The following is a 57,671-nucleotide window of genomic DNA, read 5'->3' on the forward strand; positions in this document are numbered from 1 at the left end:
GTTTTTGGGTTCATGTAAGCAAACCTGTATTTGCTATTTCAGCACTGGCTTATCCCCTCATGGATACCCTGCGCGTATTTATTATCCGTGCGGTAAAAGGCCAATCTCCTTTTAATGCAGATCGCAATCATATTCACCATAAGCTTATTGATTGTGATTACAGCCACGTTAAAACCGTTATTATCATTTACACGTTTTCGGTTGTAACTGTAGGTGCTGCCATACTTACTTATTATCTAAACGCTCCCACGTACAGCCTGTTAACCGTTGTTGGAATCGGTGCGCTTTTCCTTTTGATCGTTATAAATCTCAATAAGCGCAAAATGTCACTTAAACAGACAGCTTCACCTGAACTGTGATAAGAGAAAACTACTGACTACCCTTAAAATTTACCGCTCCTGTAAGATTTGGATTTTGATAAGTCCAGCGTAAATAAATTATTTAATTTTAAGAATATTTACGTCATGAAAAAAATCATTATTTCGTCGCTGTTGCTTTTTTCCCTCGCTGCTAATAGCCAGTCTTCCTGGGATTTGCAAACCTGCATTAACTATGCGCTTAACCATAATATCAGTTTAAGACAAAGAGCCTTAACAAACGAAACCAATAAAAACACTACTGATCAAAGTAAGGCCAGTCTGCTTCCATCGTTAAATGCTGGGGTTACCCATAACTACAATTTTGGTAAAACAATCGATAGATTTACCAATACTTTTGCGAACACACAGGTATTATCACAGAATTTTTATTTGAGCACAAGCGTTGTGTTATGGAGTGGCTTAAGTCAGTACAATAATGTAAAATCTAACGAATACGCTTACCTGAGCGGTGTTGAGCTCTTAAAGCAACAACAGAATGATTTAGCTCTTAACGTAGCTAATGCGTATATAGGCGTGATTTTTTCAGAAGAAATTTTAAAGATTTCTCAAAATCAATATTCTGTTACCTCCGAACAACTCGATAGAACTTCAAAATTGGTGAGCGCCGGGGCTCTTGCCAAAAGTGTAGAATATGATATTAAATCACAGCTGGCAAACGAACTTGTAAATGTAACCGTGGCCGATAACAATTATCAGATTTCCCTTCTTAGTCTTAAACAGTTAATGAATTTAGACAGTGTTGCAAATTTTAAGATTGAACGTCCAGTTATTACCCTACAGGAAGCTCAACTGCTTGAAAATAATGTGCAATACATTTACGAATCGAGTTTAAAGACTCAGCCAAGCATTAAGAGTAACGAGTATTCGATTATGAGTGCCGATCGTTATTTAAAATCTACAAAAGGAAGAATTAGTCCAACGCTTAGTATGAACGCCAATCTTGCTACTGGTTATTCGGGGCTGGATGTTCAGGGCACAGGACAATATAATAGAGTTGCTTATACTTTGGGAGATATTCCGAATTTTGGACCGATTACCTATTACACGAATGAACCTGTTTTAGAAAAGAAACCTTTTAGTGCGCAATTCAAAGACAACGTTGCAAAGAGTTTTGGATTCACTTTAAATATTCCCCTATTTAATGGTTTGCAGACACATACCCTGATTAAGAATGCGCAATTAAATTCATTGAATGCACGTTTAACACAGGATCTTACAAAACAAAATTTATACAAGAACATTGCGCAGGCGCATGTAAATGCGAAAGCTGCTTTAAATAAATACCAGGCGAGTGAGTTTAGTGTAGAAGCAGCCACGGAGTCATTTAAATATGCAGAGCAAAAATTTAATGCCGGAGTTATCAGCGCTATTGACTTTAGCACTTCTAAAAACAGGTTGTATGCGGCAGAAAGTAATTTATTGCAGGCCAAATATGATTATGTTTTTAAGCTAAAAGTTTTGGATTATTACCAGGGAAAACCTTTGGGATTTTAATCTAATACCCATATGGGCTCCTCTTACTTACCGGCTTTTTTCGTCTTAAAAATTAATCTTAGTATGGGTAAAGCTGTAAGGATAATAAGAGCAATAAAGATGTAACCCATGTAATCCGTTATCTGAGGAAAGATCTGCACCAGGAAAAATCCTATGCCGGTAAGACTTAATACCCAGGCAAGCGCCCCTACGATATTGAAAAACATAAATTTGAAAAAATCTATTTTAATCACACCAGCAATTATCGGCGCAAAAGTTCTCACAACAGGCAGAAAACGCGCCATTACAAGCGTTAGATTTCCTCCATACTTATCGTAATAGGTTTTGGTAACCTCAATTTGTCTTTGCTTAAATAACCAGCTGTCTTTACGCGCATATAGTTTTTCCCCGGCTTTTCTTCCAAACCAATAACCGGCGGTATTTCCAAGTACTGCGGCCAGAGACATGAGCGAAACCATTTCCAGGTAACCTACATGCATTAGCTCGGGCTTTGCTTTGCATAAAATTCCCGCTAATAAAATGAGATTGTCTCCGGGCAAAAAGAAGCCGATTAATAAACCTGTCTCCGCGAAGATCACGAATAAGAGTAGCCACAAACCACCGTATTCGATGATACTGTTTGGATCGGTTAATTGTTTAAGGAAGTCCCACATGTTCAGGAAAGTATGTTATTATTTCTCTTTTCGCAACATAGCGTCTTTAATATTTTCCAGATCTCCTTTTGGAATAGAATCTATGAGCTTACGGGTATACTCGCTTTTGGGATTCAAATAAATCTCATCGGGATCTCCCATCTCTTCTATCTTTCCTTTTTGCATTACCACCATGCGATCACTCATAAATTTCACAACGCTTAAATCGTGACTGATAAATATGTAAGTAAACTTAAATTCCTTCTTTAATTCGTTTAATAAGTTCAAAACCTGAGCCTGTACGCTCACATCCAGAGCACTTACACTTTCATCGCAGATAATAAATTTAGGATTTAGTCCCAAAGCGCGCGCAATGCAAATCCGCTGACGTTGCCCGCCGCTAAACTCATGTGGATAACGGTTATAGTGTTTTTCTTCAAGACCAACCCGTTTTAAAAGTTCTATCACTTTGGCTTTTCGTTCTGCCTGCGTCTTAAAAATTTGATGGACACGCATAGGCTCTTCAATGGCCGATCCAATTGTAATGCGTGGGTTTAAAGAAGAGTACGGATCCTGGAAAATCAGCTGCATATCTTTGCGATACTGACGGAATTCACTTTCATCCATAGTCAATAGATCTCGATTTTTGTATAGAACACTTCCTCCACTAGCTTCCGCTAATTTTAAAATAGTTCGTCCCAGGGTGGTTTTACCACAGCCGCTTTCCCCAACCAATCCTAACGTTTCTCCCTCATACACATCAAAGCTCACGTCATCCACTGCTTTACTATAGCTTAGCACTTTTCCTAAAAAGGTTTTTTTAGCAGGAAACCACGTTCGCACATTTTTAAGTTCTAAAATTTTCTCCCTTTGATATAGTTCTTTGTGCTCTGCCTCACGTTCATTTGATGTGATGATCGCGCTCTTTAACGCTTCACTAACATTCGTATCTACTTCAATAATTTCTCCGTTCTCCCCCCGAGTCATAAAATCACTAACTACCGGTAAACGCTTTACTCTAAAATCTAAAGGTGGGCGACATGCCAACAAACTTTTTGTATAAGGATGTTTCGGGTCAGAAAAAATTTCGAAAACCGGACCCTGCTCTACAATTTTGCCTTTATACATTACCACTACCTGGTCTGCAAGCTCCGCAATAACGCCAAGATCATGAGTAATGAACATAATACCCATCTGATACTGCTGCTGCAGTTTTTGTAATAGTTCCAGAATTGTTTTCTGAACGGTAACATCTAAAGCTGTAGTAGGTTCGTCGGCAATTAAAACGCTTGGTTCGCAACTGATAGCCATTGCTATCATGACCCTTTGTTTTTGTCCACCCGACAGTTGATGAGGATACCTGTCGAACATTAATTCCGGTGCAGGCAGCTGCACTTCTTTAAAAAGATCAATTGTTTTTTGCCTCGCTGTTTCTTTAGACACCTGACGATGTAGAAGAATAGCTTCCATTACCTGCTCACCACATTTCATAACCGGATTAAGCGAAGTCATTGGTTCCTGGAAAATCATCGCGATTTCATTACCGCGGTATTTTCGCATTTCTTCTATCTCCGTTTTTACCAGATCAATTCTCTTGCCCTCTTTACTGTGGTAAATAATTTCTCCGCTGGTTATTTTTCCAGGGGGATTTGGTATCAGGCGCATGACTGAAAGTGAAGTCACTGATTTTCCAGAGCCGCTCTCACCCACAATGCCAATAGTTTCACCTTTATTTAAAGTAAAAGAAACATCATTCACAGCTTTTACAAGCTCCGTTTCTGTTTTAAACTGTGTTACAAGGTTCTTTACTTCCAGCAGAGGCTGCTTATGCATAATTTATAAACTTACTTTGCGATTAAAGTAAGAAATATTTTCAATATAAATTCTTTAAAGAAAGTAAGAAACCAACACCCACAGGGTTGAAACTGGCATCAGGTAATGTTAATTCAATTTAAACTGAATGTATTTGATATCCTCGCCTTTGTCAGTGAACATCTTCTCATAATAGGTCTTAATTTTAATGAGTTCTTCTCTATCTGCCGGACAATTTTTGTAGAGATCATTTGTGTGCCAAATCAGGGGGAATCTATTTTCTTCAATCACTTCTAAAGTATATTCATAGAAGCTGGTGCTGTCTGTTTTCAGGTGGACGATGCCGTCTTTTTTAAGGATTTTTTTATAACGCTCTGTAAAGAGATTGTGCGTTAAACGCGCGCGCGCCCGGGTGCTTTGCGGTTGAGGATCAGGAAAAGTTATCCATATTTCGTCAACTTCATTCTCTGCAAAGCAATAGTCAATAAAATCGATGCGTGTTCTTAAAAATCCCACATTGTGCATATTCTCGGCAAGTGCTTGTGAAGCTCCCGTCCATATGCGATTTCCTTTAATATCCACCCCTATGTAATTTCTACCTGGATTATTTTTCGCCAAACCTACAGTATACTCGCCTTTTCCGCAACCTAACTCGAGAATGATAGGATGATCGTTTTTAAAATATTCAGAACGCCATTTGCCTTTCAGATCAAAGCCCTTCTGTAGATTTTCGTAAAACAGGGTAAAACAATTTTTGAATGTTTCGAAATCGGCAAATTTTTCTTGTTTACTTGGCATACATTTAAATCCTTCCAACCTCTGACAAGGAGTGGTTACTGATTATTATTACTCTGTCAGGAGCTTATTATTTCTTCTTTATTCTGTAACTCATTTAACTTTTTAAAACGGCTGTCGCGTCCCATCAAATCAGGTATAGAGCCCTCCTCAATAATTTCTCCCTGGTCAAATACCAAAACTTTATTTACATGTTTAATGGTTGACAAGCGGTGAGCGATGATAATTGACGTTCTGCCCTCCGAAATTTTTTCAACGGCCCTCTGGATTAAAATCTCTGTTTGTGTATCAATAGTGGCTGTTGCTTCATCTAAAATAAAAATAGAAGGCTGATAAACAAAGGCCCGGATAAATGCAATAAGCTGGCGCTGACCTGCCGAGAGACTTTGCCCGCGTTCTGTTACCTGGTACTGAAATCCTCCTGGCAAAGAAAGGATGTATTCGTACAATCCAATCTCTTTGGTGGCACGTTCTACTTCTTCAAACTGAATCGCAGAATTATTGAGCGTAATGTTGTTTAAAATAGAGTCGTTAAACAAATAAACATCCTGTAAAACAACTCCTGTATTTTTTCTTAAGGATTCTAAATCAAAATCCCTGATTTCTATTCCATCTATAAAAATGTGCCCTTTGTTGTATTCATAAAAGCGGCTCAATAAATTAATGATCGTCGACTTTCCTGCTCCCGTAGCACCTACTAAAGCTATAGTTTGACCGGCATTAATTTTAAAAGAAACATTCTTCAATACAAAATGGTCTTTTCTATAGGCGAACCAAACATCTTTAAATTCAATGTTATCCTTTACGCTTTCAAAATTCAGAGTTCCGGTATTGGAAATTTTTTCATCGGTATCCAAAACTTTAAAAACACGCTCTGCAGACACAATTCCCATTTGCAAAGTATTTAAACGATCTGCCAACATGCGAATCGGACGAAACAACATGTTGATCATCATTACAAAAAAAGTAATATCGCCAAGATTAATAGCGTATGAACTTCCCTTAACACCCACAAACCAAATAATGAGCGCGATAGAAAATGAAGATAAAATTTCTACAACCGGAAAAAAAACAGAATAATAAAAAATGGATTTAATGTTGGCGATGCGGTGTTGTGCATTTATTTCTTTAAATTTTTCCAGTTCTCTGTCTTCGCGATTGAAAAGTTGAACAAGCCGCATCCCTGTAATATGCTCTTGTGTAAATGTATTTAAAGCTGCAACAGCATTCCTCACCAGAGTGAAAGTTTTTTTTACCCCCCTTTTAAAGAGCGCTGTTGCTATAAATAGCAAAGGAATAGTGCTCAAAGCTAAAAAGGCAAGGATCCAGTTTTTTACAAACATGGCTACAATAAAAATAATCAGCATCACAATGTCACCGGCAATCACGATAAATCCTTGTGAAAAAACATCACTCAGGCTCTCTATGTCTGAAATAGCTCTTGTAACTAATGTTCCCACCGGTGAGTTGTCGAAGTAGGTGTTTTTCAAATGCAATATATGTGTATACACCTGGTTGCGAAGGTCCTTTACAATGTTTTGTCCAAGCAAATTTGTAATGCGGATATTAATTACCTGCAGAAAAGCTTCCAACAAAAGAAACCCAAGAATAACAAGACAGATGTAGTTTAATTTTTCACTGCTTCGTTCCTTTATTACGTAGTCATTTAAAGCGGTACTGATTAGCAAAGGGCGAACAATGGCCAGCGCTGACAAAGCTAAGGTCATAAACACCGCTCCATAAAAAAGTTTTTTATAGGACTTTGTATAGCTTAGAATTCTGCGGATCATCCCCAGGTTTAATCCTTTATTTTTTACTTCATTGCTCACTCAAAAATTTCTTTTGGATATTTAATTCCTGTTAAAAATAAGGCATTGGCAGGAGCATTGTTTCCAGCAACTCTTCTGTCTTTTGCTTCTATAATTTTTTTAAAATCGCTTATGGTAATCTTGTTCTTACCCACCATAACCAGAGTGCCCACAATGGCTCTTACCATGCCTCTTAGAAAGCGATCGGCACTTATTGTAAAGCGCCATTCATGCTCTGCACTTTTTTGCCATACTGCTTTGGTAATTTTACAGTTGTTTGTTTTATTTTGTGTATTCACTTTGCTAAAGCTTGTAAAATCTTCGTATTCCAGAAGAGTTGCGGCCGCCCTGTTCATCACCTCAAAATCCAATTCACCGTAAACGTACCAGCTAAAGCTATCTCTAAAAGGATTTTTATGTTGATTGACGTAATAGTAGTAAACCCTCTGCGTAGCTTCAAACCTGGCGTGAGAAGTATCTTTTACTTTTTGAATATTTTGAATCGCAATAGTTGGCGGAAGAATGGTATTGAATTTATAGATCCAATGATCTTTATTTTCAATCAGATCAACACAATGACTATCGAAATGCGCAACGTAATTCTTTGCGTGTACCCCCGAATCTGTTCTTCCACAACCCACAAGATCAATCTTTTCCTTTAAAAGCATAGAAAGTTTTTCTTCCAAAACCTGCTCTACAGTACTGGCCGTGTTCTCTTGTATTTGCCAACCATTAAAGTTTGTGCCATTGTAAGAAAGCGTTAAAAAAAAACGAGCCATTGCGCAAAGTTAGGGTTATTTGATTATATATTGCCACAGATTTCGCAGATTTCACAGATGAATTATTGACGCATTGCGAAGAAAAGTCTTAATGTTTTAAATTAGAAGTTAGACTCCCATGTACAAATTGCATAAAAACTATCAGCGAAAACAGTGAAATCTGTGGCGAAAGAGCGAGGTATTTCCAGTATTCCCCTTAAATCACTACTTTTACAGGCTCATTTATGTCGAAGATTAAGAAGAATTTTGTTTTAGAAAACCTGGAAGTAGTTGACATCAGCACCGAAGGAAAAGCCATTGCGAAAAATGATGGTCTTGTTGTTTTTATTGATGGTGCTGTTCCCGGTGATATGGTGGACGTTATGGTACATCGCAAAAAAAACAGTTTTGCTGAGGGAACCGTTCATAAAATGAACAAACTTTCTGAATACCGCGTACAACCCCTGTGCGAGCATTTTGGAACCTGTGGTGGCTGCAAATGGCAAAACCTGAATTATAAAACGCAACTTGATTTCAAGCAAAAATATGTTTTCGATGCCTTTACACGCATAGGTAAACTGGACTTTCCTGACTTACTTCCGATTTTAGGAAACGAAAAAGACTATTACTACCGTAATAAATTGGAATTTTCTTTCTCCAATAAAAAATGGCTTACCAAGGAACAAATGGATTCTGAAGTAGTTATTGAAAATAAAAATGCCTTGGGATTTCACATACCCGGTATGTTCGATAAAATTCTTGCCATTGAAAATTGTTATTTACAAAACGAGCCCAGTAACACCATACGGAACAAAGTACGCGACTACGCCTTTAAAAACAAACTCACTTTTTTCGACATAAGAAATAAATCAGGTCTTCTTAGAACCTTAATGATTCGCACTACCAGCACCGGAGAGATCATGGTGGTACTTTCTGTTTTTGAATGGCTGGAAAAAGAAACCTTTGCTTTGCTGGAATTCATGAAGATCGAATTCCCTCAAATTACTTGCCTGCAATACGTTCACAACGACAAAGGGAACGATACTTTTTTCGGCCTGGACATTAAAACCTATTACGGCAGAGATCACATCCTCGAAGAGATGGAAGGCCTAAAATTTAAGATCAGCGCCAAATCCTTTTACCAGACCAATTCTGAACAAGCCTATAACTTATATAAAATTACCCGCGATTTCGCAGGTTTAACCGGAGAAGAACTTGTTTACGACCTTTACACAGGCACTGGCACCATTGCTAACTTTGTGGCAAGACAGGCAAAAAAAGTTGTCGGAATTGAATATGTAGAAGATGCCATTAAAGACGCAGTAGAAAATTCAAAAACAAATAACATAGGTAACACACTTTTCTTCGCAGGAAACATGAAAGATGTTCTTAATGAAGAATTCCTGACTACCCATGGACATCCCGATGTTATCATTACTGATCCTCCGCGTGCAGGAATGGATCCGGAAGTGGTAAGCGTGATCTTAAAAGCACGACCAAAAAAAGTAGTTTATGTAAGTTGTAATCCCAGCACGCAGGCAAGAGATTTAGCTTTAATGCAGGATCAGTACAAAATAATTAAGACCCAACCTGTGGACATGTTTCCCCAAACTGCGCATATAGAGAATGTTACCTTACTTGAGCGAATGTGATTAAATCTTTAAATCTCCCTATTTTCGTCGATTTGTAAGGGTAATCCTTTACTTTGGCACTAAATTTTCATAGTTTTGCGTTAAATAAATCTAAACCATGAAAAAATTTACAATCCTTGCTGCATGCTTTAGCTTGCTAAGCTTAGCGTCATGCAAAAAAGACAGAACGTGCGACTGCACAACAACCTACACAAGTTCGTCAGGAAACACAACTACCAGCACTGACAAAGTAATTCTTTTAGAAAGTAAAAAATCTGATGCGAAATCGCTTTGCCAAAAAACTACCTGGACATCAGTTGGTAACTCGGGATCCACTTCAACCACAGTTCAAGATTGTAAACTTAATTAATCTAAAAACATGAAAACAAATTTAATATTAGCTTTAAGTATTCTTGCAATTGCGTCTACGTCGTGCAGAAAAGAACGCACTTGTGAGTGCAAAACTACATCCACAGAAGTTATCACTGGTTTTGGTGCTCAGACAAACACTTACACGTCATCTGACAAAGTGGTAATGGAAAAACAGAAAAAGAGTCAATTTAAATACTCTAATCAATGTTTCTCGACTCGCACCACTGACAATGACTCTGGTGGCAATGGAGCTACAGCATGGAGTTCACAAACAACAAATGAAACAATTTGTGAAGTAAAATAAATATTTCCATCTTATAACAGGCCACTCCCGCATTTGGAGTGGCTTTTTTTATGCCCCAAAAAACCGCTTATTTTTGTATTTTTGTACCCTATTATGGGAATGACAGAAAAAATAAATAGTTTAATGGAAGAGGTAGATGCATTTGCTGCCCAAACCAAAGAACAGGTTGAAGAATACAGGATAAAATGGTTGAGTAAAAAAGGCGAAGTAAGTGCCTTGTTTGACGATTTTAAAAATGTGCCTTCCGATATTAAAAAAGAGGTTGGCCAAAAATTAAATGAGCTTAAATTAAAAGCGCAGGATAAGATCAATCACCTGAAAGAAAAATTCGAGTCCTCAGAATCGGATAACACGCCTGCTGCAGATCTTTCTTTACCTGGATTTCCAACGGTTCAGAATGGAAGTCGTCACCCTTTAACTTTGGTTAAAAATCAAATCATAGATATTTTTTCACGCATAGGTTTTACTGTAAGCGATGGAAAAGAAATTGAAGACGACTGGCATAATTTTACTGCTTTAAATACGCCGGAAAATCACCCCGCGCGGGACATGCAGGATACTTTTTATGTGAACATTAATCCTGAAATGGTTCTGCGTACACAAACATCCAGTGTACAGGTTCACATTATGGAACATCAAAAACCGCCTATCCGTACTATTTCTCCGGGTAGAGTTTACCGTAACGAAGCCATAAGTGCCCGCGCGCACTGCCAGTTTCACCAGGTAGAAGGTTTATACATTGATGAAAAAGTTTCATTTGCCGATTTAAAACAAACGCTTTTATATTTTGCCAAAGAAATGTTTGGTGCTGATACAAAAATAAGATTACGTCCAAGTTATTTTCCTTTTACGGAGCCCAGTGCTGAAATGGACATAAGCTGCACCATCTGTAAAGGAAAGGGCTGCAACGTTTGTAAATATACGGGTTGGGTAGAAATTTTAGGCTGTGGCATGGTAGATCCACAAGTTTTGATCAATTGCAAAATTGATGAAAATAAATTCAAAGGCTTTGCTTTCGGCATGGGCATTGAGCGTATTGCCATGTTAAAGTACGAAATTAAAGATCTGCGTTTGTTTTTTGAAAACGATAGCCGCTTCTTAAAACAATTTACTTCTGCATAATTTATAAATGAAGAGCGCCGGACGTATTGAAAATTTAATGAGCATGTTAGAAAAAGAACCGGATGATCTTTTTTTAAACTACGCACTCGGACTCGAATATGCCAGTGACCTCAACAAAGTAGCCGATGCCGAGAGCCAGTTTAAACTTGTTCTTGGTCTTGATAAAAATTACATCCCCGCTTATTATCAGTTAGGACAGTTGTTTGCTTCGCTGCTTCGTATTACTGAAGCGTTAGAGTATTATAACAGCGGATTAGAAAAAGCTAAAGAACAAAAAAATAACAAAGCCATTAACGAATTTGGCGAGGCTATTTTTATGTTAGAAGACTAATAATTCTCTTCTTCTTTTAAAAAGGGATAGTCGTAAAGTTCATTCAGATACCTGTACAAATGCCCGGCCTTTCCTACCTGGTCCATCAATTTTTTAATTAATTCTATCACGGTTTCTTCAGGAAGCTTATCTAAAAACTCTTTTGCTTTAGTGAAGACTTTCACCTGGTATCGGTATACGGAATCTTGTCTCAGCGTTTCTGCAAGATGCCGCATGTAAAGTGCCAGAAAAGACGGACTAGTATCAGGATATTTTTTCAAAGCTACTTCATGCGCTGCTGAAAACTTATTTGTTGCTCTCGACAACTCTGCGATGAGCTCATCAAATAAGTTTGCGCGTAAAAGCAGAAGTGTTAGTTTGTCCTGGTAATATCCTTTGGAAGTATTTTTTATGGATTCAATTAACTCCTTCATAGCTCTATCCTGTTCAGATGGAGAAATGAGGTGAAGGTAACGCTCGAGATCTTCCGGCAGAATAAAAAGCTGGTGGATAAAACTTTCCCGCAGGTATTTTATTTCAAGGTCCTGTAAATTGTATATACGTGCGTGTTTAAGAATGTACTGCAGATAATCCTTGTAATATGCTTTACGACTAATACGAATTTCATCATAATGCGTTTCGAGCAAATTAAATGCTGTTTTTAAATTTTGCTTACAGAAGTAAAGTTCGGCTTTAGCTATTATTAATTCCACTTCTCCTCCTTCCTGGTGCAAAGGGAATGCGGTCTTAAACAAAGTCCATTCTTTTAAAGCAGTTTGCAGACGAGCGATAAGTAGTTTGTCGAGATGCTGAAAATGTGGCGACTTAAACGTTCTTTTCTTTAATAATTTACTCAATACTAAAAGCTCCTGTTCATTTTTTGCAAAGCTTACAAAACGCGGAACGAAAAAAGCAAAAGCCTCGCTCTGTAGTTTTTTGTTGTCGCTCACTGAACTCAGCGTCACATTAAACCATTCCGTTTTTTCTTTAGAAGTTAAACCCTTTTTAAAAAGAAGGTCAAGCGCATTTAACGTTTGGTCATAAATCTCAAAGAGCGGTTGCTCATCACCTAAAAAACGCATCTGGAATAATTGGAAAAAGACTTTTATGATTCCAATATGAAAAGAAAATAAGTCCTGTTCAGTTTTCAGTTTGGCAGCAATAGCCCCGGCAAACAAACTAAATTCTTTAAACAAACTTTCCGTAGCCGCTGCATTGAGCTGTTTTAAGTTAAAATAGGGCGTTAACAAAAACTCAAGCTGAGCACAATACACGTCAGAGATTACAAGCGTCTTTTTATCGGTAAGAAACTTTGTTATAACAGGTACCGATAATTTATTCTGAGACTCTTTTATGAACTTTCTTAAATTTTCGGACTCAGCTTTCCTTATATTTCTGTTTATATAGCCATTCTCATCAAGTTCTAAGGAGTCTTTTTTTAATTTCGAATTCTTTGCCTTAACGCTAATTCCAAGAGCCTCCTGTTGAAAGAAAAACATAACGGCACTCAAGTGTTCGCAATAAGTAAGCTTTAAGCAGGAGCAGGAATAGCTCATTAATTTATCTCCATGCTTTCGCAAAAATAAATTATCCCCTTCCAGGAAAAAATGATAGTCGAATCGGGATTGCTTTTCAACCAATTCTACAGCTCCTTTTTCAAAAAGCTTAAGTCCTTTTTTCAAAGTCGTTTCTTTAAAGGAATGTTCAAATTGTTTAACTTCGAAAAGCATGTTCTCCAAAGTTAACAAACTCTTGTATATCTTTGACTTAAATGAAATTGGTAGCAGAAACAGACAGATTATTTATCAGGCAGTTTGCTGAGAGTGATTCACAATTTATTTTCACTTTGCTGAATAGCCCAGGCTGGCTTCAATTTATCGGCGACAGAAACATAAAAACTTCAGAAGATGCCAGGCATTATATAGTAAACGGACCTCTATTCAGTTATTTAAAATTTGGATTTGGTCCCTATCTGGTAGAACTGAAAGGTTCTAAAATTCCCATAGGTATGTGCAGTTTAATTAAGCGGGAAACCCTTGAGGACGTTGATTTGGGCTTTGCATTCTTACACGACTATGTGGCAAAAGGCTACGCTTATGAAGCCTGCACTGCGGTTTTAAACTATTCAAAAAACACATTAGGTTTAAAAAAACTTGTTGCCATTACAAATCAGGATAACCTCTCAAGCATTGCACTCCTGAAAAAACTCGACTTCTTTTCGGAAGGTACTATAAAGCTTCCCCATGAAGAGAATGACCTTTTCTTTTTTTCTCACCTTCTCTGATTTATATAAAATGATCATCGGCATTGCAGGACCTTACTCAGCGTCTACACCGGAGCAAAGGCAAAAAAATCTTGATGTTTTAAATCACTATGCTGCCAAGCTCTTAGCAATGGGGCACATTCCTTTAATTGGTGTAAATGCGGCTCTACCCATTCTTCCCTTCTTAAAAACACAAGACACTTACACAGCAATCATGACCATTTCTCTTGCCATGATAAATTCCTGTGAGGCTTTGTTAGTAATAGCTGAGAGCCCCGGTGCCAATAAAGAACGTGATCTCATTTTAGCAAAAGGCCTACCTGTTTTTTATTCGCTGGAAGAAATTCCCTCCTTAAACTAATTTGAAAATTGTTAAAAAGGAGAGTTGAGATTTTTAGTAAGGAAAATTTTGTAACTTGGATAGAATTATAGTTTCCCGATTTTTTCTCTTATTAAAAAACCCATTATGAAAAGAAAAATTATTTTATTTAGTCTGGTGCTATTTCTTACAACTTTAGCGCAAGCAACAAAAGTCATTTCTGCAGCCGATTCCGACTGGGAAAACCCATCTACCTGGCTCGGAAATAAAGTTCCTTTTAAACCCGATACAATTCTCATTAAACATTACGTCACTCTTAATACTGATCTGATTATCGAAGCTCCAACAGTACTGATCATTGAAAAAGGTGCAACAGTCTGCGGCAATTATTTAATGGATGTAAAGTGTGGTGCAACTCTATTTAATTATGGAAATTTATATCTGAATACGGCCACCATCAGAAACGGATACAACTACAACGAATTTTACACTAAAAATTTAATAACCATTTTGGGATGTAGTCCAGCAGCAGCAGGCCTCGCAAATATTGCTCCGGATGGACACATGAAAGTATGGCCACCGGTATTATGCAAAACAGATGGCACCAACTGGCAACCGAAAGCAACAGGTATTGCGGCAACTACGTCAGAAGCATTTTTCGTAAACATTTCACCTAATCCTTTAAACTCAGGGTATCTTACCGTTGGAACCAAAGGCGATTTTGAAATCACCGTTTACGATACCAAAGGCTCCTTATATTACAGAGGCAATGCAATAGATCAAACTTTTGTAGATGTGCATGATTACGCCAATGGATTTTATTTCGTCGCCATTACTTTCAGCGATAATAAAAAGGTTTTTCGTAAGGTTTTGATAGCGCATTAATAAAACAAAAAAGCCTTTCACACTGTGAAAGGCTTTTCAAATAATTTGCTCATCCTTAGATGATCAACATCACGTCGCCATAAGAATAGAAACGGTATTTTTCTTTGATTGCTTCTTTATAAGCTTTAGTAATAAGGTCATACCCACCAAAGGCGCTTACCATCATCAATAAAGTACTTTCCGGCATGTGGAAATTGGTGATCATACAATTGGCAATGCTAAAATCATAAGGAGGAAAAATAAATTTATTTGTCCAGCCCACATACGGATTTAAGTGCCCTGTAGTTGAAACTGAAGTCTCTACAGCACGCATTACCGTTGTTCCTACAGCACAAACTCTTTTCTTTTTATCTTTCGCAGCATTTACAATTTTACAAGTGTCGCTTGAAATTAAAACTTCTTCGCTCTCTGTTTTGTGTTTGGTTAAGTCTTCTACCTCAACCGTTCTAAAAGTACCAAGACCAATGTGTAAAGTTAACGGTGCAAACTGCACACCTTTAATTTCGAGGCGTTTCAATAATTCGCGGCTAAAGTGTAAACCTGCTGTTGGAGCTGCCACAGCTCCTTCATTCTTAGCAAAAACAGTCTGATAACGTTCTGTATCTTCAGGCTCTGCAGCGCGTTTAATGTATTTTGGAAGTGGTGTTTCGCCTAAGTCGTAAAGAATTTTTCTAAACTCTTCATAGCTACCATCGTATAAGAAACGCAAGGTACGTCCGCGGGAAGTTGTGTTGTCGATTACCTCAGCAACCAAACTATCATCTTCACCAAAATATAATTTATTACCGATACGGATTTTACGCGCCGGATCAACCAATACGTCCCATAAACGGCTTTCTGCATTTAATTCGCGCAGTAAAAAAACTTCAATTTTTGCTCCTGTTTTTTCTTTATTCCCATACATACGCGCAGGGAACACTTTTGTGTCATTAAGCATTAACACATCACCATCATCAAAATAATTGATAACGTCTTTAAATTTTTTGTGAGAAATTTTTCCTGTTGCACGTTCAACTACCATCATTCGCGAGTCTTCACGGTTTTTTGCAGGATGCTCTGCCAATAGTTCTTTTGGCAGATTAAATTTAAACATTGATAACTTCATACTTTCTTTTTCTTTCTAATTTTTTTCAAGAAATGAAATCGATTTTTGATCAGCGGGGGAGTCCTGAAGGAAATATCAGTATCCGACTAAAATACTGACTAAAAAATAAATGTCATAATCTTACGGGATTAATTCGGGGGGCAAAACTAAGGATTTTCAGGCATTTTTCCGCAAAAAAATATCTAAAAATCTCTAAATATTCAGAAACAGCTTAGAATGGGCTGATTTATCCTTAAATTTAACGTTTACGAGGAGACTATTGATGAAAAAGATCATTTTTACAGGCAAAATTAAAAAGGCCCTTGCGGCATGTTCGTTAATTATTGCCCTGAGTATTGGAGTTGCTTACACTCCCGATTATTTCGAAATAAGCAAAAACCTGGATATTTTTTATTCTGTTTATAAGGAATTAAACGTAGGGTATGTAGATGGCACAAAACCGGGACAACTTATGAAAACAGGGATAGACGCGATGTTAAGCTCGCTCGATCCTTACACCGTTTACTATACTGAAAATGATATTGAAGATTACCGTTTTATGACAACCGGCGAATACGGAGGTATTGGAGCTACGGTGAACGATATTAACGGAAAAATCATTATAGCCGATCCTTATGAAGGCTTTGCTGCTTACAAGGCAGGGCTAAGAGCCGGTGACCAAATAATAGGCGTAAATGCCATCAACGTTGTAGGTAAAAAAACGGACGAAATTGGCACACTTTTAAAAGGTCAGGCCGGAACGCCTTTAAAACTTAAAGTCATTAAAGCGGGGCAAACTACTCCTACCGAAATCAGTTTAAATCGCGAAGAAATAAAAACCAAAGCGGTACCTTATGCGGGTATGTTACCTAATAACGAAACGGGTTATATTAAACTCATTTCCTTTACAGATAATTGCAGCAATGAAGTTAAGGAGGCGATGATTGCTCTTAAAGCAAAAGGAGCCAAAAACCTTGTTCTTGATTTGCGTGGTAACCTGGGTGGCCTATTGTTAGAGGCTGTAAACATCGTTAATTTCTTTACAGAAAAAGGACACGAAGTAGTTTTCACCAAGGGAAAAATTCCGGAATGGGACAAAACGTATTTATCGGTTAATCCACCTGTAGACCTTCAAATTCCATTAGTTGTTTTGGTGGATGAAAATTCCGCTTCTGCTTCTGAAATCGTTAGCGGTGCTCTGCAGGATTTAGACAGAGCGGTTATTATCGGCCAGAGAACTTACGGTAAAGGCTTGGTACAACAAACTAAAGATCTTGTCTATAATGCAAAAATTAAATTTACGGTTGCCAAATATTACATTCCCAGCGGACGTTGCGTGCAGGCTTTAGACTACAGCAACAAGGATGATGAAGGTCGCGTAGAAAAAGTACCCGATAGTTTGATCACTGCTTTTAAAACTAAAAATGGACGTATTGTTTATGATGGCGCAGGAGTTATGCCGGATGTAAAAACCAAAGAAGAAAAATTTGAGAACATCCTCATTTCTTTGATCTCGAAATTTCACATTTTTAATTATGCTACTCAGTATTATCTGAAGCACCAGGATATAGCGCCTGTTAAAGATTTTCAACTCACAGATGCAGAATACCAGGACTTTGTGGCCTACTTAAAAGATAAAGATTACACTTACAAAACAAAAAGTGAATTGGAGTTAGCGGACCTTAAAAAAAACGCGGAAGCTGAAAATTATTTCGCGGATATTAAAACTGAATACGACGCGCTCTTCAACAAGATGACTTCAAACAAAAAAGATGATCTTGTAAAATACAAACCAAGTATTAAAAAATTCCTGGAAGAAGAAATCGCATCACGTTACTATTTTCAGAAAGGTCGTGTAGAAATATCTTTAAAAAACGATGACGATTTGAAAGAAGCAACAGTGCTGCTAAACGATCCTTTTAAAATGAAAAATATTTTGACTGCAGTTGTTCCTGCAACAAAACCTTTTAATGTGAAGAAGAAGTTTTAGAAGCGTTAACTCCAAATTCAGGCTCGGCTTGCATTTGGTTTTGTCTTTTTGCGAGAAGGTTGTATTTTATATAAATGTCCATAAAACATGAACTACAAAGTGTCATTTCAGGAAATGGATCGGTTAGGAACGGAGAAATTATCTAAACAAGTACATGTAAAGATGTCCGCTAGCGCCTAACTGCTGTTAGCGGTTCGTTGGTTATAACCGATTGGTGTTTATTTGATACCTATAGCGTCATATGTTCCGTCCATATAGTGATGTATGGAGTTCCCATGGTCGCAATTTTTTGCAACTGATTCGAATTCATCAACGACTTTTTCTATTGGCAGTTCTTCCCATTTCAGTTTGCCAAAACAAGCCTCATAATACTGGAAACATTTTTTTAATGTCGAAAAACTTTGTTTATGCCTTCCTATGTCAGTGTTGGAAACAACATAATAATAATCAAAATGATAAGAATGGGTGCAATATTCAAATTCAATAAGTTTAATGTGATAAGGGGCTGGTTCAACTAAGCGTCTATTCTCAGGGCCAATCATACTCCAGGTCTTTAGACCGTTCGTAGAATAAAATTTTGCCAAATCTTCATCAGCTAAGTTAGTGGTATATATTTTTAGAGGTTTTATTTGGTGGAATTCCTCTAATAAGTCCAAATATTTCCAAAAGGCTTTTTCTTGATCATTATCACACTCTTCAAGTATTGCTTTTGCCCAGTCCATGCTTGCACCCCATTTATTGAATTTCTTTTTAACCCAAACATTCAGGTAGTCCAATGGTGGGTTGTCATGTGTGGCTGGATTAACGGAGTAACCCCTAATTAGATTATAGAGGTCTGAAAACCTAGGTGTCCCTTCAAAATACATGCGGTAATGCCTTTTGATTTTTTGTGCGAATTCGAATATTGATAGATTGTCTAATTTCATTTAAGCAATTTTAGCGAGGTTTGTCCCACTGCTCATCGATGATCACTAACTACCTGCTAAGTAATATATTTCCTTTTACTTCAGTGTCCCCGTAATTCCGAACTGAATAATTACACGACTTGGATAGATAGAAAGTAAATTATTATTCACATTAAACATCACCGAAGTGCTCAGGTTAATATTATCTGCAATCTCCTGGCGAAATCCTCCACCCACGAGTACATAGTCTACCCAAACCTTATCATTCGGCTCCATAGAAAAAAGATTCGGCTGACGCAGTTTGTCGTATTGCAGCTGCACAAAATAATTTTCACCAATCACATAACGCGCGTAAGAATGTCCTCCAAAAATAGATTGAGAGTAATTTCCGTAATAAGAATTGTAACTTATGTAGTTGTAAATTCCTCCAACACCCATGCTGAAATTTTTGAAGATATTATATCCTATCGTGGGGGATACTAAAATGAAAGTTGGATTCCCTATCCAGGCCTGAACATTACCACCCCAGACCACATTTTCTTTCCAGGCATCGTTCTTAGGTTCCTTTGTTTTAGCCATCTGACCCGGACGTTTTGATCCGTAATATACACTGTCTACCTGCGCTGCAAGTCCGCCGGATAAAAGCGCTAAAAGAACTATAAATTTAAATGCTTTCATTGGAAGCTAGTGTTTTAAAATCGGAAGCCACTGCGATGGTGTTATACAAATTTCGTTCTTGGTTATGAAATATCAAGTATCTTCGCTACATAAATTTACTAAAAAATGCTAATACTCATCACCGGTGCATCTAAAGGAATTGGCTTCGAAATGGTAAATCTTCTGTCAAAAGATCCTACTAACCTTATCATCGCTGTTTCAAGAAATACAGATTCCTTAAACAAGCTGGTCCGCACTCAAAACACACATTCTATTCTTCCTATAAAAGCTGATATAACCAAAGCAGCTCAACAGAAAAAAATATTTCAAACCATTAAATCATTAAATATCGGCCTCGATGTACTTGTAAACAATGCAGGTCAGATTGTAAATAAACCCTTCGAGAAAATAACTGAGAAAGAATTGCACGCTGTTTATGCTACAAATGTTTTTGCACCATTTACCCTGATTCAAACACTCTTACCCCTGATGTCGAAAAAAACGCGGGGACATATCGTTAACATAGGCAGTATGGGCGGCTTCCAGGGGAGTTCTAAATTTCCAGGATTAAGCGCTTATTCGAGCAGTAAAACAGCATTAAGCGGGCTGACAGAAGTTTTGGCCGAAGAATTAAAACCAAAAAATATCGCCGTAAATTGTCTTGCTCTTGGATCCGTGCAAACCGAAATGCTCGCCAAGGCTTTTCCTGGCTACAAAGCCCCATTAAAGGCTGTTCAAATGGCGGAGTTCATTTGTCATTTCGCTACAACGGGTCAAAATTATTTTAATGGAAAAATCATCCCGGTTTCCTCCACTACCCCTTAATTCTGAACATGTACATGAAAAACTATTTCCTTTTATTTTTGATCGGGTTTCATTTTTCATCTTTTTCTCAAACCATTACTCAAACCATTCGCGGTAGCGTTATTGACAAGCAAAGTCAAACGCCTTTACCGGGCGCAGTAATTCAACTTTTAAATTCAGAACCCCTCTTGGGAACTTCCACGAATGAAAAAGGTGAATTTAAAATTGAGAATGTTCCCATTGGCCGCTGGCAATTAAAAATTTATGCGATAAGTTACAAAGAACGATTCATCACCGTAGTTTTAAATTCAGGGAAAGAGTCTGTTACCACTGTTGAGTTGGAAGAAAGTGTCATTCAGGGCGAAGAGGTAGTTATTCTGGCGGAAGAAGATAAAACACAAACCAATAACAAAATGAGTACGGTGAGTGCGCGCGTTTTTAGTGCAGAAGAAGCCGCGCGGTATGCCGGAAGCCGTAACGATCCCGCTCGTATGGCTGCAAATTTTGCAGGAGTAAGTGGCGCTAATGATTCACGAAACGATATTATTATTCGTGGAAACTCCCCACTTGGTATTTTATGGAGACTTAACGGGCTCGATATTCCCAATCCGAATCACTTTGGCAACGCGGGCTCTACAGGAGGGCCAATAAGCATTTTAAATAATAATACCCTCGATAATTCCGATTTCATGACAGGCGCTTTTGCTGCAGATTACGGCAATGCTACTTCTGGTGTATTCGATTTGAAGATGCGCCAGGGAAACAATGAAAAGCATGAATACATTGCACAACTTGGCTTTAATGGCTTTGAGCTTGGCGCTGAAGGACCTTTTACGAAAAAAAAGAACTCTACATTTATGGTAAATTACCGCTACTCTACTTTAGCGGTATTTAAAGCTTTGAACATTGATTTTGGCGCCGGCGCTGCTGTTCCACAGTACCAGGACGCCACTTTTAAAACAGACTTTAACACCAAAAAAGCAGGCAAATTTTCTTTCTGGGGCATTGGAGGATTGAGTTATGTGGCTTTGCGGGAAAGAGACAAAAAAGCCGGTCAGGATCTCTACGGCTATAGTGCGCGTGACACTTACTTTCGGTCAAACGTAGGAGCGAGTGGCATTACGCATACCATTCTTTTTAAAAAAAATGCCTACCTCAAAACAAACATGGGCATAAGTGGAAGTGTAAATAAAATTATAGCCGACAGAATTGACACCTCATTTAAAACGCCTGATAACCTCAAACCTGAGTACAGGCAAACCACACAGAATGTTCGCTATTCATTAAATACCACTTACAACAAGAAATTCAATTCCCGAAATTTTATAAATATTGGTTTTTACAGTGAGTTTTACAAAACGGTTTTTGTTGATAGTACAGATTACTTTTTTGGAAACAACACATTTATTACGCTTCGTAATTACAAGGGCAATACGGCTTTGCTACGAGGTTTTGTTCAGTGGCAACACAAATTCAATGATAATCTTTCTGTTAATGTGGGTCTCAGTAACCAATTTTTTCTTCTGAATAATTCAAATGCCGTAGAACCACGCTTAGGTTTAAAATATGCTCTTACAAAAAAGCAAGCTTTAAGCCTGGGTGGAGGATTACATAGCCAGCTACAACCGATTTATATTTATTTTGCCACCGATACCTCGGCACAAAATCGCGTGGAGACTAATAAAAATCTCGATTTTACCCGAGCAGCCCATGCAGTGTTGGCGTACGACAACAACTTCTCTACCAATTTTCGTTTAAAGACAGAGATCTATTACCAGTATATTTATAACGCTCCGGTAAAAAATTATCCCGATTATTTTTCGGTCCTGAATTTAGGTGCTGATTTTAATAGTCCTAATGTTTCCAACCTTGTTAGTAAAGGCACAGGCTACAATTATGGTTTGGAAATAACCCTTGAAAAATTTTACAGTAAAGGCTATTATTTCTTATTTACCTCCAGTTTTTTTGAAAGCAAATACAGGGGCAGCGATGGCGTTTTAAGAAACACAGCTTTCAACGGAAATTATGTTTTAAATCTGTTGGGAGGAAAAGAATTTAAGATCGGGCAAAAACACATTTTAAGTTTCGATCTGAGAGCGACATACGCAGGCGGAAAACGCTATTCTCCCATTGACCTGCAAGCCAGTATAGCGGCAAACTCCGAGGTTCGTGATGTTTCCAAAGCCTATCAATTTCAATATCCTGCCTATTTTAGAATGGATGTTAAGCCCGGTTACCGTTACAATGCAAAAAAAGTAACTCACGAATTTACAATAGACATTCAAAATGTAACAAGGAATGAAAATGTCTTCCAGCAAACTTACGATATCACAAATAAGAGGATAAATACGGATTACCAACTCCGTTTTTTTGTCATTCCACAATACCGGGTGTTATTTTAGCAAGCATCTTTTACGCGCAGTTTTATTTCAAAAATCAGCAGTTTGAGGACAGATTTTTGCATGCAATTTGGCCTAAAACCATTTAGCGGGGTGCTAAATTTTAACATATTGTGAAGGAATCTAAAATACCCGGGAATGCCCTTACCTGATTCAAAAAAAATAGTATCTTCGTTCTGTCAATCTAAATCCATTACCATGTCAATATTAAGAAATTTGTTAGTTGTAGGAATGCTGTCTTCAATTCCGACAGTTGTTTTATCACAGTCCCCAAAAAAATACTGTGACGCTGCAGAAAAATTTGAGAAAGCAAAAAATTATGAAGGTGCCATAGAGAACTATTCTAAAGCGCTTGAAATGGACCCTAAATTTGAGAAAGCCTATATAGCCAGAGCCTTATGCTATGAAAAAATTAATTTCAAGCTAGAAGCTGTCGAAGATTATAAAAAAGCGATGGTTTTTAATCCTAAGGAAAAAGAATATTACTACAATGCCGGGCGTTTATTAGCCGATCTTAACAAGAATACCGAGGCAGATGAAATGTTGCGCAAAGCTATTGAGCGCGATAAAGGTTACACTGAAGCATTAACGGTTGAAACCGATGTATTGTTCAAACTTAAAGATTACACTTATGGTTTAAAAGTAGCTGAAATGGCTATGGATGATAAAAAAACAGCACAAACCCTTTACAATTATGCCGTAATGCATGACAGTTTAAAGAACAATATTGAAGCTGAAAAATATTACAAGGCATCAAAACAAGCCGATGCTAAATTTATGCCTGCATACGTTGCTTTAGCTCTCACCCAAATAGAATTAGGTAAAAACGAAGAGGCAATGAAAGTTTGCGATGAAGCTTTAACAAAAGATCCTAACAGCTCTGAGGTGTTTTACGCGAAGAGTTTAGTGAATGCTGCAAAGAAAGATTACCAAAACGCAATTAACGAAATTACCAAAGTCATCCTTACTAAACCGTCTACCAATGCTTATATGAAAAGAGCTTCTTTTTATACAATACTTGGCCAGCACCATAATGCCATCAACGATTATTCTCAGGTAATTCGTTTGGATGACAAAGACATTTACGCTTATCTGAACCGCGCGTATGCTAGTGAGCAAATTCAGAATTTCAAATCTGCTTTGTCTGATTACAACAAAGTGGCAACCCTTGCAACAGGCGACGCTAAGATTGACAACATCGTTAAGCAAGCTAAAATTAAAATTTTCGAATTAAACAAAGAAAGCGCAAAGCCTGAGATTGAATTAACCTCCATTAAATCAGACAAAAACGTTCTCAAAATTTCTTCAGACAAAAATGAAATTGTGATTAAAGGGCACGTAAAAGATGCAAGTTTAATTAAAAACATCAATGTAAACTCAGGAACAGCTGTGTTTTCTCAGGATTCTATGAATCCTTCCTTTACATTGAATATTAATGAACTTATGAAATTAAATGAGATTACTGTGAGCGCTACTGATATTTATAACAATACGCAAATCACACAATACAAGATTGAAAAAACAGAAAGTGACAAACCTATCATCGCGATAGAAACCCCAATAGCTACTTTCGAAAATGAAATCTTTATTGAGAACAATAATCAGGAAATTTATTTACAGGGGAAAATTAAAGATGCCAGTCTTATTGAATCTATCAGTGTTGACGGAACAAGTGCTTCGTTTAATCCAACCAACTTAAATCCTGAATTCTCTACGCAAGTAAAAATTGCTGATAAGTCGAAAATCTCTATTACTGTGCGAGATATTTATGGCAACGAAAATGTCCAGGTATATGCATTAAACCGCAGCGCCGCAACAGCCGGCATCGATAATCCAATGGGTAATACCTGGGTGGTGTTCATTGAAAACAGTAAATACACAAGTTTTCCAAGCTTAGAAGGTCCTGCAAAAGACGTTACTGCCATGAGAACTGCTTTAGCTAATTACAAAATAACTAAAACTGTTCTTAAACAAAATATGACTAAAACAGAGATGGAAAAATTCTTCTCGATTGAGTTAAGAGATTATGTAAAGAACAATAATATTAACTCTTTATTGATCTGGTATGCTGGTCACGGTAAATATGTAAGTCCAACGGGTTACTGGGTGCCTTCAGACGGAAAAACGGATGATGAGTTCAGTTACTTTGGTATCAACAACCTGAAAGCTGCAATGCAATCGTATGCTGGCAAGTTGGTTCATACTCTGGTTATTACAGACGCATGTGAGTCGGGTGCTACTTTTTTAATGGCTATGCGTGGTGGTGATGAGGAAAAACGCTGTGATAATTTTGAGCTTACTAAAGCAAAATCGTCGCAGGTGTTTACATCTGCTGGTTATGAACTTGCTTCTGACAATTCACAATTTACCAAAACATTTGTTAACTGTTTGAACAACAATGTTGATCCTTGTTTGCCTATTGAAAAAATCGTTAAGAAAGTAACTGTTTCAGTATCTCAGGCGGGTAACCAGGCTCCTAAATTTGGTAAAATTAAAGATCTTGAAGATGAAGGTGGTACTTACTTCTTCATTAAAAAATAATCTCTGTCGGTTGTATAATAATATATGTTTATCAAGAGATTTATACAATCCTTTTTATTAGTATTTCCCTTTTTAGTTACGGCGCAAACCTATCATTTCACCAATTACGGTGTAAAGGATGGGTTGGCGCAATCTAATGTTTCAGGCGTTGTTCAGGATAGTTCAGGTTTTTATTGGTTAGCCACCGATGGCGGTGTATCGCGTTTCGATGGAAAAAATTTCATCAATTATACCACTGAAGATGGACTCGCAGATAATAATGTAAGTGCCATTTTCCTGGATAAGAATAATCACATTTGGTTAGGTCACGAAAACGGAAGCTTAACAAAATACGACGGTAAAACATTTTCAGAAATAAAATCCAAGCTTCTGCCGAAAGACAAAAAGATTTTCGGGTTTTTCCAGGACAAGACCGGAAGCCTTTGGATTTCGACCTTTTCGGCGGGCGTTATTAAAATTCTGGATCCCTCGCGTGACGTTAAAGAAAAATTGCAAATTAAAGTCTACTCTGGTCGCCAGGGTTTAAGCCAGTATGTTTTTTCTACTTCGCAGGATAAAGAAGGCAACCTCTGGTTTTTGACCGACATTGGAATTAAAATCATGGACAGGAGCACCCGTCAATTTGATTTCTTCCGTCCCGAAAATATGCCCGTGGGACAGATCTCTGCATTAGCGCTTGATCATAACAATAATTTTTTAATGGGAACAACTGCTGGAAGCGTTTCCCGTTACGACATCCATACCAAGACATTTGAAACTCTTATAAGTCAGGAAGCCACTGCAAATCCATTAATAGGTGGCGGACCTAATTACATTTATACCATCCTCGAAGATAAAAAAGGTAATGTGTGGGCCACTGTTGCAAACCATGGCGTTTACCGTTACACCAAAGCTAACGGCAGGGTTACCGGATTTAACACCACTAACGGATTAGCGACCAATAAAATAAAAAACATTTTTGAAGATAAAGAAGGAAACATGGTGTTTGGAACTTCCGGTGAAGGCCTTGAAGTTTTTTCAGGTGAGAAGTTTGTCTCCTTTTCAAAAAGAAATGGATTAAGAGACAACCAGGTTTGGGCTATCAGCAAAGATAATTCTGGCAACATGTGGTTTGGTACCAATGAAGGATTAACCATTTATAATCCCAAAGCAACACCTGAAAAAGCGTACACAAATATTACAATTTCTGAAGGATTGCCAAATAATAACGTACGCTCTATCGTAACTGACCATTACGGAAACTTATGGATCGGCATGTGGGGTGGAAAAGTTATTCGTTATGATGCTGCGTCAAAACACTTCATGCAGATTCCTGCGCTCAATGACATCGTAAATAATTTGGTAAGTTCGCTTTTAATAGACTCAAAAAACAGGCTGTGGATCGGAACTTACGAGGGCATTGTAGTTTATGATTTAAGCTCAGGGGCAATTAAAACTTTACGTACCATTGATGGCTTAAGCGATAATGACATATCAACTATTTTTGAAGACAGCAAAGGCAATGTTTGGATTGGAACAAAACAAAAAGGAATTTCATTTTATGATGGCAAGACTTTTAAAAAATACAATCGCGAGAACGGCTTAAATAATACGAGTATTTCTTCTATAGCGGAAGACGCCAAACACCAGATCTGGATTGGCACAGAAGGTGGTGGTGCTTTTGTTTTCAATGGAAAAACTTTTATAAATTACAAAGTAAAAGACGGTCTTATTTCTGATTTCGTTACGCTAATAACCACTGATAAAAATAAAAATGTTTGGTTAGGTACCAACAAAGGTTTAAACAAATATAACCCTGACAAAGCTGGCTTTTCTTTTTTCTCAAAAGGTGATGGTTTTACAGGCGTAGAAACCAAAGCGAGAGCTTGCTACACAGACAATGAAAATAATTTGTGGTTTGGAACAGTAAATGGTGCGTTTAAATATACTCGGAAGCTGGATGCTTTCGTGACAAATACGCCACTCACAAAAGTTTTGTCTTTCAGGGTAAATCAAAAAGAGCGTCCGCTTAATAGCCCCGTTAATCTATCTTACGAAGAAAACACTTTAGACCTTGAATTTGTCGGTATTGATCTTTCAAATCCTGAGGGTGTACGTTATAAAGTAAAACTGGAAGGTTATGACGCCGACTGGAAAACCGTACAGGAAACAACTCTAGAGTATGGAAATCTTCCCCACAACAAATACGTTTTAAAACTTTCGTCATGCAACAGCGCGGGCTTTTGTAGTGAACCCATGAGTTTCGATATAGTGATCAGTCCACCCTACTGGAAAACATGGTGGTTTTATTTGATTGTGCTTACGGGCGTGGTGAGCGGTTTGTTCGGATACATTAAAATCAGGGAACGTAAACTTCGTGATGAGAAAAAAATTCTGGAAGACAAAGTTAATGAGCGCACCGCAGAGGTTGTAGAAAAAAACAAAGAATTAGATGAAATCAACAAAGATATTACAGCCAGTATCCGCTACGCCAAACGCATTCAGGATGCTATTTTACCCCCAGATGACTTCGTAAAAAAACATTTACCTAACACCTTTGTTCTTTTTAAACCAAAGGACATTGTGAGTGGAGATTTTTACTGGATGGAAGACAAAAAAGACACCGTTATCTTTGCTGCTGTAGACTGCACAGGACATGGTGTTCCGGGAGCATTTATGTCGATCGTTGGGCATAATTTATTAGATCGGGTAGTTGGCGAACAAAAAATCACTCAGCCTGCCAGAATTCTGGACGAATTAAATAAGAGTATCAGTGATACATTAAGACAAACTGACCTTGAAGATAATACTGTACGCGACGGTATGGATATTGCCATCTGTGCCTTTGATAAGAAAAAAGGAGTTTTAGAATATGCAGGAGCTTACAATCCATTATGGATAGTGCGTAACAAAGAACTCATCGAAATAAAAGCTAATAAGTTTCCGATTGGAAATTCAAAATCAGGAGAGAATAATAAATTTACCAACCACGAAATAACGCTTCAAAAAGGCGATACTATTTATATTTTCTCAGATGGTTATTCTGATCAGTTTGGCGGGCCGGCAGGTAAAAAGTTCAAATCCAGTAACCTAAAACAACTGCTTTTAAATTCGCAGGATTTAAGCATGCAGGAACAACGGACGCTTTTAAATAATTCTATTGAAGAATGGCGCGGTCAGCATGAGCAGGTAGACGATATTTTAGTGATCGGAACCCGCTACAATTGAGAAGCCGGATTGACGATTTGATAAATTATTTCTTTTTTGCCCTCCGTAATTCTCTCTTCTAAAAATACGAGTCCCAATTTCGTCAGAACCTTAATGGAAGCTTTATTTTCGGGCATTGCCCGGCCTACGATGATTTGCATTTCAAATTTCCCGAATCCTAATTCTATACAAGCTTTCGCAGCTTCTGTAGCGAAACCTTTGTTCCAATATTTTTTAAAAAAACGGAACCCGATATCATACTCTTTAAGATCGGGCGTAAATTTTAAACCACACCAACCTAAAAAATTGTTCGTGGTTTTTTCTATAACTGCCCAACGACCAAAGCCATATATTTTATAATGCGTGTATGCTTCCAGAAAGTCATGAGCTTCCTTTACCGACGCAAAAGGGATGTCGCCTGTATAGCAAATTACTTCCGGATCAGAATTCAGATCATAGGCAGATTTAGCATCATCCGAATCCATTTCCCTTAAGTAAAGACGCTCCGTTTCAAGAATTTTCATTAAGAAATAAATTAAAGGTTTCAGACCAGTTTATTCCGGAGTTTCTCTCTCAGATCATTTTCCCATTCTGATTTAAGAATGCTCAAAACAATACTGTCTCGCCTTCCTCCCCTTCCATCTGGTCCAGAGCTACGCAGAATACCCTCTACAGTGCACCCTAAACTTTTCATGGCCGCAATACTTGTGGCATTATTGTTATCCGCTCTAAACTCAACACGCTCGATTTGCAAAGTGTTGAAAGCAAAATCCAACATTAAAAACTTGCAATGTTTATTTAACCCGGTGCCGCGAAAATTTTTTCCATACCAGGTAAATCCAAGTTGCAGCGACTTGTTTGTCATTTGAATATCGTAGAACCGTGTACTACCGGCAAATTTTTGCTGACGTTTATCGAAAACAATAAACGGATACTCGCGTTTTGCGCTCTTAGCTTCCAGAGCAAGTGCGATATAATGTTTCAGATTATCCTTTCCACCTGCTTGCACAAGTGAATAGTACCAGATTTCAGGTTCGTTTAATGAAAACTCCAGAAGGTTGTCGTAGTCTGTAAATTCAAGAGGTCTAAGCAAAACCGCGTCATCTTCTAACCGAATACTAGTTGAAAATGCGTCCGGCGAAAACATTTTTAATCCAGTTTAAAACTTGTGCTTCCAATCACCACACCGTCGCAGGTAACCTCCACCATGTACTTGCCGGGAACATATTCCCCTTGCCCTTCGCAGTACGTAACACCGCTTATTTCAACATTGGCATAGTTCAAGGTTTCTTTACCGGCAAAGTAACCGTTACTTTTGTTGAAGGTGAACTTATAATTATCGTCGTAGTTTTTTGCCATTTCTTTTCCATCCGGTGTCATAATTCGAATATAGACGGTTTTCTCCCCGGTTTTAGCAATCTTATTTTCACCTAAGGTGAAACCTACTTTTATTTTTTCAGTTTTGCTGGCCTTATTTGTTTCGCTTTCTTTTTTGCCTCCGCGTTTATAAGACACTGGCTTTGCAGTAATATTAAAACAGGTGAGCACGCTTCCCTTTGCTATGGTTGTTTTAAGTTCGTCTTTTTCTTTAATAAGGGTTGTTTGTTTCTCTTTTTCGAAATCAAGTTGTTTTAGAACTACTTTCTTTTCTTTTACCAGCGCTACATTCAGAGTATTTAATGAGTCTATGGTTCTAACATACCCTTGCATGATACCACGCAAAGTCTCCGTTTCCTTTCTTAGTTGTTTAATGATGTATGCATCCCCTTTATGTTTATCTGCCTGCTTGATGAGTTCTTCAATACGCGTGCGCTTCTCGTCGATTTCTTTCTGCATACCGGCATCCGTTACCTTCAGGCCGTCAAAATCCTTCTGTAAAACGATAAGATCCGCTTTAACGTTATCGCGTTCTACAATAACCTGCTCTGTCACAATTTTTTCTCTGATAATCTCGTTTTTCGAGGTTTTCCATAGCCAAATGGTTATTCCATTGCTTGCGAGCAAAAGAATAATAAGAGACCATAAAATAATAACACCGCCTCGTTTCCGTGATTTTTCTTTTTCTTCCGTCATTTTACAAAAATAACATACAAAAATGCTATTTTAGTGTGAGAAGTATGGCACTTATTAACGATTTCATGTCATTAATTTACCCTCGCCAATGCGAAGCTTGTGCTAACAGCCTGTTTGCTCATGAAATCTACTTGTGTAACCATTGTAAGTTAAATCTTCCTAAAAGTAATTACCATTTACATAGCGACTCTGAGTTGATTCAAACGTTCAGTGGCCGTGTTCCTCTGGTTAATGCCGCCTGCTACTATTTATATGAGAAAAGCGGTAAGATTCAAAAATTATTGCATGCCATTAAATACGAAGAACAAAAAGAACTTAGCGAATATCTTGGCAAACTTTACGGAAAAGATCTGGTAAATGAGAGTTCGTTCCAAAACGTGGAAGTTATACTCCCTGTTCCTCTGCATAAAAACAAATTAAAACACAGGGGCTTTAACCAGAGTGAATGGTTTGCAAAAGGTCTCTCACAAAGCCTGGAAAAAAAAGTAGATATAGTTTCCTTGGAAAGAGTTGTGGATACCGCAACACAAACTAAGAAGAAAAAATTTCAACGTTGGGAAAATGTAGAAGGCATTTTTAAATTACATACTGATGCAAAATTAGCTAACAAGCATGTGCTTTTAGTAGACGATGTAGTGACCACAGGGGCTACTATTGAAGCCTGCTGGGAAGCTTTGCGACATGTGAGTGGTATAAGAGTTTCTTTAGCGAGTATTGCCTTTGCTTCAAAACACTGATCTGAGTCTAAAGGGCCAGAAATCTCTCCCTGTCTTCATTAGCTAATAAAGCACAACTCTCCACTCTGCCAAAAATCTTCTTTCTTCGGCGCGCGATAAAATCGTAGACCCAGTTTCGGAGGAAAGGTGGTATGATTACAAAAACAATGGCAAAAGACCAGGGAGCGCGCATAAACGGAGCCAGGCGCAACGCCGCGCAGGACTTAATGTAGGCAGAATGATCTTTGACTAATATGACACTATCGATCTTCTCATCAATTTCAAAATACTTCCGCAGTGCTTTTCCAATTTCAGATTCTAAAGGTGCAAAATGCATCCTCTTATTTTTATTTTCATTGCGTAAAAAGAACTGAATAGTCTTATTACAAAAGCCGCATTCCCCATCAAATAATAAAATGGGTTGTTTGCTCAGTGCTTCTTGTATTTCTTTCGTCATAATTTAGGGGCGTGCAAAAATAAAATAAGGATCAGAACTCAATTCGTATTTTTTTGATAAAACTTTAAATGAGGTTAAATCTACAAAGTTCACAAATCCGTTTCTTCCTGTACACTCACTGGTATGATGAGGCAAAGGGCCATTAACGGAAACATTGCGTGACAACACATACAGAAGTTTTTTTGTTTCATCTACTGCAATGCCATGAGGTTGGTAACCACACTTTATATTTGTAGTGTTGTAACTGTTTGCATCTATGCGCGTCAGAATTCCAGTTGCTCCTGGAAGTGTCGTATAATCTTCTGTACAACTTACATAATACTGATGCATGACGCTTGAATAGATGATCTCCTGCGGTTGTTGGCCCGTTGGTATAATTTTCACCACCTGATTTGTACTGAGATCCAAAACTCTCACATCGTTTGATTGCTGGCAGGTGATTAACAAATTACTTTCATCAGCACTCAGCAAAAGATCGTGGGGCCAGATACTGAGATTATTGGGAATGCTTGTATTTTCAAGAAAAATGGTGCCCGCATCCGAGAATGAAGTATCCAGTACAGTGATATAATTGCTGTATTGAGCACCAACATACACCTTATCCTCTGCAGGATTCAGCGCAATGCCGTGGGGATTTGCCAGCAGGCCTGAAAACGCCAGGAGTTTTCTATTCTCTAGATCTACCGCAGTAATGCGACCATTCGCATTTAAAGAAGTGCAATAAGCGCGTTTTCCATTTTTCGAAATGATAAAGGTATTCCATTCTTGTACATCCTCGGGTCCGGTTCCTGCTGCGGCGGGAGTTAAGGGAATGTCACCTACATAACTGTCGTCGCTGCACCGAAACTTCTGCATGATATTATTATTTACAAAAATAACATACCAATACTTACCGTCGGGCGAAACCCGCACTTGGTGAGGCGTATCTTCATTAGGCTTATTTCCAACATTGATAAAACGCATGGGTAATTGTGTTTCGGCGTCAAAAACGGTAACCACATCACAGCCCTGATTGACAGCGTAAAATTTTTTTCGGTTTGCCTCAGACCACATAATAGTTCCATTTATGTCTGGAGCACCTTTGTCGATCCAGTTCTTTATCTCTGTTACTTTCTCAAATGAAAGAGGATCTCCGTTCAGTGGCATCAGTGGAGTGTTTCTAATGCCAAGTTCGGGATAGGTGTTAATGAAATAACACAGTGAAGAAAATTTACTACTAAACGGAATGACAGGTGAGCCACTACCAGAACCTTTAAACATGGTTGACCAGGTTTCCAGATTAAGTCCGGCTGCGGCCTGATAACTGCTTGTATTGTGACAACCAGAAACCGCGCAGGTGCCTACCATGATCTTTGCAATGTTGGTTGGGTAATTACTCCGGTTCAATTTTTCAATATCCTTTCCAATGTCTTTAGTGCAGGAGCAAAGAAGGAACAAAGAAAAAACCAGTATAGCAGCGAATTTGTTTTTCAAAAATTAGTCTTTAATAATCTTTTTTGTAACCGTGAAGCTTTTTTTGTTGGTTGTTATTGTGAGATTCACGAAGTATACTCCTTTGTTTAAACCAGATATATCCAGGTTTTCCGAATTAGCATTTAAGTTAGATTGAAGAACTTGTTTTCCGATTAAATCATAAACAGAGACGGTTGCTTTCTGGAAGTCCACCGAATTTATTTCAACTGTAATTATGTCGCTGGAAGGATTTGGGAATAAAACTATTGTAGAAGCCTGATCGGAGTTATAGTCATTTAAACCAACGTACATCGAATTAGACGAAAAGAAATTTAATCCTCCTCCTGCATTTCCGACAATGAGATCGCGTTTGTTATCACCATTAACATCCTCATACCAAACGGTAGATTGACTCCCCTCATTTAACCCATTCACAGACGAAGTTATTTTTGTAAAAGAACTAGTTAGTACCGAAGGAACAGCATATTGAAAGATACTTCCACTAAAAGATCCAACTAGTAAATTAACTGTAGAGCTTCCGGTTTCCCTGTAGAAAAATGGCACCGCATATCCATCATAACCAAAAATATTCGGATCTCCTTTAACATCAACACCTCCCAACGCAGCTGTTACTAAAGTAAATGAAGGTGCAGATGAAGTGCCAATGTTCCTGTACCAGGCAATCTTTCCATTTTGCATACCAACCAGGATGTCTAATTTAGAGTCATTATCAAGATCGAATAGTTGTGGGGCTGCCGCTGCAAAGGGTGTTGTTATAGTAAAAGGATTTTCGTGAAACACTGAAAAATTACAAAGCGCATTTGCACCCGCCGTATTTTCCAGCCAGTGAATTTGTCCGCTGGATGTTCCCAATAAAATATCGTTGTCACCATCCTGATCAATGTCACCCACCGTAGGCACTGCATTGTTGATTGGCAGGGTGCTTACCAACGTGCGTGTGCTAAGGCTTGCATAGTCGCGAGTAACCAATGAATAACTTGGTTGGCTTGTTGTTCCTATATTTTTATATAATGTTAAACGCGACCTATTTGTAGTATTTATGTAATAGCCATAATTTCCAATGAGTAAATCCTTCAATCCGTCAGCGTTATAATCGAACAAAACAGGAAAAGCATTCTGTCCCACTTCGATCATTTCATCCTGCAAAAAATTATATTTATCAAACTGGAAATTTACAGTGCTTGTGCTACTCGCGTTTTTGTATAACCACATACTTCTGTAGTTTTCGCTGCCGTAAGCATTGGGAGTTACTATCAAATCTTTTTTATTATCACCGTCTACATCCACGTTGTACGCACAAGGAAAATTATTCATTTTAACATGTGTTGTATTTCCTTTGTTCGGATAGTTTGGATAAAGTTTGGTTGTATCAGTAAAAGAGGCTGTGAGTGTAGATCCGGTATTATGAACATACTGAATATCGTTACAGGCAATATCACCCATAAGTAAATCCCAGTCAAGGTCACCATCGCTATCAATACAAGTGAGACATGAGCCGGCATGATAAGTTTTAGGAGCATTTGAATCTTCCGAAGGTTTATTGGTTTCACAAACATTCATAGTTACTTCACAATTACTTTCATTTATTCTTCCCCAGCAATTGTCTGTGTAATCAAAAACCAAACTATCGCAACCATATCCTTTTTCTTTAGAAACATTTTTGTGGTATTGAATAAAAATTCCCTGGGGCGAAAAAGTAAGCACGTCAATATCTCCGTCACCATCAATATCAACGATTCCAGGTACCCCCTGGGTACTTGCATATAGGTTGGTGACCGCCGGAGCTCCCCCTGCATTATAATCTGAAAGCAGAAGCGGACTTACCAGTGTAAAAGCAAGGCTCGATCCGTTACTCACATTTTTGTACACAGCTATGCCTGAATTTACCGAGCAAAAAAGATCTTCTTTACCATCACAATTATAATCCTTAAAAACCGCCCAGTTGGTTACCTGCGGAAACATATAACTTTGATACCAATCTTCTTTATATTTTGTTTCGCCTACAGAACCAATATTAATGAAGCATCTGAAACGGCCCACACCGTAGAGATTAAGGCGATCAAAAACAACGAGGTCTTTTTTATTGTCTCCATTGAGATCCATGTTGGAAACGTTTGAGAAATTTATTCCATTAGCCCATGGCATTTTTAAAACATAGCCATTTTCAATAACAGTAATTGTATCACGTGCAACAGTAAGTTGTGCGAACACACTCTTCAAAGAAAAGCAAAAAGCCAGTATTAAAACTCTCTTAAACATCATATACAAAAATATACAAATTATCGCCCAAAAACCAAGACTTAAGCGCCATTTAAAAGGTAAAATAATCCAAATAAGAAAGTTGCGCCAGGCCAGGCATTTTTTTTGTAATTTAAAAGTGAATTTCTATTGTGAAAAAATTACTCTGCATAGTCCTTTTTCTTCTGCTAAGTCTGCCTGGTTTATCCTTTCACATCGTTGGCGGCGAAATAATTTACAATGATCTTGGAAATGGGAAATACGAAATTATATTGAAAATTTACCGTGATTGCGCCGCCCTAAATGCAAGTCCTTTTGATGGTTTATCCAACACTCCTCCGGCATACCTCACGAGTTATAATGCTGCAGGTAACGTGGACACCCTTTACGAAATGGGTTCCCCTTTAATTTCCTCTGTCCCTTCGGCCTTTAATAATGCCTGCGTTTATGCGCCAAATGATATTTGTATTGAAGAAGGGATCTACACAGCCACGCTAACCCTACCGCCAAGATCAGGAGGCTATACATTGGTCTATCAGCGCTGCTGTAGAAATGCCATTATTTCAAATCTCTTATTACCCGCAACACAAGGCGCCACCTATTTTACAAAAATTCCAGGACCAGAAGAAGTGACTGCAAACAGCTCACCCCGCTACACGAAATTTCCACCCATTTATATTTGTGACAATGTAGCTTTGAGATTTGATCATTCGGCCACTGATCCGGATGGCGATCAATTGGTTTATTCATTGTGCGCGCCTTATGCGGGACTTGATGGTTGTTGTGCATCCCTAAATAGTTCAGTGCCTTTTTCCAGCAGCGTGTGTCCTTCGCCCCCGGCATCTTGTCCAACAGTAGCTTCTGCTCCACCCTACAGTACTGTTATGTTTGTAGCTCCCTTTAGTGGCGGTTATCCGATAGCTAGTAACCCGGTTTTTGCAATTAATCCAACTACAGGAGAGTTAACAGGCACACCAACACTTACCGGACAATATGTTGTTGGCGTTTGCGTTCAGGAATACCGTAACAATGTCCTGCTGAATACGCACTTCCGAGATTTTCAATTTACCGTTATTCCATGCACTGTTACGGTGTTAAGTGCCGTGGCCGATCAAACACAGCAATGCCAGGGGCAAACCATTTATTTTAAGAATCAGAGTTTAAATAATTCTACGAGCCCGGTTTATCATTGGGACTTCGGTGTATCCGGAACCAATTCTGATACTTCCAATTTAGTGAGTCCTAATTATCTATATCCTGACACAGGTATTTATACAATATCCCTTGTTACCAACCCCGGCAGACCATGCACGGATACTTTGAGAAAACAAGTCTATGTTTACCCGCCCTTAAAAATTAAATTTAAACAGCCCGACCGACAATGTTTTAAAGGCAACGCGTTTACCTTTACTACTCAAGGCGACTATCTTCCCCAGACCACTTTTGATTGGAACTTTACAAGCTCTGCCACTCCGGTAACTTCTAACTTAAAGGATCCCGTCGGCATTCATTTTAACCAACCGGGCGTTTATTTTGTAAAAATGCGGGCGAAGCAATTTGCTTGCCGCGATTCGTTTACAGATAGCGTAAGGGTAATACGAAGTCCAAAAGCTAAAATCAATACCGTTCAACCCGGGCTTTGCGAACCGGCCTCCGTAGGCTTTAGTAACGGAACCCTCAGTGATATTCCCGTCACGTATTTATGGAAATTCAGCGATGGCACAAGTTCTACGGAATTTGAACCTTTAAAAATATTTACACCCGCGGGCACTTATGCGGCCACTCTTATTGCGGAATCTAAGCAGATCTGCAAGGACACCTCGATGGTTGTATTGTCGCCAATAGTCGTGAATCCCAGTCCTGTTGCCGCTTTCAGTCTAAGCCCCAAAGAGACCAGTATTTTTGAGCCTGAGATTACTGTAAAAAGTTTAGCGAGTGCTGATGTTGTAAATCTTATTTTTTATTTCGGAGATGGACAAACTTCAACCGCTATTCAAAACTTGCATAGTTATTCTGACTTTGGAGATTACAGGGTAACGCAATTGGTCACCAATCAATTTGGATGCAGTGATAGCATCAGTGATCTCGTGAAAATCTTACCCGAGTTCAGGTTTTGGATTCCAAATTCGTTTACCCCGGATGATAACGGACGCAACGATATTTTTATGCCCGTTACCATTGGCGCTTTAAATTATGATTTTGAAATCTTTAATCGCTGGGGACAAAGAATTTTTAAAACAACAAACCCCGAGGAAGGCTGGAACGGCTCTTATAAAGGCCTTGAGAGTCCACAGGGAATTTACGCCTGGAAAATAACTTTAAAAAATGTTGCGACTCAAAAAAGCGAAACGCATTTGGGTCACGTTACACTTATTAGAAATCCCTGAGCATTAAAATAAATCTTACATTTAAGTTCAGGATTTTGTTCAGTGAAAAAACTAAGCGCGTATTTTTTTTCAGAATACCATTTAAAAACTCAAACTGTTTGGTTTAAGCGCTTACTTTATTTATTTCTTATAATTGAAAGTCTTTATTACCTGGCTTACTTTGATGTTTTGTTTGGAGCAAACAGCATTGTGACTGTCAGTTCAGGGCCTATCGGTTATTTCAAACATTTAGCTTTCATTCTTTATGATTCAGAATATACCAGCTTTGGATTTTGTTTTCTCCTTGCGGTTTTGTGCCTATCGCTTCTGAATCTTTTCACCGTCCGTTTTGCCCTACCGGTTAATGTACTACTCTGGTTTTTGATGATTAATATTCACAACCGCATTTATCCCACGCTTACGGGAGGTAGTAATTTGCTAAATCAATTGCTTTTTTTTAATTGCTTTTTGTCGGCTACGTTTTCTGAGGAAAAAACCAGTAGAAACGAACTAAAAATATGTTTGCATAATATGGGTTTATTAGCCATCGCCGGCCAAATTTGTCTGCTCTACCTATACTCTGCACTGGCAAAATTCGAAGATCCCCAGTGGGTTTCCGGACAAGCTATTGCCACCATTTCGCAGATTCAACGCTTCTCACTATTCTCGTCACCTGACAATTTCAGAGCTTTAAACCCCGCACTTATTTTCGTTAATTATGTTGTACTTTTTTACCAGCTTTTATTTCCTGTATTTATCTGGATCTCGAAAATAAAAAAACCACTTTTAATTATTGGAATTCTCATGCATCTGTACATTGCGTTCTTTATGGGTCTGGTTAGTTTTGGTTTTGTAATGATTTTAGGCTATGTATTTTTTTGGCCTGTGAAAAGCGCCAAATCATAAAAAAATTTTATCTTTGTTGCATGTTTACAAATGACCAATTAAAAGACTTGAATGATCGCAGTATCGCGTTGAGGGGGTTTCTTTGACTACGATAGGAAGAAACACGATCTTGAGTTATTAGAAGAAAAAACCCTTGATCCAAATTTTTGGACAGACTCCAAAAAAGCCGAAAAAATTTTAAACGAAGTAAAGCAGGTAAAAAGCTGGACATCCTCCTATGACGACCTTTCGCGCCAGGTAGATGATCTCAATACCCTTTACGAATTCTTTAAAAGCGGCGATGCCACTGAACAGGAAACAGAACTCGAGTACAATTCAGCTTTTAAAAAGCTGGAAGAAATCGAATTTAAAAACATGCTTCGTGGTGAAGAAGACAGCCTGAATTGCATTTTACAAATTAACGCGGGCGCCGGCGGTACAGAGAGCTGCGACTGGGCGAGTATGCTCATGCGTATGTACATGATGTGGGCAGATAAAAAAGGCTTCAAAGTAAAAGAGCTGGATTATAACGGTGGCGACGTTGCCGGAATTAAATCTGTATCCCTTGAAATTGAAGGAGAATTTGCCTATGGCTTTTTAAAAGGAGAAAATGGTGTTCACCGATTGGTGCGTATTAGTCCATTTGACTCTAACGCCAAACGGCATACGAGTTTTGCTTCGGTGTATGTTTATCCGGTAGTGGACGATACTATTGAAATTGAAATTAAACCAGCAGACATTGAAATTTCTACTTCGCGAAGTGGCGGTGCCGGCGGACAAAACGTAAATAAAGTAGAAAGTAAAGTTCAACTAACGCATAAGCCAACCGGCATTGTTGTAGTTTGCCAGGTAGAACGCTCTCAGTTAGGAAATCGGGCCATGGCTATGCAAATGTTAAGATCTCAGCTTTATGAGCTCGAAATGCGTAAACGTAATGAAGCCAAGAATGCTGTAGAAGAAGGGAAGATGAAAATTGAATGGGGTTCGCAAATTCGCAGTTATGTTCTGCATCCTTATAAGATGGTAAATGACCATCGCACTGAATTAAAAATAACCGATGCGGAAGGCGTGCTCGATGGAGAACTGGATGAATTTATAAAAGCTTACCTGATGGCACTTGGTGGAAAGATGCCTGCTAATTAAAAATAACTACATGCAACAACCAGTAAGAGCAAAAAAACATTTAGGTCAACATTTTTTGAATGATGAAAACATTGCAAAAAATATTGTTGATGCCTTATTGGAAAAAGATAAAACAACTCCGATTATTGAAGTTGGTCCGGGAACAGGTGTACTGACTCAGCATATGATTGCAGACATTGAAAAGTTTTTTGCTTTGGATGTGGATACTGAATCCGTTGCCTTCTTAAAAGAAAAATATCCTGCGCAAAAAGATAAAGTATTGATCTCGGACTTTTTAGAAACCGATCTTGAAAAATTAGCAGGCCCGAAATTTAATGTCATAGGAAATTTCCCTTATAACATTTCCAGCCAGATCATGTTTAAAGTTCTGGATCACAAAAACCAGGTAGATTATTGTGTTGGCATGTTTCAGAAAGAAGTTGCCATGCGTCTCGCTGAAAAACCTGGCTCTAAAGTATACGGTATTTTAAGTGTGTTATTGCAAGCTTATTATGATATTGAATACCTCTTCACCGTTCAGGAGAATGCGTTTACACCGCCACCAAAAGTAAAAAGCGCAGTCATCCGTTTAACGCGAAATACGGTTCAGAGTCTCGATTGTGATGAAGTCCTTTTTAAAAAGGTTGTAAAAACTGCTTTTAATCAGCGAAGAAAAACCATTCGGAATTCAATACGTTCTTTATTCAATAATAACGAGATCCGTTTTCCACTTTTAGACAAGCGTCCTGAACAACTTTCAGTAGCGCAGTTTGTAGAACTGACAAAGTTTGTAGAAGACAACAGCCTTAGCCAATAATCTTTACCTGCGTAATAATTCCAAATCTTTTCTGAACGCAAAAAGTTGAAGAAAGGTGTAATTATTGTTTTTCATAAATACAAGGGTAAGCACTATGGCCTGCGCGATGTATGACAGAGAAGCCGCATAACAAGCACCAACCAGTCCGAAACGGGAAATAAAATAATAGCTGGTACAAAGTGTAATGGCCAAACCTGAACTATTTGCCAAAAGTAAAATGCGTTGCTTTCCAAGTCCCGAAAAATAATGACTGATAATGCTTGAAAAACTCAAGCATAAAACTCCAGGCGACAAGTAGAGCATAATTGTTTTTGTGCCGGAAAAATCTTTCCCAAGAAGAAATGTAAAAAAATCTTCAGGCAGCACAACAACCACCAAAACACATAGCAGGCTCAGTAAAAAACAAATCTTTGACAATAAGAAAGTAACCCTGCTGTTGTTGCTTACATCTTTTTGATTGGCAATATGCGTTAAGATGATAGGCGATATACTTCCACTTAAAATCCAGACAGACTCAATTAAAGATGTGGCGCTGGAGTAGATCCCTACCAGCATGGTGGTACCAATCATGTAATAATTATAACGGTTGCTTAATGTATGCGCCAGATTTCCCAATTGATTTACAAAACCATTTCGTAAAACATCTTTTATTTTCACCGGACTTTTACCTTCATCTTTAGTTACCATTTTAAGAATAAAAAAAGTTGAGATCAGAAAAGAAACTGTCCACGAAACATAAGCAGCTATCAGGTAGGCGTTTACATTTTTAATTTGCAAAATAAATACCGCTACGCACAATACTGCCAATAAAAGAAGAGGCTGAAAGAAGATAAGAAAATTATATATTTTAATCTTTTCTTTGGCCAGCAGAACAACTGTGTGAAAGGCCTGCATAGTAACAAGAAACGATAAGATTAAGACATGTAACCACAAATCTTTTACTCCTAAGTCAAATTGAGGATAGAGTTTTTGCAGGGTATAGAAAACAGAATTGATGCCGAATATGCAGGCAATTGTCCATAGAACACCATAGGAATAGATCTTTGAAATAGCATGTTTCGGAATAAAATAAACGAGTGCAGAACCTGTATAAATTTCACTGATTGTCTGGATAATTGCCAGATTCAGGATCAACTTACTTACCTGTCCTACTTCTTCGCTGCCTAGCTGTTGTGTTTGTACCAGCAGAATACCCAATAGAGTAAAAGCTACAGTACTTTTTGCAAAAAAGGAGGATATGAGGTTCTTTAACAATTTTTGATGTCGTGTTTGTTATTTCGGCTTACAAAAAAGCCGAGTGTATTTATTTTTTTATTGCCTGATTATAAATTTCATTTAATCTTTCGCCCACTTTTTCGTAGCTGTAATTCTCCACAGCAAAATTCCTGATAAAACTGGCGTCGTATGTTTCTGAAGTTTGTGCAAACTTTAAAATGGCGTTTGCCAAAGCAGCCTCATCTTTTTTCTTTACCATAATTCCGAGCTCGGGTTTCATATATGTTTTAATAGCACCCGCATCGCTTGTTATTACTGGTTTTGCGCATGCGAAAGCTTCAATTATAACCAGGCAAAATGTTTCATAATTACTGAACATGATTAAGGCATCGCTGGCATTAATTTCTTCTACCAGTAGTTTGCTCACCAGCCGCCCTTTAAATTTTATTTGTTCCTGAAGCTGAAGCTCTTTCACAAGTTGCTGGTATTTTTCTTTGTCAACCCCTTCACCTACAACATTAAGTGCAAGGTTTGGATTCTGTTTAAAAGCGTTTGCAAAAGCTCTAATTATACCACTCACATTTTTCTCTCTGTCGTTTAACGAAGAAATATGAATGAGTTTTGTGATAACAGTTTTTTCTTTCTTAACCGGCGTAAAGGCATGTACATTCACCACGTTAGGCACTACCTGATAATTTCCATGCAGTTGATGCATCAGCATGGCCTCCTTTAAATAAGTACTTGTAGGTAGTAGTGCCTCGGCATCTTTAACGATCTTACGCGTATAAAATTGCTGCAAAATTCCTTTATAGTTCCCATCTTCTTCCGTATAGCCAGACCAGTTCTCATTAATCACATAAGGAATAGCATGTTTTTTAGAAAGGTGATACGCGCCAATACCCATGGGCATAATCACGTTTAATTGAATCAGGTCAGGTTTAACCCTTCGCTTTGTTAGCTCCTGATAACCATAATCAAAAGCTTCGAGAACTCTTTTCTTTTTTTTGACCTTCGAAAAAAAAGGGATCAGCGATTCCACTTTTTTATAATAAACTGTAAGTGTAAGAATGCTTCCCTCTAATGATTCGATACATTCAAACTCCGACTTCAAATTTTCGTCAGAACACACATGTACCACGCTCACTTCATTGTAGAGTGCCGCTGCCTCAGCAAAATAACGATTGAAAATTCCGTGCGTTGGATTTTGTCTGTTTGGATACCAGGAGGAAATAAAAAGAATATGTTTTTTTTTCTCCATTTTTCAGGAAGATACCTCGGTATAAAAAAAGTTTAGAGCGCCAGTTATAGAAAAATAACTAGTCAATACTAATAGCTACTTCCATTAAGAACATGGACCTATTATCGTTTATTTGTTCAAATTCTGTTCCCAACTTATTACCACTCTTCATTCCAATGGTAATAAAACCAAGACCTGCCCCACCCTTTTCGCTTAGCTCATTATTTTCGAGGTGTTCGAGGTAATAAGCTTTAAGTTCGGCGGGATCCTGAAAAGAATTTATTTTTTCAATGTGTTTGCTTAGCTTTTCAATAGACGCATTAGCAATAAGATTTGCTGTGATCATCTTCACAGCTTTATCAGTAATGTATAAAATAAAGAAATTATGTTTGGCACCATTTTCATCTCTGTGGCCATGGATGTACATGTTTTGCAGAGACTCAATACAAATAAAGAATACTTTTTTTACAACCGATTTGGGCAGACTTTTGTCGAGAATATTCCCTTCAATTTCTGTTTCAAGTTTCGAGATTGTTTCAGAATTTAAAACACCATCGTAAGCCAGGATCAAAGTGCCCTGACTATTGACATTTTCGACACATTTGGAAAAATGCTGATCAAAAAATTCGGCGTCTTTATTCACTGTGCTATTCACTCTTTATTTAAATAATCCGTTAAGTTCTGCGTCAATCATTCTGATCACTTTTCCCAGATCCTCTTTGCTTTCGCTAAAATTGACATCGTCTACATCTACGATCATAATTTTACCTGACTCGTACGATGCATTCCAGGCCTCATAACGTTCGTTTAGTCGTTTTAAATAATCTAAACGAATACTATTTTCATATTCACGGCCACGTTTTTGAATTTGTTTCACCAATGTAGGAACGCTCGCTCTCAAATAGATAATAAGATCAGGAGCCTTTACCAGGCTCTCCATTAATTTGAAAAGAGAAAAATAATTATCATAGTCGCGTGAAGTCATAAGACCCATGGCGTGAAGATTTGGTGCGAAAATATAAGCATCTTCATATATCGTACGATCTTGCACCACTGTATGTTTTCCTTTACGGATGTCCAGAATTTGATTGAAGCGATTATTTAAAAAGTACACCTGCAAATTAAAGGACCACCGTTGCATATCTTCATAAAAATCATTCAGATAGGGATTATCATCAGCGTCTTCGTAGTGAGCATGCCATTTATAATGTTTCGCTAATAATGATGTTAAAGTGGTTTTCCCCGACCCAATGTTTCCAGCAATTGCAATGTGCATACGTAATTGTTAAATAATTAGCCTAAATTAGAAAAATAACTTACAAAATGCAAAAATATGTTGATAAACGTCAATTTTAATTCGATGAAAATCAAAGACTTGATTTAAGTTTTGCTTTCTCCGAAAGGTAATAAGTGCATATTTCTCCTATTACTTCGTGAGTTGGCCTGAATTCAATATTTAGTGCAGTTTTGACCTTTTGATTTGAAAAAAGTTGCTTATTAAATGCTGAATTGCTCAAAGCTTTAGTGATTTTTCGCTCTTTTCCTGTGAAAAGTGATAAAAATCCCTCCAGAACCCTTGCTGTTGCTAATAAAGACTGCGAAGCATTAATAGCGGGAGCAGGCTTTTTGAAGCTGGTTTGAATGTGGCTTAAAATGTTGTGAAAGGTGTAATTGTTTTCCACTAAGATGAACCTTTGTCCGAATAAACCTTCTGTAACCAGGCGGATCATCACTTTTGCCACATCTGTAGCAGCAATGTAAGAGCCCAAACCGTTAGTATAAAATTTATTGCCGTTATAGGAGGAATCAAAGAGGCGTGAGCTACTTTGGTCCCAGAATCCTGGTGCTAAAATAACGCCGGGATTCACAATAACCGCATTAAGTCCTTCCTCGATGCCTCGCCATACTTCACGTTCGGCATTATACTTACTCGTGGCATAATCACTTTCTTTCCCTGATTTTTTCCAGAAAACTTCCTCTGTTAAAATTTGTGTGTAGTCTAGATTATGTATCGTTCCTATAGAGCTAACGTGACACAAAGCTTTAATTCCCTTGTGCAGACAAGCGTCCACAACATTTCTTGTTCCTGATTCATTTACTGAGAATAGCTTTTTTCTATCTTTTGGATTAAAAGAAACAAACCCGGCACAGTGGTATACGTTAGTAATATTGGTAAGAGCCTCTTCGATTGAAAAAACATCGCAGATGTCAACATCCACCCATTTAATTTTATCAAATAAAACTTTATAATCAGGAGTATAATAGGCGAAAAGATTTTCTACTCTTTGTGTATTGCTGTTTTTTTGTTTACAGGCAATAACCTGCTGATTGTTTTGCAACAAAGCTAAAACAACATGACTTCCTACAATGCCGGTGGCGCCCGTTACTAAATTCAATTATTTAAGCAAAAATGAGTTTATGAAGCGTTGAAAACAAAAGTGTCTGCACTATTAATCCTAATAAAAATCCACTGTAAATTTGTGAGGGTTTATGTTCCAGCAATTGCAGACGCGCAAAACCAATAAGACCCGCAAGTACTATAACGACTATATAGAAGGGAGTCATATCAAATTGAATGAGTGAAGAAATTGAAATCAGAACACCAAGTAGTCCGCCTACTCCAACCATGTGTGCACTGATTTTAGTTTTCATATTTATTACAGCTGTTAACAAGATAGCTAATCCACCGCCTACTATAAATAATTTTATGCTTGGCCAGATATTTATGTCTTTCAACAAGTAAGATAATCCAAAATAAAACAAAGCAGTCATCACATAAGGCCAGGTTCTGTCTTTTTGATTTGAAAGCGTCATACCTGGAATTGTTTTTAATTTATAGAGCACATAAATATTTAAGACGGGGAAAACAAAAGAGAACATGAATACCACCAGCGAAATGCGCCACTTGGTATCGTATTCGGTGAGAAAATCGTAGACCGTATTTTTTATTCCAAAAAACAAAAGAAGACAGCCGTATGTGGCCATGAGCAGCGGGTGAAAAACAACAGATATAACTAAAGAAAACGTTCTCACAGATCAGGATAATAAATTTGACAATTCGATTATCTCTTTACGGACATCTTTATTTTGATAAATAATGTTGTAAACTGCGTTGGTAATTGGCATATGTACTTTATACTTTTTATTTATTTCGTAAACACATTTCACCGCATAATAGCCTTCTGCCACCATATTCATCTCCAGTTGCGCTTGCTTTACGCTGTAGCCTTTGCCCAGCATAGTGCCAAACATGCGGTTACGACTGAACTGCGAATAGGCTGTTACCAGAAGATCTCCCAAATAAGCTGAGGCCTTTATATCACGATCAATGGGATGGACAGCATCTACAAAACGTTTTATTTCCTGTATAGCATTGCTTACCAACACTGCAAGAAAATTATCGCCATAGCCTAATCCATGACAAATACCACCTGCAACAGCTATCACATTTTTAAGTACAGCAGAAAATTCAGTGCCATAAATATCGTCACTTACTGTGGATTTAAGATAACGGCAATTTAATAAATTGCTTAAAACCTGTGCGTTGCCAGTATTAATGGAGGCAATGGTAAGATAACTCAGTTTTTCTAAAGCTACCTCTTCAGCGTGACAAGGCCCTGTTATAACACCAATGTTTTCTAAAGGAACATTGTAAATCTTGTTCAGATATTCGCCTACAATAAGATTGTGTTGCGGAACAATGCCTTTAATAGCAGAAAAAATGATTTTACCTTTCAGGTCTTCCTCGCTCAAGGCAGAAAAAGCATCGTGTAAAAAAGCAGACGGGATTGCCAATACCAGGTAATCTGAATTTTTCACACATTCAGAAAGATCGGTATAAAAAGAAATATTTTCTGTTTCAAATTCAACAGAGCTCAGGTACCGTGGATTTGTTTTATATGCGTTAAAATAACTGATATCGTCCTGTTTACGGATATACCAGTTTATGTGTGCGGTATTGTTCAGAAATAACTTAGCGAGAGCCGTTGCCCAGCTTCCGCTACCTATCATGGCTATACGGGGAGACATACTTATTTATGCTTTTTAAACACGTAAATTTACGGGTTCAATTTACACAAAAATAATGTCTTCATCGTTTAAATTTCCTGAGCCCATAAAGCGGTTGTAAACCCTTGCCAGAGTAATAACATCCTTCTTGCAATAGCTTTCAATTTTTGGCAGATCTTTGTCCTCATAAAAGGTTTTGCCAACCTGACTTCCATCCATATCGTCCTTTGGAGAAGGAATACCAAAGACATGTGCAAGGAGGTTAAGAGAGCTAAAATTCTTTACGTCTCCAAATTTCCAGAGATCCATTGTATCGATATGGTTTACATTCCAGGGCTTTAAACCTTGTAGTTGCAGTGTTTTTGGAAGCGGTAAATTATTGATCAAAAAACGACGGCATAAAAATGGAAAATCGAATTCTTTACCATTGTGTGCACAAAGCAAATGACCGGAAGTATTAAAATGTTGCTTTAAAAGATCTGCAAACTGAAGTAATATTTCGAGTTCATTTTCAGAAGCAATCGTTTTAACACGGAATTTCTTATCATTATAAAATCCAAGTCCTATACAAACAACTTTAGCAAACTCTGCGTAAATGCCTGCCTTTACATACTGTTGATCTGGCGAAACTTCTTTATTGTATTGCCATTTCTTATCCCAGAGCTCGCGACTTGCTTCATTAAGCTCACTGTATTTGTATACCAGGGGCACAGTTTCTATGTCGAGAAAAAGAATTTTTTCTATGTCCGTTTTTGCCATAAGTTTTCCTTAAAACTCAAATGTAGGCGTTTACTTTTCTATAAAAAATAAGCTGGTACTTTTATTCCGGCACTTATGCTCTAAATTTAAACACGCAAAACTATTCGTGTGAATTATAGTCTGCCGGAGAGATGTGAAAGGTATAGATGGGCGTATTCGATTTATCCTGATAATAATATTCAATCAGTGTGTTTGCCTCACGCAATTTTTTCATTTCAATGCTCGCTTTAATATTACTGATAATGCCGGGCCACAGAGCTCTGTAAAATTGTACCGTATCCACATTTTTCGCAACAATAGTCATTAAAGTGTATTTGTATACAAGTGTGTTAGGTTCTTTCACTTCTATGCCATCCAGCCGGGTTTCAGAGTCGAGCATTTGCGGACACTTTTCATTTATAACCGTAGCAACTTCAGAAAGTTCTTTCCGGTTTTTTACTGTAGGATCTTCGCAGGAGACTAAGACACAAACTAATATCAAAAAATACAAACCCTTCATAAATTATTTTTTCGCGCGGTTATAAATCTCCAACAGTTTATCATAAGTCTGTTTTGCTAACTGGTATTCTTTTTCAGGATCAGCAGTATTCAAATTTGCCTTCTTTGCATTTTCAAGTTTTACAGAAGCTGAATTTTGTTTACTATCCCAGGTGCTAACCAATTCTTTTAATCCATTCAATGCAGTATACTTAATGTATTTGTGCGCTCCCTTCCCGATCATTTCCAGATCAAGTGCGCTCGTAATCGCATTTTGAGGAATCAAACATTTCCTGGATGTCTTGGTATAAAAAGCTGAAAAACTCATCAGATCAAAACCATTGATGTATTTTAAAGCATCGTGAAAGAAATGAATTTGTCCATCGCCACCATTGTTAGCATAAATGTTTGCAATGGCGAAGATGATGTCTTTACCTCCCTCACGTTCAAGCGGGCCGGCTTTTTCTAAAGCAAGTTTAGGATCATTTTTAGCAATGCCGTTCAAACCTTCTACAATAACCGCGTAAGACTGATCGTTTAATGCTGCTATATTCATGCCTGCTATTTCAGTGGCAGGACCTACTTTATTTAGTGCTTCGAGTAATTTAGCTTTAACTACTGTATTCTTTTCTGCAATGTACATGTGCAGGAAAAGGGTTTTAACTTCGGCCTGCTGCGCTCCTTCTGCTTTTTCAAGTTGGCTGATTGCATAGCGTCTTAGAGCCTGGCTCTTATCTTTTTCTGCTACTTCTTTAAAGGCACCAAATACCGCATCCTCTTTTATCTTTGGCTCAAGGGCCTTCAGAGCTTCCAGGCGGTCCTGATATAATGGAGTATTGCGAGCCTGAAATAAATATTCGTCTGTAGTTTTTGGATATTCGATATCTGCTAATAATTGCCTTTCCGCATCTACATTTACAAGTTGTAGTCTTCCTGAAACTGCAAAAGCGAACGTTTGTTTTTGTTCCGTAAGTTCAATGTGTTTTCTTGTAGCGACATTATTTATATAAAAATCAACTTCTAATGGCAAAGTGTAAAGAGGGCATTTTTTTAAATCCTGAACCTGTTCAATTGTAATTTTTAAACTGTCGCCGGCAGTGTTGCTTTGCGTTTTAATTTTCAGAGAAGGTCGTCCGCTGCTCAGGTACCATTGGTTAAAAAACCAATTCATGTCCCTGCCTGTTACCTCTTCAAAAGCAAGACGAAGATTGTGAATTTCTGCTGTTTTAAATTTATTTGTTTCCAGGTATTTTTTTAGGGAAGCAAAAAAAGCATCGTCCCCAACTGCTTTTCTAAGCATATGAATGATTTGTCCACCTTTATTATAACTAAAAGCGTCAAACATATCTTCTTTGTCATTGTAATTAAAACGAATAATATTTACTTCTTTTGAAGACCCTAAATATCCCTGGCGGCTTTGTAAAAGGTGGTAATCAGCGGCATCGCGGCCAAATTTATGTTCTTCCCATAAATACTCACCGTAAGTGGCAAAACTTTCATTTAAAGAAAGATTGCTCCAGCTTTCGCAGGTAACAAGATCGCCAAACCATTGATGAAATAATTCGTGAGCAATAACAGAATTTCCTTTTTTTCCATCCAGCATTTCGCGGGTAGTCTGGTAAACCATAAAATCACCGTGCAAAGTAGCACTTGTATTTTCCATTGCGCCACTCACATAATCCCTGGCTACAATTTGTGCGTACTTCGGCCATTCGTAGGGCACGCCAAGGACTGACGAATAAAAATCAATCATCTCCTTAGTATCACCAAAAATTGTTTTGGCATGTTCTTCATACATGGGCTCTACATAATAGCTGATCTCTTTTCCGTTCCAGGGCTCATCCGTTACTTTTTTAAACTCGCCAACAGCCATCATAGCAAGGTAAGGCGCGTGTGGCTGATCCAACTTCCAATGATCTGTTCGCATACCATTTGGTTTTTTGTCGGAATGAATTAAAGTTCCGTTGGATAGCGTCAGGTATTTATCTTCAACGGTCATCAAAATCTCCATGGTTGTTTTTTGACCTGGATTATCAATAGTTGGAAACCATGCGGAGCTCGCCTGCGTTTCTCCCTGAGTCCATATTTGAGGCATTTTATAGGGATTCTCACCAGTCGTGTTCACAAAGTATAAGCCCTTATCATCACTTATTGCAGCGCTTCCACCTGGATTTGTAAGTTCATTTGGTTTTGCAACGTAGTCGATAATAACAAAATAATTTTCTTTCGAAGTAAATACTCTGCCAAGATTTATTCGCAGAGAATCATTTTTGTAAACGTAAGAAGGTTCAAGCATAGCGTCCGGTTTGTTGGCTTCAGTAGTAACATTGGTTGCGATACGTGTTTTTGCAGCATCCATCACTTCTACTTTTTTAATATCCATGCCACGCGCATTCAGGTAGAGTATGTTTGTTGGATAAAAATGCGGTTTCAGGCGAATGGTTGCTTTGCCATTCATGCGGCATAATTTCCAATCAAAATTAACTTCCAGCTTTGTGTCTATCAGATCGTTGTCTTTCGTAACCGATGCCCTGTAAATTTCCCTTTTTACAGGATCGCTGGCCATAACGCTAATAGTATCAAGCATTATAGACACATCGTCTTTAACCAACTGTGTTTTTTTTGTTGTTTTACAGGCAACTATTACAAGAGCAAAAAAAATACTCAGAGACAAACTACGGAAGAACATCGCTTTAAATTAAAATTAGACTGTAAAAATGGAATAATTTCAGCGAATACCAAAAATCAAGGTCTAAAAACCCCCTTTTTGCGCAAACAAGCATATTACCGGGTAATTTTAGCTTTTTACAAATAACTTGTTTGCAGAGATTTTTAGAAGTCCGAATATTTTCTCTGTTTCATCCTGGAGCTGTGAAACGTTTTTAGGTAATTCGAGTTTCAGACTTTTAAAGAAAGTATCCATTTTAGAAAGCCAGGGTTTAAGCGCTTTTATGGAACGTTTATGAATAATGGATTTAAGCGCGGTGTTTTGTTCTATCTCTCTGATGAATTCCTGAATAATTACTTTTATCTTTTTATTTTCGAAAGTATGTTCTTTAGAGGTACTCGACAGAATAAATTTTACAAGATCTATATTAAGATGGTAACTTTTGAGTAAAGCTTCCAACGGATATCCATTCTGTTTAGCAGTTTTGATTCTGCTTAAGGCATAAGTAATTTTCTTTTCAGTCATATATAACAAAAACGCCCGCTAAAATAGCAGGCGTTTTTGAAGAGTGAGCATTAAATTTACTTATTCACAACTAACTTAACAGTTTCTTTACCGTTAGCAGTAGTTAATGTTACAAAGTAAATACCGTTTTGTAAATCGCTTGTATTAATAGCAAATTTATTTTCGCCATTTGTCATTGTCATATTTTGAACCGGGCTGGCAACAAGTTTACCAGTGATGTCAAAAATATTTACATTTAAAGCAGAAGCATTTTGAGTATTAACCATTAAGGTTGCAACTTCTTTTGTAGGATTAGGGAATACACTAACAAATCCGATAGTGTTTTTCACTTCATTTACAGCAACGTCAAGACAAGTATTTGTAACAACTGAAACCATTGCTGTTTGCATACCGTTAGCATCTGTTACCATTAAAGTTAATGTGTGAGTTCCGAGAGTTGAAATTGTAAAACTTGGATTCACAACAGTATTGCTGGAGATAGCTACCCCTGGAGAAACGCTCCATGTAAGTGAGCAATAGTTTGGAGAAACAGTTGCAGAAGCAGCAAACTGAGCAGTAATTGTTTGACCACCGCTGCTGATACAGAAAACTGTAGGAGCTGAAACAGCTACTGTAGAATTGAAAGTACCTGTTGCAGCAGCAATAGCAGCATCAGTAAAGCTTGCACCAGCACGAGCGATTGAGTTAGCAGAAGGACGGAAATCTCTTCCTGTGAACAATAAAGGAGAACCTGTTACATAAGGATCAGCTAAGATGTTTGCGCTTGACAATAAAGTATCGTTTGCATTAGTAGCTAACCAAGTATTGATATTTGTAAATGTACTACTTGAACCGATCTCACTTGCTTTTTGACCGTAACCTGCAAGGATATTGTTTTTAAATACTAAAGAACCAGTAGTTGCATTTCCTTCAGAAGCAGAACCGTCAATGTATAAACCACGTGTTTTGTGATCCATTAAAATAGAGTTAACGATTTTAAGAGCAGAGTTTCTGCGGATACGGGCACCACGACGGTAACCAGGGTGAGTTGTAGCACTTGTAACACCTCTTAGTGGCCCGATATCTGTTACGTTAGAAAAGATAGCAGCAGTTTGAGGTAAGTTAGTACTTCCTGTAGCATCGTTATCTGATTCAAAAGCTTCTGAAGTAGAAGCACCTGAAGTATTAGCATAAGTTGGATCAGCGTAACGTGCATCACGAACACCTAAACAAAATTGTACTGAACCTCTGAAACCGTTATCAGTGTCAAAATTATCATCAGTACAACCAAAAGCTACTAAGTGCTTGCAATTAACTGCTCCACCAAACCACTCATAAGCGTCATCATTAATGTATGAACATTGGATATAGTCGATTTTTGTACCGCGACCTACAGCTCCCATTGTTAAACCGTTGATTTCTTTATCTGGTGCATAGATATACCCACCAAATTCGATACGAACGTATTCAAGGTCACCTGAATTATCGTTATCATCAGGGCTTGTGCCTCCACCGTATTCAGTTAAAGCAGTTGGTGCAATACCTTCGATGTTGTTTACACCGTTAGCATTATTATTATTTCCTTTTCCTAAAAGTATAATTCCACCCCAATCACCAGCAGCTCTGCTACCAGTTGGTTGATCTGATGTAAAAACGATAGGAGCTGTTCTGGTTCCTATAGCCATTAATTTTGAACCTTTAGTTATGAATAAACCAGATCCACCTGCACCGCTTAATCCTTTAACAATAACACCTGGTTGAATTGTTAAAATTGAATTTCCTGTTACATAAATAGGTCCTTGTAATAATATTACCTGACCTGTGCTCCAGGTTGTGTTTGAAGAGATATTTGCACTGATAGTAACTGTTGGCGCAGGATAAACTTTATTTTGCGGATCCCATTCAGTCCAAGTATCTGTCCACATTGGAGTTGGTGCCGGAGCAAAAGCTCCACGGTAACATGTTTTTTCAAGAAACGGACTTTGTGCAAAAGAACTTGCTAAGGTCAATGCAGCAACCGCGGTAAATAAACTTTTTTTCATTTGATTTAATTTTAATTGATTTAATTTCTCCGGCAAAGTTCCATCATCAACATGTAGAGGGCGTTAATCAAAAATTAAAAAACAATTACCTGTGCGTTATCTAAATGTTACGGTGTTCAGCGAATTCATTGATATAAGTCAAATCACCTCAAAAAAACAAGAAGCCACGAGTATTTACGCGGCTTCTGAAAAGGGCACTGTTTTACGTTTTTAAAACTTGTAGCTTACCTGCACGTTGAAGGTTGTGCCGTAACGAATAGTTCTGATAGTGTCGTCGGTCTTTTTATCAAATTTGTTGTTAAGATTTTTATCGTTGTAAAAATACTGAAGTTGGTATTTAGCCAAAAGATCACGCACTGTAACTCTGACTTCCAATTTGTTTTTTAAAAAGCTTTTTGACGCCTGGAGATCAAGAACGGTACGCCCATTCTCCCATATATCTAGCTGGTTGTCGTAATTTCCTACAACACTGATACGTTGACCTACCCTGTTTACAATAGCGCTGATGCTATACCCTTTATCATTATCAACCCACATTAAACCGGCGTTGAATAAGTAGGGCGACTGGCCTTGTAAGGAACGTGAATTTGGTGCGTCAACAGGTTTTGAACTTTGTTTTGAAATATCAACCGAAGATCTGATGTAGGCAAAGTTTGTAAATAAAGTAAGATTATCTAAGAACTTCCCAAACAAAGTAGAGTCGTTTTTATAAAAGGTTCCTAGTAGAATACGGTACTCGAGTTCGATACCATAACATTTGGCATTCGGAGCGTTTGCATAAGAAATTTCATTGGCATTTGCTCTTGCTACCTGCTCTATAGGATTTTTGAAATCTTTATAGAATAAAGAACTTGAGAATAATTGCCCTTTACCTGGATATATCTCGTACCTAAGATCATAGTTGTTTATGATTGCTCTTTGCAAAGTATCATTACCACTGGTAAAAAATAAAGTAGTAAAGTCATAAAAACCAAATTTTGCAAGCTCTCTGAATTCAGGTCTGTTAAGCGTTTTAGAGTACCCTAAACGTATATTTTGTTTACTGTTAAGTGAAAAAATAAAATTAGCAGAAGGAAGGATGTCTGTAACAGTGGTGTCTTTAACAATTTCTTCGTTGTTGAATTTGTAAAGTGGTCCGGGATAAGCAAGACGCTGATTGTAAGATTCTAACCTGGCTCCAACAATGGCTCTGAACCATTCATTGTATTTAAAATCACCCATCAAATAGGCAGCTTTTAAGTTAGAGCTTGCTTTGTAAGAGTCTGTAGGAGTAGTTCCTTCCGTTAATTTAAATCCGCCAACACCTGGCGAAATCAACCCCATATTCTGGTTGTTGAATATCGTTCCCTCGTTGAGGTATAATAAATCTCTATCAAATTGCACTGCTCCGCCACCATACTCTGTGTAACCAAATTGCCTTGCTACAAACGATCTGTCGCGTGCCTGTATTTGTGCCCCGATTTTTAAATCGAAATTAAATTTAGACGATACCTTAAATGGTCGTGAAACGTCGGCTTTGATACTTTGTATGTTTTCGTTAAGACTTGACCAGAACATAAAACCACCATAATTATTTCCAACGCTACTTGGAGAAATAGATGCCTGGTATACAGTATCGAAAGGATTAGGATTAGCAGGATCACTGATAGAAAGATTACGTCCGTAAGTATTTCTTCTCAGGTTTGGCACGTCGCGTTTTACTCCGCTGTAAGAGCCTACCCATCCAATTTTGATTTTTGAATTCTTCAGGTAATGGTCTCCGATTAATTGAGAGGAAGCAATTCGGTTCGAAGTGTACCAGAAAGCAGTGGTCTTCGACTCAGTTTGATTTACTGCGGCGTCAGCCAAGCCACCTGTTCCCAAACGCTTAATGGTTCTGTCTTCAGAGTTAAAGCTAAATAAGTTTTTAGAGCTTATAGAGTTGTTCGGGTTTAATTTGCAGGTAAGATTTAAAAGTGCCCCGGCTAAAACAACTTCCGAATAGGTATCATCGTTAAAGGTTGCATCAAGGCGGGAAGCTTGACCTGGCGTGTTGTTTTCAGAATACGTATTTCTTACAGCTTTTATAAAACTATTAGTTTTGTTATAACTTACCGAAGCTAAAATTCCAAGGAAATCGCGCTCCTTATATTTGAAATTATATCCCGCTGAAGCTTGTAAAGAAGCATTCGGACCAAATTTTTTATTGTAGGTAGACCAGTCACCAACGTTTACATCTTTAGCTAATTGCGCCTGGTTATCTTTTCCGATTGGATAGTCTTTAGAAGACGGAATTGCAGAGGGCATTGCCCTGGTTCCATCATCGTATCCCAACCAATCTTTTTTTCCGCCTTTGTAATAGTATTGTGTTTTACCGGTAGTGTAAGTATTGTATCCTGCGCCCACTGAAACGGCAACGAAATTTTTCTCAGGAATACTTTTCGTGCTAATGTCGATAATACCTCCGGCAAATTCGCCGGGCATATCGGGACGTGCCGTTTTTGTGATTACCAGATTATCAAGCATGTTACTCGGAAAAATGTCGAATGCAAAGGCTTTTCTGTCGCTTTCTGAACTTGGCAAAGGCGCACCATTTAAATAGGCGGCGTTGTAACGCTCATTTAAACCACGCACTACCGCAAATTTATTATCCTGGATACTCGCTCCACTAACACGTTTTAAAACATCACTGGTATTTCTATCGGGTGTACGTCTAATTGTTTCAGCACTAATTCCATCACTTACACTCGCATTATTTTTTTGCTGAAGAACCAAAGCGGTATTATTTTCTTTATTAAGGGTTACTACAACCTCCACTTCGCCAAGATCCTGCGAAGAGGAAGGCTCCAATTGAATGTTAACGTCTGTTACATCGTTGGCAACAACTGCAACATCCGCTATTTTTTTTGAATTGTATGATATATAACTAACTACCAATACTACTTTGCCTGCCGGCACGTTATTAATAGCGAACTTTCCATCAAAATCGGCCATAGCTCCACGGGTCGTACCTTCGATCAGGACCGACGCTCCCGGAAGTGTTTCGCCTGTTTTAGAATCTACAATTGTTCCGGAGATTCTGCCGGTTTGTGCACTTAAAAGGGTGGTGAAAAAAATGAGTGTGATAATTGTCAAATACTTTTGCATGTTCTATATTTTATGGTGCAAAAAACGCAATCGTAAATTATTCTTACTTAAAGTTCATGTTACCAAAAGTTTAACATAATAGTCGATTTGCGAAAATAACTTAATGATAAGTTAACTTTCGTGCTATGGCGTTTTTGCTAATTTTGTAAGGTAAATTTTACACTAAGAGATAGCCGTGTTTAATAAATTAACTCTCATAACAAAAAAGCTATTTCATATCACAAGCAAAAATAATTATACAACATATGAATAATTCAGCATTTAAGATATTGTTAGTGGATGACGAGCCGGATATTGTTGAGTTTCTGGGCTACAACTTAAAAAAAGAAGGCTACGAAATTTTAACAGCCAACAATGGTAAAGACGCTATTGAAATTGCAAAAAGAGAAATTCCACATCTGATTGTGCTCGACGTTATGATGCCAGACATGGATGGGATTGAAACCTGTCGCGAGATTCGCGAACAAAAAGGATTGCAGGATGTGATTATTGCTTTTTTAACGGCCCGCAGCGAAGATTATACACAAATTGCAGGATTTGAAGTAGGAGCCGATGATTATATAACCAAACCTATTAAACCCCGTGTTTTTATCAGCCGTGTAAAAGCACTTCTTAGAAGACTGCAAACCGCAGCTAACTCTGAATCAAACGTAGAATTTGGAGAAGTTCGTATTGATAAAGAAAAACATTCGGTATTTAAAAATGAAGTGGAAATTGCGCTCCCTAAAAAAGAGTTTAAACTATTTGCTTTATTAAGCAGTAAGCCTGGAAAGGTGTTTACACGCGAATTCATTCTCGACCAGGTTTGGGGCGACGAAGTTGTAGTAGGTGATCGCACGATCGACGTGCATATCCGTAAACTCCGCGAAAAAATTGGTGACGATTATTTTAAAACCGTAAAAGGAGTTGGATATAAATTCGAATTCTAAAATACCTTCCAAATAAAATTAAGAAACCTTTCAAAATTGAGAGGTTTTTTTGTTTTTAGGCGTAGTATGAAAGGAGGTCGTAAAACAAAAAGCTCCCTGAAAAAAATC

48 protein-coding genes and 1 pseudogene (1 of these 49 cut by a window edge) are annotated in these 57,671 nt (G+C 37.9%); 21 read left to right on the top strand and 28 right to left on the bottom strand.

From position 1 onward, the window contains the following. Positions 1 to 359: the 3' portion of an undecaprenyl-phosphate alpha-N-acetylglucosaminyl 1-phosphate transferase gene (locus CNR22_08120; GenBank protein ID PBQ31737.1), read on the top strand. It extends 748 nt beyond the left edge of the window; 359 of the gene's 1,107 nt are visible here — the last part of the coding sequence; its start codon lies off the left edge, out of view; it ends in the stop codon at positions 357 to 359. A gap of 105 nt (positions 360 to 464) precedes the next feature. Then, entirely contained in the window at positions 465 to 1,874 is a 1,410-nt protein-coding gene (locus CNR22_08125; GenBank protein ID PBQ31738.1) for a hypothetical protein, read from the top strand. Between the two features lie 23 nt (positions 1,875 to 1,897). On the opposite strand, the gene CNR22_08130 is transcribed toward CNR22_08125, so the two are convergent. The 5 genes from CNR22_08130 to CNR22_08150 form a co-directional block, all read right to left on the bottom strand. Next, positions 1,898 to 2,527, bottom strand: a complete 630-nt coding sequence (locus CNR22_08130; GenBank protein ID PBQ31739.1) for an alkaline phosphatase — start codon at positions 2,525 to 2,527, stop codon at positions 1,898 to 1,900. A gap of 18 nt (positions 2,528 to 2,545) precedes the next feature. Further along, positions 2,546 to 4,339, bottom strand: coding sequence for an ABC transporter ATP-binding protein (locus CNR22_08135; protein PBQ31740.1), 1,794 nt, complete (start codon positions 4,337 to 4,339; stop codon positions 2,546 to 2,548). 108 nt (positions 4,340 to 4,447) lie between these two features. Beyond that, complete coding sequence (locus CNR22_08140; protein PBQ31741.1) at positions 4,448 to 5,116, bottom strand: tRNA (guanosine(46)-N7)-methyltransferase TrmB; 669 nt, start codon at positions 5,114 to 5,116, stop codon at positions 4,448 to 4,450. A gap of 56 nt (positions 5,117 to 5,172) precedes the next feature. Next, complete coding sequence (locus tag CNR22_08145; protein ID PBQ34853.1) at positions 5,173 to 6,903, bottom strand: antibiotic ABC transporter ATP-binding protein; 1,731 nt, start codon at positions 6,901 to 6,903, stop codon at positions 5,173 to 5,175. Between the two features lie 35 nt (positions 6,904 to 6,938). Next, positions 6,939 to 7,700: a tRNA pseudouridine(38-40) synthase TruA gene (locus CNR22_08150; protein ID PBQ31742.1), complete on the bottom strand. Its 762-nt coding sequence runs from the start codon at positions 7,698 to 7,700 to the stop codon at positions 6,939 to 6,941. A 224-nt stretch (positions 7,701 to 7,924) separates the two neighbouring features. Here CNR22_08150 and CNR22_08155 point away from each other — a divergent pair, with 224 nt between their 5' ends. From CNR22_08155 to CNR22_08175, 5 genes are all read left to right on the top strand, one after another. Continuing rightward, on the top strand, positions 7,925 to 9,331 hold the full coding sequence (locus CNR22_08155) for a 23S rRNA (uracil(1939)-C(5))-methyltransferase RlmD (protein ID PBQ31743.1): 1,407 nt from the start codon (positions 7,925 to 7,927) through the stop codon (positions 9,329 to 9,331). Positions 9,332 to 9,428: 97 nt separating this feature from the next. Then, positions 9,429 to 9,680, top strand: a complete 252-nt coding sequence (locus CNR22_08160) for a hypothetical protein (protein PBQ31744.1) — start codon at positions 9,429 to 9,431, stop codon at positions 9,678 to 9,680. Positions 9,681 to 9,689: 9 nt separating this feature from the next. Further along, positions 9,690 to 9,986 carry a hypothetical protein gene (locus tag CNR22_08165; GenBank protein ID PBQ31745.1) on the top strand — a complete coding sequence of 99 codons (297 nt, stop codon included), beginning with the start codon at positions 9,690 to 9,692 and terminating at the stop codon, positions 9,984 to 9,986. A 99-nt stretch (positions 9,987 to 10,085) separates the two neighbouring features. Continuing rightward, positions 10,086 to 11,108: a phenylalanine--tRNA ligase subunit alpha gene (locus tag CNR22_08170; GenBank protein ID PBQ34854.1), complete on the top strand. Its 1,023-nt coding sequence runs from the start codon at positions 10,086 to 10,088 to the stop codon at positions 11,106 to 11,108. A 7-nt stretch (positions 11,109 to 11,115) separates the two neighbouring features. Then, positions 11,116 to 11,439, top strand: coding sequence for a hypothetical protein (locus CNR22_08175; GenBank protein PBQ31746.1), 324 nt, complete (start codon positions 11,116 to 11,118; stop codon positions 11,437 to 11,439). Here CNR22_08175 and CNR22_08180 read toward each other — a convergent pair. Continuing rightward, positions 11,436 to 13,148 carry a hypothetical protein gene (locus CNR22_08180; protein PBQ31747.1) on the bottom strand — a complete coding sequence of 571 codons (1,713 nt, stop codon included), beginning with the start codon at positions 13,146 to 13,148 and terminating at the stop codon, positions 11,436 to 11,438. The genes CNR22_08175 and CNR22_08180 overlap by 4 nt on opposite strands. A gap of 41 nt (positions 13,149 to 13,189) precedes the next feature. Here CNR22_08180 and CNR22_08185 point away from each other — a divergent pair, with 41 nt between their 5' ends. From CNR22_08185 to CNR22_08195, 3 genes are all read left to right on the top strand, one after another. Further along, positions 13,190 to 13,702 carry a hypothetical protein gene (locus tag CNR22_08185; GenBank protein ID PBQ31748.1) on the top strand — a complete coding sequence of 171 codons (513 nt, stop codon included), beginning with the start codon at positions 13,190 to 13,192 and terminating at the stop codon, positions 13,700 to 13,702. After that, on the top strand, positions 13,671 to 14,042 hold the full coding sequence (locus tag CNR22_08190; protein ID PBQ31749.1) for a hypothetical protein: 372 nt from the start codon (positions 13,671 to 13,673) through the stop codon (positions 14,040 to 14,042). The genes CNR22_08185 and CNR22_08190 overlap by 32 nt, the downstream gene beginning before the upstream one ends. Before the next feature lie 105 nt (positions 14,043 to 14,147). Beyond that, the gene (locus CNR22_08195; protein ID PBQ31750.1) at positions 14,148 to 14,885 is read left to right on the top strand and encodes a hypothetical protein; all 738 of its coding nucleotides are present in this window, start codon (positions 14,148 to 14,150) and stop codon (positions 14,883 to 14,885) included. Between the two features lie 55 nt (positions 14,886 to 14,940). Here CNR22_08195 and CNR22_08200 read toward each other — a convergent pair whose 3' ends face one another. Continuing rightward, complete coding sequence (locus CNR22_08200; protein ID PBQ31751.1) at positions 14,941 to 15,990, bottom strand: tRNA preQ1(34) S-adenosylmethionine ribosyltransferase-isomerase QueA; 1,050 nt, start codon at positions 15,988 to 15,990, stop codon at positions 14,941 to 14,943. Between the two features lie 262 nt (positions 15,991 to 16,252). Here CNR22_08200 and CNR22_08205 point away from each other — a divergent pair, with 262 nt between their 5' ends. Then, on the top strand, positions 16,253 to 17,959 hold the full coding sequence (locus tag CNR22_08205; protein PBQ31752.1) for a peptidase S41: 1,707 nt from the start codon (positions 16,253 to 16,255) through the stop codon (positions 17,957 to 17,959). Positions 17,960 to 18,177: 218 nt separating this feature from the next. Here CNR22_08205 and CNR22_08210 read toward each other — a convergent pair whose 3' ends face one another. Next, positions 18,178 to 18,885 carry a hypothetical protein gene (locus CNR22_08210; protein PBQ31753.1) on the bottom strand — a complete coding sequence of 236 codons (708 nt, stop codon included), beginning with the start codon at positions 18,883 to 18,885 and terminating at the stop codon, positions 18,178 to 18,180. A gap of 75 nt (positions 18,886 to 18,960) precedes the next feature. Then, positions 18,961 to 19,542, bottom strand: a complete 582-nt coding sequence (locus CNR22_08215; protein PBQ31754.1) for a hypothetical protein — start codon at positions 19,540 to 19,542, stop codon at positions 18,961 to 18,963. 105 nt (positions 19,543 to 19,647) lie between these two features. Here CNR22_08215 and CNR22_08220 point away from each other — a divergent pair, with 105 nt between their 5' ends. The 4 genes from CNR22_08220 (at position 19,648) to CNR22_08235 (ending at position 28,472) form a co-directional block, all read left to right on the top strand. Further along, the gene (locus CNR22_08220; protein PBQ31755.1) at positions 19,648 to 20,346 is read left to right on the top strand and encodes a short-chain dehydrogenase; all 699 of its coding nucleotides are present in this window, start codon (positions 19,648 to 19,650) and stop codon (positions 20,344 to 20,346) included. Positions 20,347 to 20,354: 8 nt separating this feature from the next. Continuing rightward, positions 20,355 to 22,727: a TonB-dependent receptor gene (locus tag CNR22_08225; GenBank protein ID PBQ31756.1), complete on the top strand. Its 2,373-nt coding sequence runs from the start codon at positions 20,355 to 20,357 to the stop codon at positions 22,725 to 22,727. Between the two features lie 135 nt (positions 22,728 to 22,862). Then, positions 22,863 to 25,265 (top strand): hypothetical protein, encoded by a 2,403-nt coding sequence (locus tag CNR22_08230; protein ID PBQ31757.1) that lies wholly within the window; start codon positions 22,863 to 22,865, stop codon positions 25,263 to 25,265. A 24-nt stretch (positions 25,266 to 25,289) separates the two neighbouring features. Further along, positions 25,290 to 28,472, top strand: coding sequence for a hypothetical protein (locus CNR22_08235; GenBank protein PBQ31758.1), 3,183 nt, complete (start codon positions 25,290 to 25,292; stop codon positions 28,470 to 28,472). Here CNR22_08235 and CNR22_08240 read toward each other — a convergent pair. The 3 genes from CNR22_08240 to CNR22_08250 are packed head-to-tail and all read right to left on the bottom strand — an operon-like array spanning position 28,463 to position 30,524. Then, complete coding sequence (locus CNR22_08240; protein ID PBQ31759.1) at positions 28,463 to 28,975, bottom strand: GNAT family N-acetyltransferase; 513 nt, start codon at positions 28,973 to 28,975, stop codon at positions 28,463 to 28,465. The genes CNR22_08235 and CNR22_08240 overlap by 10 nt on opposite strands. Positions 28,976 to 28,995: 20 nt before the next feature. Continuing rightward, positions 28,996 to 29,598 (bottom strand): GNAT family N-acetyltransferase, encoded by a 603-nt coding sequence (locus tag CNR22_08245; GenBank protein PBQ31760.1) that lies wholly within the window; start codon positions 29,596 to 29,598, stop codon positions 28,996 to 28,998. Between the two features lie 2 nt (positions 29,599 to 29,600). Continuing rightward, entirely contained in the window at positions 29,601 to 30,524 is a 924-nt protein-coding gene (locus CNR22_08250) for a hypothetical protein (protein ID PBQ31761.1), read from the bottom strand. 44 nt (positions 30,525 to 30,568) lie between these two features. Between CNR22_08250 and CNR22_08255 the strand changes: the two genes are divergently transcribed. Beyond that, positions 30,569 to 31,261 (top strand): amidophosphoribosyltransferase, encoded by a 693-nt coding sequence (locus CNR22_08255; GenBank protein PBQ31762.1) that lies wholly within the window; start codon positions 30,569 to 30,571, stop codon positions 31,259 to 31,261. 7 nt (positions 31,262 to 31,268) lie between these two features. Here the strand turns inward: CNR22_08255 and CNR22_08260 are convergent, their stop codons facing one another. The 3 genes from CNR22_08260 to CNR22_08270 are packed head-to-tail and all read right to left on the bottom strand — an operon-like array spanning position 31,269 to position 35,432. Beyond that, entirely contained in the window at positions 31,269 to 31,697 is a 429-nt protein-coding gene (locus tag CNR22_08260) for a thiol-disulfide oxidoreductase (GenBank protein ID PBQ31763.1), read from the bottom strand. Between the two features lie 3 nt (positions 31,698 to 31,700). After that, positions 31,701 to 33,170 carry a hypothetical protein gene (locus CNR22_08265; GenBank protein PBQ31764.1) on the bottom strand — a complete coding sequence of 490 codons (1,470 nt, stop codon included), beginning with the start codon at positions 33,168 to 33,170 and terminating at the stop codon, positions 31,701 to 31,703. A gap of 3 nt (positions 33,171 to 33,173) precedes the next feature. Then, the gene (locus CNR22_08270) at positions 33,174 to 35,432 is read right to left on the bottom strand and encodes a hypothetical protein (protein PBQ31765.1); all 2,259 of its coding nucleotides are present in this window, start codon (positions 35,430 to 35,432) and stop codon (positions 33,174 to 33,176) included. A 128-nt stretch (positions 35,433 to 35,560) separates the two neighbouring features. On the opposite strand from CNR22_08270, the gene CNR22_08275 reads away from it, so the two are divergent. The 4 genes and pseudogenes from CNR22_08275 (at position 35,561) to CNR22_08290 (ending at position 40,598) form a co-directional block, all read left to right on the top strand. Beyond that, positions 35,561 to 37,795 (top strand): hypothetical protein, encoded by a 2,235-nt coding sequence (locus CNR22_08275; protein PBQ31766.1) that lies wholly within the window; start codon positions 35,561 to 35,563, stop codon positions 37,793 to 37,795. A gap of 42 nt (positions 37,796 to 37,837) precedes the next feature. Beyond that, positions 37,838 to 38,680 carry a hypothetical protein gene (locus CNR22_08280; protein PBQ31767.1) on the top strand — a complete coding sequence of 281 codons (843 nt, stop codon included), beginning with the start codon at positions 37,838 to 37,840 and terminating at the stop codon, positions 38,678 to 38,680. A gap of 20 nt (positions 38,681 to 38,700) precedes the next feature. Continuing rightward, positions 38,701 to 39,802, top strand: a pseudogene (locus CNR22_08285) (peptide chain release factor 2). 10 nt (positions 39,803 to 39,812) lie between these two features. Then, positions 39,813 to 40,598 (top strand): 16S rRNA (adenine(1518)-N(6)/adenine(1519)-N(6))-dimethyltransferase, encoded by a 786-nt coding sequence (locus CNR22_08290; protein PBQ34855.1) that lies wholly within the window; start codon positions 39,813 to 39,815, stop codon positions 40,596 to 40,598. 3 nt (positions 40,599 to 40,601) lie between these two features. Here the strand turns inward: CNR22_08290 and CNR22_08295 are convergent, their stop codons facing one another. From CNR22_08295 to CNR22_08355, 13 genes are all read right to left on the bottom strand, one after another. Then, on the bottom strand, positions 40,602 to 41,852 hold the full coding sequence (locus CNR22_08295) for a hypothetical protein (GenBank protein PBQ31768.1): 1,251 nt from the start codon (positions 41,850 to 41,852) through the stop codon (positions 40,602 to 40,604). Between the two features lie 49 nt (positions 41,853 to 41,901). Then, positions 41,902 to 43,071 carry a hypothetical protein gene (locus CNR22_08300; GenBank protein ID PBQ31769.1) on the bottom strand — a complete coding sequence of 390 codons (1,170 nt, stop codon included), beginning with the start codon at positions 43,069 to 43,071 and terminating at the stop codon, positions 41,902 to 41,904. 58 nt (positions 43,072 to 43,129) lie between these two features. Beyond that, positions 43,130 to 43,693, bottom strand: coding sequence for a hypothetical protein (locus tag CNR22_08305; GenBank protein ID PBQ31770.1), 564 nt, complete (start codon positions 43,691 to 43,693; stop codon positions 43,130 to 43,132). 15 nt (positions 43,694 to 43,708) lie between these two features. After that, entirely contained in the window at positions 43,709 to 44,326 is a 618-nt protein-coding gene (locus CNR22_08310; GenBank protein ID PBQ31771.1) for a deoxynucleoside kinase, read from the bottom strand. Positions 44,327 to 44,417: 91 nt separating this feature from the next. Further along, entirely contained in the window at positions 44,418 to 45,446 is a 1,029-nt protein-coding gene (locus CNR22_08315) for an NAD-dependent epimerase (protein PBQ31772.1), read from the bottom strand. A 4-nt stretch (positions 45,447 to 45,450) separates the two neighbouring features. Continuing rightward, positions 45,451 to 46,035, bottom strand: a complete 585-nt coding sequence (locus CNR22_08320) for a hypothetical protein (protein ID PBQ31773.1) — start codon at positions 46,033 to 46,035, stop codon at positions 45,451 to 45,453. Between the two features lie 51 nt (positions 46,036 to 46,086). Next, positions 46,087 to 47,079 carry a glycerol-3-phosphate dehydrogenase gene (locus CNR22_08325; GenBank protein ID PBQ31774.1) on the bottom strand — a complete coding sequence of 331 codons (993 nt, stop codon included), beginning with the start codon at positions 47,077 to 47,079 and terminating at the stop codon, positions 46,087 to 46,089. A 42-nt stretch (positions 47,080 to 47,121) separates the two neighbouring features. After that, positions 47,122 to 47,817, bottom strand: a complete 696-nt coding sequence (locus CNR22_08330) for a 3'-5' exonuclease (GenBank protein PBQ31775.1) — start codon at positions 47,815 to 47,817, stop codon at positions 47,122 to 47,124. A 100-nt stretch (positions 47,818 to 47,917) separates the two neighbouring features. Further along, positions 47,918 to 48,316, bottom strand: coding sequence for a hypothetical protein (locus tag CNR22_08335; GenBank protein PBQ31776.1), 399 nt, complete (start codon positions 48,314 to 48,316; stop codon positions 47,918 to 47,920). Positions 48,317 to 48,319: 3 nt separating this feature from the next. After that, positions 48,320 to 50,983, bottom strand: coding sequence for a hypothetical protein (locus CNR22_08340; protein PBQ31777.1), 2,664 nt, complete (start codon positions 50,981 to 50,983; stop codon positions 48,320 to 48,322). A 108-nt stretch (positions 50,984 to 51,091) separates the two neighbouring features. Beyond that, positions 51,092 to 51,487: a hypothetical protein gene (locus CNR22_08345; protein PBQ31778.1), complete on the bottom strand. Its 396-nt coding sequence runs from the start codon at positions 51,485 to 51,487 to the stop codon at positions 51,092 to 51,094. A 56-nt stretch (positions 51,488 to 51,543) separates the two neighbouring features. Beyond that, positions 51,544 to 53,508, bottom strand: coding sequence for a hypothetical protein (locus CNR22_08350; protein ID PBQ31779.1), 1,965 nt, complete (start codon positions 53,506 to 53,508; stop codon positions 51,544 to 51,546). A 210-nt stretch (positions 53,509 to 53,718) separates the two neighbouring features. Continuing rightward, complete coding sequence (locus tag CNR22_08355) at positions 53,719 to 56,634, bottom strand: hypothetical protein (protein PBQ31780.1); 2,916 nt, start codon at positions 56,632 to 56,634, stop codon at positions 53,719 to 53,721. A 245-nt stretch (positions 56,635 to 56,879) separates the two neighbouring features. Here CNR22_08355 and CNR22_08360 point away from each other — a divergent pair, with 245 nt between their 5' ends. Then, a complete protein-coding gene (locus tag CNR22_08360) occupies positions 56,880 to 57,563 on the top strand; it encodes a DNA-binding response regulator (GenBank protein PBQ31781.1) in 684 nt (227 codons plus the stop codon). Positions 57,564 to 57,671: the final 108 nt, after the last annotated feature.

Source organism: Sphingobacteriaceae bacterium (genome assembly GCA_002319075.1).
GTDB lineage: Bacteria > Bacteroidota > Bacteroidia > B-17B0 > Aurantibacillaceae > Aurantibacillus.

What these genes read in the sequence shown, in the direction of transcription:
- CNR22_08125 (PBQ31738.1), top strand. Translation starts at nt 465, where the DNA reads ATGAAAAAAATCATTATTTCGTCGCTGTTGCTTTTTTCCCTCGCTGCT.
- CNR22_08130 (PBQ31739.1), bottom strand. Translation starts at nt 2,527, where the DNA reads ATGTGGGACTTCCTTAAACAATTAACCGATCCAAACAGTATCATCGAA.
- CNR22_08135 (PBQ31740.1), bottom strand. Translation starts at nt 4,339, where the DNA reads ATGCATAAGCAGCCTCTGCTGGAAGTAAAGAACCTTGTAACACAGTTT.
- CNR22_08140 (PBQ31741.1), bottom strand. Translation starts at nt 5,116, where the DNA reads ATGCCAAGTAAACAAGAAAAATTTGCCGATTTCGAAACATTCAAAAAT.
- CNR22_08145 (PBQ34853.1), bottom strand. Translation starts at nt 6,903, where the DNA reads ATGATCCGCAGAATTCTAAGCTATACAAAGTCCTATAAAAAACTTTTT.
- CNR22_08150 (PBQ31742.1), bottom strand. Translation starts at nt 7,700, where the DNA reads ATGGCTCGTTTTTTTTTAACGCTTTCTTACAATGGCACAAACTTTAAT.
- CNR22_08155 (PBQ31743.1), top strand. Translation starts at nt 7,925, where the DNA reads ATGTCGAAGATTAAGAAGAATTTTGTTTTAGAAAACCTGGAAGTAGTT.
- CNR22_08160 (PBQ31744.1), top strand. Translation starts at nt 9,429, where the DNA reads ATGAAAAAATTTACAATCCTTGCTGCATGCTTTAGCTTGCTAAGCTTA.
- CNR22_08165 (PBQ31745.1), top strand. Translation starts at nt 9,690, where the DNA reads ATGAAAACAAATTTAATATTAGCTTTAAGTATTCTTGCAATTGCGTCT.
- CNR22_08170 (PBQ34854.1), top strand. Translation starts at nt 10,086, where the DNA reads ATGACAGAAAAAATAAATAGTTTAATGGAAGAGGTAGATGCATTTGCT.
- CNR22_08175 (PBQ31746.1), top strand. Translation starts at nt 11,116, where the DNA reads ATGAAGAGCGCCGGACGTATTGAAAATTTAATGAGCATGTTAGAAAAA.
- CNR22_08180 (PBQ31747.1), bottom strand. Translation starts at nt 13,148, where the DNA reads ATGCTTTTCGAAGTTAAACAATTTGAACATTCCTTTAAAGAAACGACT.
- CNR22_08185 (PBQ31748.1), top strand. Translation starts at nt 13,190, where the DNA reads ATGAAATTGGTAGCAGAAACAGACAGATTATTTATCAGGCAGTTTGCT.
- CNR22_08190 (PBQ31749.1), top strand. Translation starts at nt 13,671, where the DNA reads ATGACCTTTTCTTTTTTTCTCACCTTCTCTGATTTATATAAAATGATC.
- CNR22_08195 (PBQ31750.1), top strand. Translation starts at nt 14,148, where the DNA reads ATGAAAAGAAAAATTATTTTATTTAGTCTGGTGCTATTTCTTACAACT.
- CNR22_08200 (PBQ31751.1), bottom strand. Translation starts at nt 15,990, where the DNA reads ATGAAGTTATCAATGTTTAAATTTAATCTGCCAAAAGAACTATTGGCA.
- CNR22_08205 (PBQ31752.1), top strand. Translation starts at nt 16,253, where the DNA reads ATGAAAAAGATCATTTTTACAGGCAAAATTAAAAAGGCCCTTGCGGCA.
- CNR22_08210 (PBQ31753.1), bottom strand. Translation starts at nt 18,885, where the DNA reads ATGAAATTAGACAATCTATCAATATTCGAATTCGCACAAAAAATCAAA.
- CNR22_08215 (PBQ31754.1), bottom strand. Translation starts at nt 19,542, where the DNA reads ATGAAAGCATTTAAATTTATAGTTCTTTTAGCGCTTTTATCCGGCGGA.
- CNR22_08220 (PBQ31755.1), top strand. Translation starts at nt 19,648, where the DNA reads ATGCTAATACTCATCACCGGTGCATCTAAAGGAATTGGCTTCGAAATG.
- CNR22_08225 (PBQ31756.1), top strand. Translation starts at nt 20,355, where the DNA reads ATGTACATGAAAAACTATTTCCTTTTATTTTTGATCGGGTTTCATTTT.
- CNR22_08230 (PBQ31757.1), top strand. Translation starts at nt 22,863, where the DNA reads ATGCCCTTACCTGATTCAAAAAAAATAGTATCTTCGTTCTGTCAATCT.
- CNR22_08235 (PBQ31758.1), top strand. Translation starts at nt 25,290, where the DNA reads ATGTTTATCAAGAGATTTATACAATCCTTTTTATTAGTATTTCCCTTT.
- CNR22_08240 (PBQ31759.1), bottom strand. Translation starts at nt 28,975, where the DNA reads ATGAAAATTCTTGAAACGGAGCGTCTTTACTTAAGGGAAATGGATTCG.
- CNR22_08245 (PBQ31760.1), bottom strand. Translation starts at nt 29,598, where the DNA reads ATGTTTTCGCCGGACGCATTTTCAACTAGTATTCGGTTAGAAGATGAC.
- CNR22_08250 (PBQ31761.1), bottom strand. Translation starts at nt 30,524, where the DNA reads ATGACGGAAGAAAAAGAAAAATCACGGAAACGAGGCGGTGTTATTATT.
- CNR22_08255 (PBQ31762.1), top strand. Translation starts at nt 30,569, where the DNA reads ATGGCACTTATTAACGATTTCATGTCATTAATTTACCCTCGCCAATGC.
- CNR22_08260 (PBQ31763.1), bottom strand. Translation starts at nt 31,697, where the DNA reads ATGACGAAAGAAATACAAGAAGCACTGAGCAAACAACCCATTTTATTA.
- CNR22_08270 (PBQ31765.1), bottom strand. Translation starts at nt 35,432, where the DNA reads ATGATGTTTAAGAGAGTTTTAATACTGGCTTTTTGCTTTTCTTTGAAG.
- CNR22_08290 (PBQ34855.1), top strand. Translation starts at nt 39,813, where the DNA reads ATGCAACAACCAGTAAGAGCAAAAAAACATTTAGGTCAACATTTTTTG.
- CNR22_08300 (PBQ31769.1), bottom strand. Translation starts at nt 43,071, where the DNA reads ATGGAGAAAAAAAAACATATTCTTTTTATTTCCTCCTGGTATCCAAAC.
- CNR22_08310 (PBQ31771.1), bottom strand. Translation starts at nt 44,326, where the DNA reads ATGCACATTGCAATTGCTGGAAACATTGGGTCGGGGAAAACCACTTTA.
- CNR22_08320 (PBQ31773.1), bottom strand. Translation starts at nt 46,035, where the DNA reads ATGGCCACATACGGCTGTCTTCTTTTGTTTTTTGGAATAAAAAATACG.
- CNR22_08325 (PBQ31774.1), bottom strand. Translation starts at nt 47,079, where the DNA reads ATGTCTCCCCGTATAGCCATGATAGGTAGCGGAAGCTGGGCAACGGCT.
- CNR22_08330 (PBQ31775.1), bottom strand. Translation starts at nt 47,817, where the DNA reads ATGGCAAAAACGGACATAGAAAAAATTCTTTTTCTCGACATAGAAACT.
- CNR22_08335 (PBQ31776.1), bottom strand. Translation starts at nt 48,316, where the DNA reads ATGAAGGGTTTGTATTTTTTGATATTAGTTTGTGTCTTAGTCTCCTGC.
- CNR22_08340 (PBQ31777.1), bottom strand. Translation starts at nt 50,983, where the DNA reads ATGTTCTTCCGTAGTTTGTCTCTGAGTATTTTTTTTGCTCTTGTAATA.
- CNR22_08345 (PBQ31778.1), bottom strand. Translation starts at nt 51,487, where the DNA reads ATGACTGAAAAGAAAATTACTTATGCCTTAAGCAGAATCAAAACTGCT.
- CNR22_08350 (PBQ31779.1), bottom strand. Translation starts at nt 53,508, where the DNA reads ATGAAAAAAAGTTTATTTACCGCGGTTGCTGCATTGACCTTAGCAAGT.
- CNR22_08355 (PBQ31780.1), bottom strand. Translation starts at nt 56,634, where the DNA reads ATGCAAAAGTATTTGACAATTATCACACTCATTTTTTTCACCACCCTT.
- CNR22_08360 (PBQ31781.1), top strand. Translation starts at nt 56,880, where the DNA reads ATGAATAATTCAGCATTTAAGATATTGTTAGTGGATGACGAGCCGGAT.